The sequence below is a fragment of the Cohnella sp. GCM10027633 genome, assembly GCF_042675445.1.
Classification (GTDB): Bacteria; Bacillota; Bacilli; order Paenibacillales; family Paenibacillaceae; genus Cohnella.
This window is the reverse complement of sequence record NZ_JBHTGV010000016.1, coordinates 57672-115342: the sequence shown is the minus strand read 5'-3', so window position 1 is coordinate 115342 and position 57671 is coordinate 57672. Positions and strand designations below refer to the sequence as shown.

Genomic DNA, 57671 nt, shown 5'->3' with positions numbered 1-57671 from the left:
CGCTGCTCATTATCGAAGACGACGAGAACTTCGCCAAGGTCATGTTGGACTTCGCCCGATCGCGGATGTTCAAGGGAATCGTAGCGCTGCAAGGCAATAAAGGGCTCGCGCTTGCCAAAGCCTACAAGCCGGATGCGATTATTCTCGATATCCAGCTGCCCGTCATCGACGGCTGGTCGGTTCTGGAGCGCTTGAAGCAGCATCCGGATCTGCGCCATATTCCCGTGCACGTCATCTCGGTCGTCGACGAGCCGCAGCAAGGCTTGACCCGGGGCGCGATGGCGTATCTCCGGAAGCCGGTCGACCGGGAGAATATGGAGGAAGCGTTCTCGCGGATCGAAGCATTCCTGGACCGCTCGCTTAAGCGGCTGCTCATCGTCGAGGACGACGACGTCCTTCGCGACAGCATGGTGGAGCTGATGGGGCACGACGACGTTCTCATCTCCGCCGTCTCGACGGGGCAAGAGGCGCTTCGGGAGCTGGAGCGGGAGCACTTCGACTGCATGGTCATGGACTTGGGGCTGGCCGATATCTCCGGCTTCGAGCTGCTGGACCGCATTCGGAAGAACGCGAATTGGAGACAGCTGCCCATCATTATCTATACCGGCCAAGAGCTCGACATGAAGGAAGAGATCGAGATCAAGAAATACGCGGAGAGCATCATTATCAAGAACGTGAAGTCGCAAGAGCGGCTGTTCGACGAAACCGCGCTGTTCCTGCATCGGGTCGAGGCCAATTTGCCGGAAGACCGCCGAAGCATACTGAAGAAGCTGTACAACAACGAGACGGCGTTCGAGGGCAAGCGCGTGCTGCTCGTGGAGGACGATATCCGCAATATTTTCGCCCTGACGAACGTCTTGGAGTCGCATCGACTGAACGTAACCTTCGTCGAGAACGGGAGAGAGGCGCTGGAGCTGCTCGAGAGGGATACGAGCTTCGACCTCGTTCTGATGGACATCATGATGCCCGAGATGGACGGCTACCAGACGATGAAGGCGATTCGGAGCATGCCGCGATTCGAGAAGCTGCCGATCATTGCGCTTACCGCGAAGGCCATGAAGGAAGACCGCCAGCGCTGCATCGAGGCGGGAGCGTCCGACTATATCAGCAAGCCGATCGACGTCGACAAGCTCTTGTCGCTGCTGAAGGTATGGCTGTACCACTAATCCACTAATCCGAAGGAAAGAAGGGAAGATCCATTCCTGCAGATAATGCCGGCGCCGATCCGTTAGCGGAACCGCGGGAAGCCGATCACGAGAAGCTGGAAGTGCAGTTGCTCCTGCAAGCGATCTATCAAGCGTACGGATACGACTTCCGGAACTATGCCTACGATTCGATACGCAGACGCATCAGGCACGGCATGCAGGCGATCGGCGAGAAGACGGTCTCCGCGCTCATCCCGCGCGTGCTGCACGATCCTGCGCAGATGCAGCAGCTGCTCCGATCGTTAGTCATCAACGTAACCGAGATGTATCGCGATCCATCCATGTTCAAGGCGTTCCGGGAGAAGGTCATACCCTTCCTGCGCACGTATCCTCACATCCGCATCTGGCACGCCGGCTGCTCCAAGGGCGAAGAGGTCATGTCGATGGCCATTATGCTGGAGGAGGAAGGTCTCTACGATAGGGCGCGCATCTACGCGACGGATATCGACGAGGGGGTGCTGGAGATCGCGAGATCGGGCATCTACCCGCTCGGGAACATGAAGCTCTACACGCACAATTACATTCGCGCAGGCGGGACGAGGGATTTCTCCGATTACTATACGGCGGAGCATAGCGCGGTGAAGTTTCATTCCTCCCTTCAGCGCAATATCGTCTACGCCAGGCATAACCTGGCCACGGATCAATCGTTCAACGAGTTCAACGTCATCATGTGCCGGAACGTGCTCATCTACTTCGACCGGCAGCTTCAGAATCGCGCGCATCGCTTGTTCCACGAGAGCCTGTCGATGTTCGGCGTGTTGTCCCTGGGCAGCCGGGAATCGATCGGGTATAACGACTACTCCGATAAGTACGAAGCGATTGACGAAGCCGAGAAGCTGTATCGAAGAACGAAATAAGAACCTTCGAAAAGAGGCAATCGAATGGAACGCGGTTATCCGATCAATATACTGATCGTGGACGATCGTCCCGAGAACTTGCTCGCGATCGAAGCGGTGCTGGAGGACGAGCCCTACCGGCTGATTCGCGCGCTCTCCGGACCCGAGGCGCTCAAGTGTCTCCTCCGGGAAGAGATCGCCGTCATTCTGATGGACGTGCAGATGCCCGGCATGGACGGCTTCGAGACGGCTAGCCATATTCAAGCCTACGAACGGTCCAAGCACGTTCCGATCATCTTCATCAGCGCGAACAGCAAGGAAGCGCAACACCTGACGGCCGGCTATTCGGCGGGGGCGATCGACTACATGGTCAAGCCGTTCGTGCCCCAGATTCTGAAGGCGAAGATCCAAGCGTTCGTGCGGCTGTACGATATGCAGAAAAGCCTGCAGAGGCAAGCCGAGCAGTTGGCCAAGGCGGAGGCGCAAGCGCGAATCGTCATGGAGACGTCGTTGGACGCGGTGCTCGTATTCGACCGGCAAGGCGCGATCTTGAAGGCGAACCCCGCGACGACGAAGCTATTCGGCTATTCTCCGGACGCGCTCGTCGGCGAGCGGCTGTGCCTGCTGCTCCCTTCGCTGCCGCTGATCGAAGTCCAATCGCTATTCGACCAGCTATGGGAAGTCGAAGCCGCGAGGCAAGACGGGACGACGTTCCCCGCGGAAGTCCAGATGGGCCGATCGTCCGACAACTCGTCGCTGCTCGCCTGCACCATTCGGGATATTGCCGACCGTAAGCAGGCGGAGAGCGAGTTGATCGAGTCGAAGGAAATCGCCGAACGCGCTTCGCTGGCGAAGTCGGAGTTTCTGGCGTTCCTGAGCCACGAGATTCGCAATCCGCTTAACGGCGTCATCGGAATGATGGACCTGCTGCAGGAATCCGGGCTCCAGCCGGAGCAACGGGAGTTGGCCGACATGATCATGCAGAGCGGCAACGCCATCGTCTCGATCATGAACGACGTGCTCGACTATTCGAAGCTGGAGTCTGGACGGGCGGAGATGGAGGAGGAGCCGTTCCTGCTCAAGGGATGTCTGGAGCAGGTGAGGGATATCTTCACGGCGCAGCTGAAGGAGAAGCAGCTCGATTACATCGTCGTCGTGGACCCGGCTCTTCCCGGCATCTTGCAAGGCGACGTCTCGCGTTTGCAGCAAATTCTGCTGAACCTGGTCGGCAACGCGGTGAAGTTCACGGCGGAGGGCGGCATCTACATATTCGTTAGCCAGACGGAAGTCAGCGGCGATACGATAACGGTTGAATTCAGGGTGCAAGACACCGGAGTCGGCATACCCGCGTCGGACGTGCACCGGATGTTCCGTCCGTTCGCCCAAGCGAGCGCCTCGAGCAGCCGTCAATACGGCGGGACGGGGTTAGGGCTGTCCATCTCCAAGACGCTGACGGAGATGATGGGGGGAGACATTCGCGCGGAGGAGACCGAGGAGCCGGGTTGCACGATCGTCTTCACCGTCAAGCTACGCTTATGCCGCGAGCCCGATAGCGCTTATCGGCAGATGGAGCACGCGCTTCGTCTCTCGGAAGAGGCATCCAGGGAAGGAACGAACGCGCAGCGGATTCTGATGGTCGAAGACCGGAAGGAGAATCAGAAGCTGCTCCAGCATATGCTCCATCATCTCGGCCATACGGTCGTCATCGCCGAGAACGGCGAGGAGGCATTGAGGGCGCTCGGCGCGGCGGGAAACCGGTACGACTTGGTGCTGGCGGACATCCATATGCCCGTCTTGAACGGGGTGGAGATGGGGAGGCGGTTGCAGCGGATGCCCCCTTCGGAGCATAACCCTACGCTGATCGCGCTGACCGCGGACATGCGGGAGGAGCTGGAGGGCGACTGCCTGGAAGCCGGCTTCGCCGAAGTGGTTCGCAAGCCGCTTCGCATGGAATCTCTGAGGCAGCTGATCATGCGCCACGCGCCGGCGAGCGGGGAATGAACCGAGCCCCTCGTTCGAGAGAGCAACGCCGAACGAGGGGCTCTATAGATACGGGAACTTTACTGCCCGTTGCGCCGATAACACCGGATGTAATCGATCGCGAACTCGCTAGGATAAGCGGGTTCGTATACAATCATCCTATCGAGACGCCCAAACAGATCGGAGAGATACGAATGGCCAACACCGACAAGTTCGAAATGATCGCGAACACGTACGACTCGCCCGGGAGAATTCATATCGCCAAGGTGTCCGCGGACGCCATTCGCGAATACGTCGCCGGCGCGGAGGGCAAGAGCGCGATCGACTTCGGGTGCGGCACGGGACTCGTCGGCCTGACCTTGATCGACGCGTTCGGCTCGGTGCTGTTCCTCGATACGTCGCCGAACATGATCGAGCAGACGCGGCGGAAAATCGTCGCCGCCGGCATTCGGAACGCGGATACGCTCGTTTTTGATTTCGAGCAGGATACGTTGTCGGATCTGCGCGCGGACTATATCTTCATGGCGCAGGTGCTGCTCCATATTCCGGAGGTCGAGCCCGTGCTGTCGCGGCTCTACGACGTTCTGAACGAGGGCGGGCATTTGATTATCGTCGACTTCGACAAGAACGGCAAGGTCGAATCGGATATCGTGCATAACGGCTTCCGGCAAGAGGAACTTCGGGACCGGATGACGAAGATTGGATATCGGGACGTTCGGTCCAAGACGTTCTATACGGGAACCAACATCTTCATGGGCCAAGACGCGTCGATGTTCGTGCTTGAAGCCCGGAAGCAAGGATAGAATAAAGTCCCGTTGAACGATAGCCCGCAGTCGCGTAAGCAGAGACGATCTGCTTGCCGGCTGCGTTTTTTTGTGTTTATCCGGAGGGTTGCGAGATTCGAATGTTGAGGGGTTTGCATAGGTATTGTTGAGTGTATTTTGCGACAATGAGATGTCGGTTATAGGTCGTTGGTCGGGGGATTTGTCGAATTTATTTACTCGTAGGGGGATTTAGCATGCGGAGGATGAAGCAGGTTATCGTCTCTATAGTGGCGTGGCTATTGGCGATGGGGAGCGTCCCCGCGTGGTTCGGAGGACAAGCCGCTTACGCGGCAAGCAACGACATCATTTGGACCGCGGTAGGGACGGGAGCCCAAGATTCTTACGGGGACGGGGACTTTGCGACGGCAGCCGCGGTGAATCGTCCGGCTGCCATTGCCTTTGACAGTGCTGGCAATCTCTATATCGCGGAAGGTGCCAGAGTTCGGCGGGTAGATAAAGTTTCCGGGCGTATTTCCACGTTTGCGGGCTTGGCGACTGCCGTCGGTTCCGGCGATGGGGGGCCGGCGGTGGAGGCAAAACTGGTCAATCCGAGCGCGTTGGCTTTCGATGGCGCCGGCAATCTGTATATCGCGGATTGGGATGACAACCGCGTACGGAAAATCGATATGGCGTCGCCGTCGAAGATTATCACCACGGTCGCAGGTACGGGGGAATACGGATACTCGGGAGAAGGGATTGCGACTTCGGCTCAGCTGAACAGCCCCTCCGGGCTCGCCTTCGACGGCGACGGCAATCTATATATCGCGGATGCGTATAACGATCGAATTCGTAAAGTAGATACGTCGGGGATTATTAGCACGTTTGCAGGTTCGGGTATTCGCGGATATTCGGGAGACGGGGGAGCGGCAACGGATGCCCGTCTGGATCGGCCTTCTCACCTGGCTTTTGACGGCAGCGGTAACTTGTATATTGCGGACATGCAAAACTATAGCGTTCGCAAGGTGGATAAGACGTCAGGGAAAATGAGCACGGTGATGGGCAAAGGGACGCAGGGTTATGCGATGGATGGCGCCGTTGCCGCGGATTCCCATATGGGTCCGCCAAGCGGTCTCGCGTTCGACAGCCTTGGCAACATGTACGTCTCGGAGGGCTTGTATAGCCAAGTTAGAAAAATCGATACTTCAGGCATTATCTCTACCGTCGCGGGAATTAGCGCGCCTCTCTACGGGGGGGACGGGGGGTTGGCGATCGAAGCGCGAATTAACTTCCCGCTCGGTCTAGCAGTCGATGGGAACGGCAAGCTGTATATCGCGGATTCGGGCAACAACCGGGTTCGCAGACTCGCTCCGTCCAACAACGCGAACTTAAGCAGCTTGACGTTATCCGACGGCGACTTGTTCGATTTGGGTACGACGAGCTATAAGGCCAGCATTCCACTTAACGTGAGCAGCATTACGATTACGCCTACGGTGAGCGATGCGGATGCTACGGTAACGGTCGGCGGCACGCCCGTGACAAGCGGTACGGCGTCGGGCGCGATAAGCGTGAGCTTAGGAGTCAATACGCCGATTCCGATCGTGGTGACGGCGCTCGATGGGACGACGAAGACGTACGACCTGACGTTAATACAAGCTTCTCAAGATGCGAGCTTGAGCGGATTGGCCACTTCGAGCGGCAGCCTGACCTTCGATCCGGACGAGATCGCCTATTGGGTAGACGTAGGGTTTGACGTGAGCAGTATTACGGTCACGCCGACGCCCAGCGATCCCGACGCGACGGTTACGTTAACGGTTCAGGTTGGCGGAATTAATGTCACCAGAGGTCCGGCTACTCCCGTCGACTTGGAAACAGGGACGAATATCATTGACATCGATGTAATTGCGGCGGATACGTTAACGACGTTCAGATACGTATTGTTCGTGAGGCGAGCGCTCAACGACGACGCAAGCTTGAGCGGGTTGACGCTGTCGAGCGGCAGCTTGAGCCCGGCGTTCGCGACCGGTACGACAGGGTATTCGGCCAGCGTAGCGAACGGCGTGAGCAGTATTACGGTGACGCCGACGACGAGCGATAGTAATGCGACGATTAAGGTCAAAGGGGTAACCGTGGCAAGAGGGACGGCATCTGGCGCGATTAACTTGAATGTGGGCGCCAATGCGATCCCGGTCGTGGTGACGGCGCAGGACGGCTCGACGACGGAGACGTATACCGTGACGGTGACGAGGGCGCCGAGCAGCGACGCGACCTTGAGCGGGTTGACGGCATCGAGCGGCAGTCTGAGCCCGGCGTTCGTATCGGGTACGACGGGTTACTCGATAAGCGTCGCGAACGGCGTGAGCAGCATTACGTTGACGCCGACGACAAGCAACGGGGGAGCGACTGTAACGGTAGACGGCCATCCGGCGACTAGCGGATCGCCATCCGCGGCGGTCAACCTGAGCGTAGGGGCGAACGCGATCCCGGTCGTAGTGACGGCGCAAGACGGCACGACGACGGAGACGTACACGGTGACGGTGACGAGAGCCGCGCTGAGCAGCGACGCGAGCTTGAGCGGATTGACGGTGTCGAGCGGCAGTCTGAGCCCGGCGTTCGCATCGGGTACGACGGGTTACGCGGTCGGCGTGGCGAACGGCGTAAGCAGCATAACGGTGACACCGACGGTGAACGAGAGCAACGCGACAGTGACGGTAGACGGCGCGGGCGTGACGAGCGGAACGGCATCGGGCGCGATTAGCTTGAACGTGGGGGCGAATGCGGTTCCTATCGTGGTGACGGCGCAGGATGGCACGACGAGCACGTATACAGTGACGGTGACGCGGGCGCCGAGCACCGATGCAAGTTTGAGCGGGCTAACGGTGTCGAGCGGCAGTCTGAGTCCGGCGTTCGCATCGGGCACGACGGGATACGCGGTAAGCGTCGCGAACGGCGTAAGCAGCATTACGGTGACGCCGACGACGAGCAGTGCGGGGGCGACGGTAACCGTAGACGGCAATGCGGCGACTAGCGGAACGGCCTCCGCGGCGATCAACCTGAGCGTAGGAACGAATACGATTCCGATCGTCGTGACGGCGCAGGACGGCACGACGACGGGGACGTATACCGTGACGGTGACGAGAGCCGCGCTGAGCAGCGACGCGAGCTTGAGCGGATTGACGGTGTCGAACGGCAGCCTTAGTCCGGCGTTCGCATCGGGCATGACGGGATACGCGGTAAGCGTCGCGAACGGCGTAAGCAGCCTTACGGTGACGCCGACGGTGAACGAGAGCAACGCGACGGTGACGGTAGACGGCACGGGCGTGACAAGCGGAACGGCATCGGGTTCGATTAGCTTGAACGTAGGCGCGAATGCGATTCCGATCGTAGTAACGGCGCAGGACGGCACGACGAGCATGTACACCGTGACGGTGACGCGGGCTGCCGCGCCGAACGGCGGCGTCCCCGTCAAGAGCAACAATGCCGACTTGAGCGGCTTGTCGCTATCCGGCGGCAGCTTGAGTCCATCGTTCGCGTCCGGCACGACGAGTTATACGGCCGAAGTCGCGCATGACGTGAGCAGCGTGACGGTATCGGCTTCCGCAAGCCACGGCGCGGCGAAGGTCAAGGTTGGCGGAACGGGATCGGGTACGATTCCTCTGAGCGTAGGCGCCAACTCGATCTCGGTGGCGGTGACGGCGGAAGACGGCACGACGACGAAGACGTACGGCATTACCGTGACGAGGGCGGAAGACAAGGGCGCGCCGCCGAAGCCGCGCGGCCCGATCCTCAACGAGAAGCTCGCCAACGTCCTGAAGGTCATCGAAGAAGGGCTTGCCGCGCTGCAATCGAACGTCCCGCAATCGTTCTCGGATGTTCCGGCGGACCGCTGGAGTTACCAAGCGATTCAAGTCGCGAGGCAGCTTGGCATCGTTCAAGGACGAGATGACGGCAGCTTCCACGGAACCGATTCGATTACGCGCGCGGAGTTCGTCGCGATGGTGGCGAAGGCGCTGCGTCTCGATAAGGAGAGCGATCCGGGGCAACGCGGATCCTTCGCCGATACGCAAGGGCACTGGGCAGAGTCGGCGATCGAGGCCATGACGGCGGCGGGCGTGATCGAGGGCGTAGGCGCCGGCGCGTTCCAGCCTAATCGTCCGATATCGCGCGCCGAGATTTCCGCGGTCCTGGCTCGTCTCATTGTTTTCGACCAGACATCCGGCAACGCTTCTTTCTCGGACGCGATGGATAGCTGGGCGCGTCCTTATATCGAACGGCTGGCAGGCGCGGACATCGTGAAGGGCTCGGACGACGGCCGATTCCATCCGAACGCCGACGCGAGCCGCGAAGAGGCGGTCATGATGATTCTTCGCATGTTGACCGTATGCCGCAACGTCGATCTGGGATTGGTAGACTAAGGAGGTTCATATGAATCGAATGCAGGCGTACTTAAGAACGAAGGCCGCTTCTAAGCTCGTATCTATGATTCTATCTTTCGTACTCGTATTCACGATGATGCCGATTACCGCGTCGGCGGCAGATACGGTCGTTGCGGCGTCCGATATCTCGATCGGGACGGCAGCGCCGGAAAATGGGGCAACCATCGCCGACGGAACGGTTTCGGTCGTCGGAGGAACGGCCGCCGTCACTTGGTCCACGGACGGGACGAGCTATGCGGCGGCAAGCGGTACGTTCGCGCAGAGCACGATCTATCGTACTAAGTACGTGCTGAGCGCGAATACGGGTTATGTGTTCGCTCCGGCGGCCGGCGCGTACGAGAAGAATGGCGCGAGAGATTTGTCGGGAAGCATCGCCAATCTCGGTTCGGCGACGTTCACAGCCGTCGTCAGCACAGGGTTTACGCTGAACGATACGCTGACGATCATCGTCACGTGGCCGAACGCGACGATCGAGCCTACCGACATCTCCATTGGAACGCTCGCACCGGTTGCGGGAGCGACGATCGCGGACGGCTCGAATACGTTCCAGCATGCGACGGCCGTCGTAACTTGGTCCGACAATGGCGGAACCTTCAGTCCGGCAAGCGGCACGTATGCTGCGAATACGTACTATTACACGCGGTATGTGATTAAGGCAGACGCTGGATACGCATTCCATACGACGAGTCGAATCTACTTGGACGGGGCGAAGTCGTTAGCAAGTCGAATCGCCAATCTGGGCACGGGCATTGTGGTGGGAGCCGCCGTCTCGACGAGCACGCGAGCCAATGACACATTGACCCTCATCGTAAACTGGGATACTTCGGGAGCCGCTACGGGACAGCCCCTGATCGGGGCTTCCGATATCACAATCGGAACCGTTGCTCCGGCCCCGGCCGGCATCGCAGCCGACGGCACGAACGTATTCAACCATGCGACGCTCGATTATATCGAGTGGTATTCCACAGGTCCATTGACTCCGGTTGCGGGAGGAGCTGCTTTCGTATCGGGTAAAACGTACCAATCGACGTACGCCCTCATCGCGACGAGCGGCTATGCGTTCGATACGCCGAGCAAGTATATGAAAGGCCAGGCGAGAGACTTGTCGAGCCGTATCTCGAATTTAGGCTCAGGCACGTTCACCGTTTCCGGCGACGAAGAGGAAATTTATATCTACGTCACTTGGCCCCAGACGGGGCTCCTCATGCCGAGCGACCTCTCGATCGGCACGCTGGCGCCGGTCGCGGAAGCGACGATGGCGAACGGCACGAATACGTACAATCATGCTACCGCGGCGATCACTTGGTCCACCGACGGCGGAACGAGCTACAACGCAGCAAGCGGAACTTATGCGTATGTAACCTCTTATAAGACAAAATACGAGATTACTGCGGCAGCCGGCTACTTCTTCGATGCTACCGCCGGCGTGTATGCATCGGGTGGCGCGAAGGCGTTGACGAGCCGCATCGCGAATCACGGTTCCGGAACGTATACCGCGGTCGTATCCGGCGCGTCGAACGACACGCTGACGATCGTCGTCACCTGGCCGCAAACGGCTTCGGCGCCGTTCACGACCATTGCCCCGTCGGAGCTGTCCGTCGGCACGGTCGCTCCGGTTACGGGGGCGAGCATCGCGAACGGCACGAACGCGTTCCCGCACGCGTCGGCGAGCGTAACGTGGTCCGCCGATAATGGCGGGACCTACGCTGCGGCGAGCGGTACGTTCGCGCCGGGTAAGACGTACAAGTCGAAGTACGTGCTGACTGCGGAAGCGGGATACGTATTCGATTCGACGGCTGGCGCTTATAGCGCGATTTCTATTCCGAACAAAGGCGCCGGCACGGTCGATGCGCAAGTATCCACGACGAGCACGGCCAACGACACGCTTACGATCACGGTGACGTGGCCGGCGACGGCGATGGCGACGATCGCCCCCAACGCGATAACGATCGGAACAGTCGCTCCTTCGACCGGCGCGAATATGGCGGACGGAACGAATACGTTCCCGAATGCGACGGCTGGCGTGACGTGGTCAAGCGACGGCGGCCTCTCTTACGCTGCGGCGAGCGGGACTTATACGCCGAATACCGTGTACAGAACGAAATACGTGCTGACCGCGGCTAGCGGATATACGTTCGATTCGGCAATGAATGCTTACAACGGAGTCGTCGTCGAGAGCCTTGGGGGAGTCTCGCTCAGCGCGGACGTGTCCACGTCGGCGACGTCGAACGATACGTTGACGATCGAAATTACATGGCCGGCAACGGGAGCGGCTACGTTCATCCCCGCGGACATCTCGATCGGCACGGTTGCGCCGGTGACCGGCGCGACGCAGGCCGACGGCACGAATACGTTCGCGCACGCGACGGCAGTCGTGACCTGGTCCGGCAACGGCGGAGCGTCCTACGCTGCGGCGAGCGGTAACTACGCCGCCGCAACGAGCTATAAGACGAAATACGTGCTGACTGTCATGTCCGGTTACGAGTTCGATCCGGCTGCTGACGTCTACGAGAAGAACGGCGCGAGAGATCTATCGAGCCGTATCGCTAACCTGGGCGCGGGCACGTTCACCGCGACGGTGTCGACGGCAAGCTCGGCCAACGACACGTTAACGATTATCGTGACATGGCCGGCAACGGGCGCGGCTACGATCTTGCCTTCGGACATCACGATTGGGACGATTGCTCCGGTAACGGGAGCGGCCCAGTCGAACGGAAGCAACGCGTTCAATCACGCGACGGCGAGCATTTCCTGGTCCGCCGATAACGGAGGCACGTATCAGCCGGCGAGCGGGACGTATGCCATCGGGAAAGTTTATAAAACCAAATACGTGCTCACCGCCGCCGCGAATTATCAATTCAACGCGACTGCGGGAGCATACGATGGGATCGGCATTACGAACCTGGGCGCAGGTGCGTTCACCGCTCAAGTATCGACGGCAAGCCTAACGAGCGATACCCTCACGATCATCGTTACGTGGCCGGCGACGGCGATTACCGACACGGTTAAGGTCAACATCAACAACACGACCGACTTCCGCGCGTATTCGGGCAGCACGCTCATTCCCGCGCAGGGACTGACCGTCAATGCGGCGGGGAATTACAGCATTACGCTCGTCAACGAGTCCATCGATTCGACGATCGCGTCCGCGCCGCTCACGGCCGCGATGGTGAAAAGCATCGTCGTCGAGGACGGTCTCGGCAACGACATCCCGGCGAGCGTGCAGACCGTATCGACCGGCGTCGCGCAGGATCATCCGTGGAGCTTGCGGATTACGATCGACGGCAACGCGACCGCGTCCGTCAGGCTGATCACGATAACGGTGAATACCGATACCGCTAACCGCATCGATATCCGCAACCTGATCGGGTTCGCGAATCCGACGATTGACTTCGTACAATCGACGCCAAGAAGCGCGTATCCTTACGTGTATGGCAACTATTACTATTTCCTGCCGGGCGATCCGTTGAAAATGCAGACGACGTCGAGCGGGCTTATTCCGGCGGGCGTGCAGCTGGTGGGCCAAAACACGTCCAAAACGTCGCCCGTCACGAACACGCTGTTCGATACGTCGAACCCGACCAATTACCGCTTCGCCTATACGTTCGCGATGCCGAGCGAGCCGATCTTCCTGTCGGTGACGTCGACGGACGGGCATGCAGCCCACGACATCAACGTAAACGCGACGATTCCGGGCGTCGTATCGCCGACTTTGTCCGGAGCGGGGGCTAATGCAAATGACTTCGTGCAAGCAACCGTCAGCAAGCCGGCTAAGGCTCTGTCGGGCGTTATCATCACCGTTAACCTGGGCAGCTTCAACGCTCGCTTGTATAAGATCAAAGAAGTAACGGCGCGCTCCGAGCTGCTGAACATCCCGTTGCCGGTCACGAAGCACGCGACGAACGGCACGTACTCGTTCGTCATGCCGTTCACCGACGCCAACGTCACGATCGTCGTCGAGAAGATCGTATCGAACAAGGTGCAGACGGAGATTACGACGAACCCGAACGCGGAAGCGTCCGTCAGCCTCGAGGACTATTATCCGGGCGATAAGCTGGCCGTGCAGATCCTGAACAAGGATCCGGCGAAATTCGTCGCCAACGTGCAAGTGCTTCGCATGCGGAACAACGTGTCCTCGTTCGTCGCGCAGGGGCGGCCGTCGAATCCTTACGACTCGCGAATGGAGCTCGAATTCACGCCGTATGCGGCTTCCGCTTCGCTGACGGCCGGAGACACGCTGAAGGTCGTCGTCCGCTTCGACGAAGTCTCCATACTCGTTAACGCGGGTACGGAAGCCAATGCCGCTCAGTTCTCCAGCTACCCGGCACGGGTGAATCTGAACGTGCCGATTACGTTCAGCTTCCTGCCGCCGACCGATCCGAGCAAGATCTATAAGCCGGTCGTCAGCTTCCGCGATACGCAGAACAAGAAGACCGTCTACGCCTGCACGTACGTGAGGTCCGATCCGCAGGATCAGACGAAGAGCGTGTATACGTGTCCGGCGGTCACGAAGAACAGCATCAATCTGGTCGAGCTGATCTCGGATGCGATCGATGCGAATTCGCCTGCGGGAGGCGGGCAAGGCGCGACGAAGCTCAAGAATATCGCGACCATCTCGCCCAATTCCCGGCTGCAGGGCATATTCAAGTCGATTAACGTGTTCGGGACGAACATGAACGGGCAGGGGCAAGTCTATATCGGCACGGAGCCTAATCCGACGGTGGCGGCTACCGTCACGGACGTAACGGCGACGTCGCTGGTCGTCCAAGTCCCCGACAACATGAAGTCGCGTACGATCGACGTCACGTATTACGTGTCCAGCAACGGCGTGCAGAGATCCGTAACGATTCCGGCCGCCCAGAACGTAAGCCATACGAAGTTCGGCTACATGGCCGTCGTATCGGACGGTCAATTCAATCACTCCGTCGTCGTCTCGGAGAGCGAGCGGGACTTAACGCAGCAGTTGGGCAACCGCACGCCGCTCTTGACGATCAAGGGAAGCTTCACGGCCAATGCGAGCATGAGAGGCGAATACAACTTCAGCGGCACGACGACCATCAACGGCGGGCTGACGGTTCATCTGCCGGGCGCGCAGAGCCTGCTCAAGGTGCGGGACGATACCGACGGCACGGTCAGGCTGACGATGGAGAAGGTCAACATGGTCGCGGGCTCGTTCAGCATCCTGTCGACCTCGGACGGTTCGATCTTGCTGGATAAGGGGATCGAATACATCGCCGAGTACGCGCGGGACGAAGACGGCGATCTCGTCGATCCGACGAAACGGAACATCGACGTTTCGATCCGGAACCAGAACAAGCTGACCGTGGTGGGAAGCGGCATGCAGGCCGGCTTCACGGGGGCGACGCTGCTGGGGAACGCCGTTATTTTCGACGGGAGATTGTACTTCGGCATGGCGCTTCCGGGCAGCAGCACGGTAGGCATCGACCTGAGCATCGACCGTCTCCAATACGGAATGGACGGCAAAGGCAACTTGAGCTTCCAAGGGGTAACCGCCGAAGGCTCCTTCACGCCGGGAACCGAGATGTCCAAGAAGCTGCTCGGCGGCTTCGGCATTAACGGGACGGCGGAAGGCTCGATCGATACGTTCGATGGCAAGTACGGCATGGCCTTCGATATCGACGCGAAGCTGGCGAATATCGCGTCGACGCTGAGTCTGAAGAAGGACGGGGCGACCGGAGCGTTCATTCCCGACACGATCAAGATCATCGTCGGGCTGAGCAACGGCATTCCGATCACGCCGACGACGCCGATCGCGAAGCTGACGAGAGTCGGCGGCGGGGTCAAGGGGCTGGCCGATACGATTACCGGCAATTACAAGGGCATCGCGCCGATCCTGATCCTGCTTAACGGCGACCTTGAAGTCGGAAGCACGATTCCGGGCGCCGGACTGCTCGAATTCAACGACATGGAGCTTGCGATCGGGCCGTCCGAGATTAGCCTGTCCGGCAATCCGACGCTGCTCAAGATGGAAATCTTCGACAAGTTCAAAGCGGGCATCTACGTCACCAATACGTCGGTCTCGTACCAGATGCAGATCATGGCCAACATCCTGAAGAACTTCTCGGTCATTCTGGCGGGCGGTACCGCCAATCTGACGTATTACCGGAACGACGGCTTCAATCTGAACGGGCAATTGCGAGGCCGGCTTCAAATTCCGGAGATCGAGATCGGGGTGCTCTCCATCGGTCCGATATCGCTGCTCGATACCGACGTCGGCATGAGCAATTCGAACGCGTACGCGTCGTTCAGCCTGCTCGGCTTCGGCTTCAAGGTGAACTATTCGTTCGGCAGCGGCTCCGTCGGCATCGGCCGGCGCGGCGCGATGCCGACGCAGACGGGACCGGCTGGACAGACGGTGTACGACGACAACGGCGAAGCGGTCGGGCAGATCAACGCCTTCTCGAACGTGAAGGTCGTCGCGTCGTCGAGCGGCGAAGTCGGCGAGAGAGGCATGCTCAGGACGCTCGCGCTTGAACCGACGATCTCGACCAACGCCGAGGGCACGGAGCATACGGTGTCGTTCCCGGCGGGCTTGACGGAGGATTACGCCTTGCTCGTCTCGGCGGATCCCGACGATCTGCGCATCTCGGCTCCCGGCGACATTCCGTTCGGCTTGACGTACCCGGGAACGTTGGAGGACGGAACGCCGTATTACGACGATCCGAGCGCGAACGCAGCGATCGTCTCCGAGGGCACGATCATGATTCGATTGGGCTCCCAAGCCGGCGATTGGAAGATCTCGTCCAGCCAATCCTTCGACAGCGCGCTGATCGCCATTGCGCCGATTCCGAAGGTTGCGGGCACGTCGTTCGACGCGAACGCCGACACGGTGAGCTGGGATCTCGCCGGCCTCGATACGGGGGCGGAAGACTACCGGGTCGAAGTCCGACTGTCGACGGACGACGGAGAGGATCCGAACGCGAGAAGCGCGGGCGTACTCATCCGCACGATCGACGTCGACGCCGGGCAAGTGACGGATCGGACGGTCAGCGGAAGCTATTCGTTCACGGCCGAAGATTTGAAGTACTTGCAGAGCGGCCAGTATTTCGCGAGAGTGTCGCTGATCGGCATCCCGATGAGCGACGCGACCCGCTCGATTCCTTACGCGAGCCTCGGCGCGAAGGAAGCGCTCGACGTCGTGAACCCGCTCGCGCCGGACGCGGTGAGCGCCGTAACGGTGTCCGCGGGCGGCAACGGCACGATTCGCGCGGCTTGGGACGCCGTAACCGGCGCCGACGGCTATATCGTCGGGCTCTACGATGCCGAAGGCAACGCGATCGTATCGCCGCTGACTTATACGGACGAGGTCGACGAAGACGGCAATCCGACGGGTAATCAAATCGCGCACGCGGGCAGACCGATCGAGTATCAAATCTCTGCGGACGACGCGGTGAACGGATCGCATGCCGTGTACTTCGGCGGCATGGAACCGGGCTACGGTTATAAGCTTGCGGTTACGCCGTTCGCGTACGCCGATCTTGCGGACGCCGCGGAGGAAGAAGAGACGAACCTGGCGAATATTTACGGCGAGTCGACGGTGACGGACGTCGTCGACGTCCCGCTCGTCAAGCTGCCCGTCATTCACGTCGCTCCGAGCGCGGGCGTCATCGCGAGCGACGAGCTGCTGGGCAACGTGCTTACGGTCGGCGGCGACTTCGACCTGGACGTCGCGACGACCTATCTGAACGCCGACGACGGGCAGACGCAGGACTTGGACGTCATGTTCACGGTATGGCAGAGCGACGGTACGATAGACGAAGAAACGAGCTTGCCGAACTTTACGCAGATTTACGCTAGCGACGATTACAAGAATAGCGGCGCGATCCCGATCTCCGTCGACGGAGACGCCGGATCGACCCTGCTTCGCATCGTCGCCGAGAACGAACAAGGCGATGCGTCCGAGTACATGCTGGCCGTACAATATAGCAGCCTTCCTCCCGCCCTGTTCATCGAGACGGATACGGACGGCAAGATCGCGGCCGATTCCGCGGGACGCTATCGGATCCAAGGCAGCACGGCACCTTATGCAACCGTGCTGGACGATCAAGGCAACCGCGCGACGGCGGACGACGAGGGCTTGTTCAGCCTCGGCGGAACGCTTAGCACCGGTACCCAAGCGTATAGCACGATTACGGCGACCGACGCCGTGGGCAACTTCTCGCAGGACGACGTGACGATCGTGAAGAGCAACGGGTCCGGCAACCCGGATCCGAATCCAGGCCCAGGTACGGGAACGGGCTCTGGCACGGGCACCAACGAGCCGGACGAAGAACCGACTGACGGCTCCGAGGGCAGCGAGAATCCGACGAAGTCCTCGTTCGATGACGTGAACGTCCAAGCGCCTTGGGCCGCCAAGGAGATCGAGCGGGCCTACAAGCTGGGCATCGTCTCCGGCCGAGAGCCTGGCGTGTTCGCTCCGAACAGCAACACCCGCCGGGACGAGGCGATCGCGATGCTGGTGAGAGCCCGCCAGCTGACCCTTGGCAAGCAAGCCGACCTGGACGCTGCCGCAACGCGCTTTGCCGATTGGGACAAGTTGCCGGCGTGGAGCAAGCCGTACATCGCCGCCGCTTACGCGAACGGGCTCTTGACGGGTACCGAGCGCAACGGCAAGTATTATGCGAACGGAGGCTCGCTCATCACGCGGGCGGAAGTCGCGGTGCTGTTCCAGAACGCGTACAAGCTGGCCGCGGACGCGGACAACGGCAAGACGTTCGGGGACGCGATCCCGTCCTGGGCGGCGAACAGCGTAAGCGTGCTGTCGTCCAAGGGCATCATTACCGGGTACCCGGACGCGACGTTCATGCCGGGCTCCAACGCCACGCGGGCGGAGCTCGTGGTTATGCTCATGCGGTTGATCGATTTGCAATCCTAGCCAAGACGCAAGCAACGGCCGTAATCCGGATTCCACCGGACTACGGCCGTTTGTATTGGTTACGCCGTCCGCTCCCAGAACCGCCCCTGCGCGATTCCGTTAATGAACGCTTGGATCGTCGACCGGTCCAGATCGTAGACGCCTACGCCGTCCGGCTTCACCCGGCAGGACGCTAACGCTTGTGGATCGGCGAGCTTCATGCATGAACCACTCGACTGGAAGCGAAATGCATGTATTTTCCTCTAATCGCCAGAGCGCTATTCACGTTCCGGAAGGAAGCGGTCGCGCGGTCGTGAATGTTCCTTCTCGCAACGGCAACAATATCCTTATCGTAAACGATGGAGGGTTGCCGTTTTGCCGAATTTCGTTCCCTTCGCAATCATAGCCGCCGCTTCGTCTATCACGCTGTGCGCGCTGCTCGTCCGATTCCGAAGCCGATGGCCTGCCGTTCTGTCGTTATCGTACTCGGGCATGATCTTCGTCTTCGAGTTCTTCATATTCATCCTGTGGGATTCTTACGAATATAAGCCGGGCGTCCTCCCGATTCCTTACTACGACAATACGCTCGGAGCGCTCGTCTCCAACTTGTTCGTCGTGCCTGTGGTCGCGACATTAATCGCGGCGCTCCGGTTGCGCACGCGGTGGATTCTGCTGTTCGCCTTCGGCCTGGGCGGCATCGAATGGCTGTTCGTTCACATACGGGTGTATGAGTTGCACTGGTGGCGAGTCGGGTATACGGTAGCAACGCTCGTCTTCTTCTTCTCCTTGGCGAAGTTCTGGATGCGCAAGCTGCGCGAAGGTTGCCCGCGGTATGTATTCGTATCGTTGTGGATGGCGGCCTGGAGCTTGGCGGGAACATTCATCTACCTGCTCGCGGTGTCCGGCGTACGAACCTTTCAGCCGGGCGTATTCGATGACGTCTACCGAGACGATCTGTTCGCCGGGGCAATCGCGGGCTTCTTCAAGGCGTTGATCCTTGCATGGGTCGTCTACCGTTATCGGGGCGTATGGCCGAAAATCGGGGGATTGGCCGTTATTGCCGCCGCGAACCTGTTGTTGATCCGCTTGGATATCTTGAACATTCATGTGGCGCTATGGCTGTATTGGCTGATGTACATGTGTTGTTGCGTATTGGTGTGTTGCCTCGTCTGGTTGTCGCTACGGTCCATGAGGCGCATGGAAGCGGATGGTTCTAGTTCGGCGCTTACCGACGACCTGTAAGAGCGTACCGGATTGCCAGGATTTCGATAGTGCGCTACAGTAGGGCTACGAAAACACGAATCATGATGATCCAGGGAGGGACTCTCATGAAATTCAAAGCGATGCTGGAGCTCAGCAAGAAGACCGCGACCGGCATTCAAGTGCCGGACGAAATCGTCGAGGCGCTCGGCGCCGGCAAGAAACCGCCGGTAACGGTGACGATCGGTTCTTACACGTACCGCAGCACGGTCGCGTCGATGGGCGGCAGGTTCATGCTGCCGGTCAGCCAGGAGAACCGGACCGGAGCGGGCATTCAGGCCGGCGACGAGATCGAAGTCGAGCTCGCGCTGGACACCGCGCCGCGGGAGTTAGAGGTGCCGCAGGACTTGGCGGACAAGTTGGACCTTGATCCGGAGGCTCGGCGATTCTTCGATGCGTTGTCCTATAGCAACAAGCGCCGATTCGTCTTGAACATCGAAGGGGCCAAGAGCGCGGAGACGCGGCAGCGGCGCGTCGAGAAGTCCGTCGAGCTGCTGCGCGAAGGGAAGCTTCAGTAATGATCGTCCTGCGCTCGAAGCGGTTGGCGCCTTACGTCGATAAGCTGGCATGGTACGGGGACGGAGCGGGCGAACCGTTCACGGTGTACCCGGATCTGTATCCCGTCATGGGGTTCCAGGCGGTGGGCCGCACCTCTCTCGTGAATGGCGGGCAGCCGGAGCCGTTGACGTCGGCGGGAGTAACCGGGATTCATCGGCTCCCGAAGACGTTCCGCAACACCGCCGCCTTCTCGTCGGTCCTCGTCTACTTCAAGCCGGAAGCGTTGTACGGATGGAAGTTATTCAGTCCGAAGGAGATCGCGGAGTCGAGCGTCGCGCTCGCCGATTGCGGGATATCGCGGGCGGTGTTGGAGCGGCTACCGGAGCTGCAGGCTAACGATCCCAGAGAGTTCCTCGCTTACATGGAGGAGTCGATCTGGCAGCTCGTGAAGGACATTCCGATCGATCCTTGGGCGGAGTGGGCCGTGAATCGCATCCGTCAGACGAACGGCTCCGTTCGCGTGGGCGAATTGGCGGAAGAGTCGACCTTGGGCAGAAGGCAATTCGAGCGTCGGTTCGCCGAGAGAATCGGCATTCCGCCGAAGACGCTCGGGCAGATCGCGAAGTTCCGGCACGTCCTGCGGGCGCTGCCGTCTTCCGACAGCCTCACGCGGATCGCGCATGACGCCGATTACTTCGACCAATCGCATCTGATCAAGGAGATTCGCAAGAGAACCGGTCTGACGCCCGGGCAACTGCACGCCGCGGAGAAATTTCGAATTTCGCCCTGAATGTCGCATTTTTACAATGGATCGGACTCTCCTCCGGTTATCCTAATGGCGAGAGGAGCGGATGAGAGATGAATATCGAAGAAGTCGAACGAATCAGCCGGGTGTCCAAGAGCGAGAAGTGGCCATATCCGAGAACGTTCCAGGAGTTGCTCGGCGCGGGCGTCGTATCCTACCGGACAAGCCTCGTCGACGGAAGCACCTTGTTCCGTGGGACGGGCGCACAGTACGAGGAGCCGCACGACCCGTCGTACGCGGCGCTTCAGGTGGCGGAGAGGTTCCAAGCCGATGCCGTGAAGCGGGGGTTGGAGCACCATCAGCAGCACCGAACGCCGTTCTCGGCGTTCCTACGGGACATGGCCGATGCGGGCGTAAGGTTCTACGAAGTGAACATGAGCGAGCGTACGATCGATTACACGAGCGGTCGGCCCGGAGAATCCTACGTGGAGGCTGTTCCCGTATTCGAATAACGCGATGCATGGAGTTGCCGGAGAAGCCGGCGTTGCGGCGATATTCGGTCCAGAACCTTCTACGAAGGAAGCCGTATCTTCATGGGACAAGACGCGTCGATGTTCGTTCTGGATTCCCGGAAACCATGAATTATCGAAATCATTGATGTCTCGAATAGAATTCTATCGATAACTCCATTAGTCGAGGCCGTGCTATAGTGATGTCAATCAAATGATATCGCTATTGGAGGTCAATCTAATGACAACGATTCGCTCTCTCGTACTGGAGACGCCGGCCGCTTCCCCCGAACATACGCATCGCCATTATATGAACAAGCTTGCCGTGGAGACGGACGTATCGGACGTGCGTTACGACATGAAGAACGGCGTCGCCGACTTCGTCCTCGCCGACGTCCGCAGCGCCCAAGCCTACGAGGAATGCCATGTGCCCGGCGCGATCAATCTTCCGTCGAGCGGGATCAGCGCGGAGACGACCGCCGCGTTATCCAAGGAGCAGCTCATCGTCGTCTATTGCTGGGGCCCGGCATGCAACGGCGGCACGAAAGCCGCGGCTCGCTTGTCCGCCCTCGGCTTCCGGGTGAAGGAGATGCTCGGCGGCATCGAGTATTGGCGCAAGGAAGGGCATGACGTCGAAGGAACGCATGGGCATTCGGCTTGCATGGTCGGGTGATAAGCAAATGAAAACCCGTCGGGAGTTGGGCTTCCGACGGGTTCTTATGTTGACCTATTCCATCGATTATCTCCGCAGTAACTCCCTCGCCAGCGTCCACGCCGACTTGAGCCTCGATACTTTACCGTGCTTCTGGATATACCGGTAATCGGTAAGCATCACTCCGGCGTCGCGGATCGCGTAGCCGAAGTCGTCGTCCAGCATCAGCCGGTACTCCCACACTCTTTTCTCCCAATGAGGAACGCCCGCCTGCATAGCGGCATCGTCGATGGCCGGATGGATGTACGTCTCGCTAATGCCATCGGGCAGCCGATACAGCTTGGCGATCAGCGACTGCTTGAACGTCTCGTACGTCTCGCCCGGCAATACCTCGAACGGATGCGAGAGCAGATAATCCGGAACCGGGACCCCGAGCACGCCCGCGAGCGACGACGCCTTGGCGACGATACGTTCGACGCCGGGAATGCCGGCCAGAAGCGGATCTTCCGGGTGCACGTTACGGAACAACCGGAACGGCACGCCCCACTTGGCGCATTGCCGCAGCGCTTGCGGAATATGGCTTCTTCCCGTTGCCGTTCCGTATAAGCTGCCCATATGGTTGTCGGCATGGGTAATCCGAATGCCGTACCCTCGCACCGCGTCGTACTGGGCGCGCAGCTCCGCCATGACGGCAACCGTGTCGGCCTTCCGCTCGAACTCCGCGACCGTATGGTGCATGTACCCGCTGTCGTCGTGCAGCGAAGGATGCCCGGTCAGGCTGCGCCAGCGGATCGCGTCGAACTCGCTCGTCAACGTCAGATGGAGGCCGATATTATCCAGCCCTTTCTTCGCGCTCCACTCCGCGGCTTCCCGGAAACCCGGCGCCGGCGCCATCAGCGTCGCGGACGACACCTTGCGCTCCTCGAGCAGATGCATGATCGCAGCGTTCATAGGCGGGCTCTGGCCGAAGTCGTCGCAGTTAACGATGAGCAGCTTAGGACTCATGGGCCTTCTTCCTTTCGATTGTCATGAACAGCGATACGAGGAAGGAGATGCAGAGCAGGCCGAACGGGATGACGCTGATCAAGTAACGGAACGTCGATTCGGGATCGGGTCCCGGATCGTCCCCGCTCTCGTAGCCGAAGACGAGGCCGACGATCAGGAACGCGACCGCCGCGATCAAGCCGCTGGAGCGGGTAACGAACCCGCCGACCGCGGTATAGATGCCTTCCCTTCTGCTGCCCGTCTTCTCGTAATCGCGGTCGATGATAAGGCTGCTTACGACCGGCGGCGTCACGAGGAAGCCGGCCAGCCCGAAGCCGACCAAGATGCCGGCCAGAATGCCGCCGATCAGGTTCGAACCGAACCAGAGCGGAATGACCGACAGGGCGTAAGCGAGCAACGAGATTCGCCAGCCTTTGACCGGATCCACCTTATTCATGATCCAATACCATACCGCGACGAGCGGAATAACCGAGACGAAGACCGAAGCGAACAAGATCGTGTTCTGGGCTTCGGGAATGTCCAGCACGTATTTGGCGTAGAAGGGAATGGTCGAAGCGAGCAGTCCGTTCACGGTTTGCGCGAAGGAATTGGCGATGTTGAAGATCCAGAACGGTTTGTTGCGGAACGTCATCTTGAACGCGTCTTTCATTCGCATCTGCGGCGCCTTCTGGGCTTCCGCGTCTTCTTGGATGTTCGCGAGGAACAACAGCATGAGCCCGCAGAAAATAAGCGCGTACACGATCGACATGTTGCCGTAGCCGATGGCATCGAACAAGATCGGCGTCGCGGCCGTGCCGATTAGGATCGCCACGATCTGATAGCCTTGCTGAATCGCCGACGCCTTCGCCCGTAGCCGGTTGCCCTTGAACAGCTCCGGGAACAGCGCGCCGTAGTTCACCCAGATGACCGTCGATACTGCCTCGAAGAACACGAGCGCTATCAGGAACCACGTGAACAGTCCGGCCTCCGACAACTCCTTCGGCGGGCTGAACACCATAACGAAGGACAGCATGAACAGCGGAATCGCGCCGAATAGCCACGGTCGCCGTCGGCCGAAGCGCGATTGCGTGCAATCGGACAAGTAGCCGGCAAGCGGCTGGTTCACGGCGTCCCAGACGAGGAACACGGTGCGCGCGATCGTCGCGAGCGCGACGCCGAGGCCTAGCGTGTCGACGTAATAGTAGAAGTAGAAAGCTCCGAATGCTTGGCTTGGGATCATCATCGCCAGCATTCCTAACGCGAACATCGTCGGGGTATTGCGCGGTCGCTTACTCATCCTGTCACTCCTTAGGTCGCATAGCTTCATTATAGTATCGCGCGCATGTTAATCCAGCAAAAAAATGTAGATTGATGAGGAAGACGTTAATCGGTAGGGTAAACCTGATATCGAACGGACATCAGGAGGAGAGCGAATGGGCAAGCCATGGGAACAGAAGCCGGATTGGGCATGCCGTTGGGTACATTGCGTGGATGACGGACAACCTCCGCTCGTCGCGGTCTATCGTTGCAAGTTCACGGTGAGCGAGGTTCTCCGCGTACGGGTACGGGTATCCGGCGATGAACGATATGATCTGTATCTAGACGGTAACCGGATCGGCCGAGGGAGCGAACGGGGAGACCGCTGCAATTGGTTCTACGAGACGTATGAAGTCGAGATCGCTGCCGGAGAACATCAATGGATCGCGCGCTGTTGGGCGCTCGGAGCGCACAGGCCATGGGCGCAGGTAAGCGTGCGGCATGGATTCCTGCTAAGTCCCGAAGAGGAGGCGCTCGCGCCGCTGATGGGTACCGGAATCGCCCGGTGGGAAACGAAGCCAATGCCGGGTTATCGCGTCGTACCGACGCCTTCCGGCATCGGTACGGGCGGGAAGCTGGATATCGACGGTCGTTCCTTCGATTGGGACGCGATGTCGGGGGAAGGCGGCGGTTGGGTTCCCGCGCAGCTTGGAGAGCATGTCTACCTTCGAACGGACCAATACCACTACTCGGCGACGCAGCGCCTCATGCGCCCGGCTACGTTGCCTGCCATGCGGGAGATAAGCTTCTACCCGGCCGCAATACGCTTTATCGAGCAAGCCGGCGTGGCGGAGGCGGACGGACAGCCGATCGACGCAAGCCGCGACCTATCGGACGATTATGGGAGCTGGAAAGGGCTTCTTGCCGGCCGACCGGTAGATGTACCGGCTTATACCCGAAGACGAGTCATTGTCGATCTAGGCGATTATTATTGTCTGTATCCGGAGCTTGTCGTATCGGGAGGGAGAGGCTCCGTCATTCGGCTCAGCTGGGAGGAGTCCATGTACGACGAGGCGCAAGGCCACCGCAAGACGAACCGGGACGACGTCGCGGGCAAATGGTTCCGCGGCGTCGGCGATACGTTCCGTCCGGACGGCGGATCCGATCGGTCGTTCGATACGTTGTGGTGGCACGCGGGACGGTATGCCGAGCTGATCGTGGAGACGGAAGGCGAACCGCTATGCCTTAAGGAATTGAGGCTTCTGGAGACGAGATATCCGCTCGCGATGGAGGGCTGGATAACGACCAGCGACGAACGCCTGAACGACGTCTTCGCGGCTTCCTTCCGGACGCTGCAGATGTGCGCGCACGAGACGTACATGGATTGCCCCTATTGGGAACAGCTCATGTACGTGGGCGATACGCGAATACAGTCGCTGATCACCTATATAAGCACGGTCGACGATCGCTTGCCGCGCAAGGCGCTGGACATGTTCCGGGCTTCCCGAAGCAACCATCTGGGGCTCGTGAACTGCGCGTACCCGGAACACGGCGGCAAGCATATCTCCTCCTTCTCCTTGTGGTGGGTGGCGATGGTCTATGATTTCGCCCTGTGGAGAGGCGACCGCGAATGGATTCGAGTCATGATGTCCAGCGTACGGGACGAGCTGGAGCGGCTCCTCTGCAACCGCTCGGCGAACGGGGCGGTGAAGCTGCCGGTATCCTGGAACTTCATGGACTGGCAGACCGCGCCTTCGGAAGGGTGGAGCGATGGCGAGCCGCCGCATGGACCGGATCGATTGAACGCGGCCTTCAATCTGCTCATCGTTCATGTCTTGGAGCTGACGGCGAAGATCGAAGCCTACTTGGGGGAGACTGAGCTGGCAGCGAGGGCGACGCGGCTAGCCGAGGAGCTGGGCGCAGTCGTCGAGCGGCTGTTCTGGAACGAGGAGAGAGAGCTGTTCGCGGACGACACCGGGCATCGGTATTATTCCGAGCATGCCCAGGTGTTGGCCATCCTGTGCGAGTCCGTATCCCCTAGACTCATAAGCCGTATCGTGCCTGAAGTATGGGGGGCACCGGCACCCGACTTGATGCGTACAAGCATTTACTTCGACCATTACACGTTCGAAGCGCTTGCTGCATCCGGACGCATCGATACGCTAATGGCGAGACTCGAGCCTTGGTTCGGCATGGAGGAGCGCGGTCTGAAGACGACGCCGGAAATTTTCCTGGACGATACGCGTTCGGATTGCCATGCTTGGGGCGCTCACCCGATTTACCATGCCTATACGAACCTGCTCGGCATTCGTCCGGCGTCGATGGGCTTCGCATCGGTCGTCATTCGTCCGCAGCCGGGAACGTTAACGTACGTGCACGGCAAGCTTCCGCACGCGAACGGCTTTATCGAAGCGAGGGTAGAGTACGCGGGCAATCTTTGGCTAATTGAGGCTACGCTTCCCGAAGGATTACCCGGCACGCTCGAATGGGCTCGCGAGAGTTATCCGTTGAAGGCGGGGCTCAACGAGTTCCGATTCCGTTGAATCCTATTCGGGCTATCCTTCGCGGGATGGCCCGTTTTTGTCATTTGGGATAAGCCGCCCGGCAACTAATTGTGGTAAAATTTAAGAAAAATCCAAAGAGGGACTACCATGGAATGGAATGCCGGACCGATCTATAGCGCGATTGTAATTGCAATCATTATACTGATCTATTCCAGGGAATACGGCGGTATAAAGACAATCCAAAATCAGATGTTCCGCATTTCATTGTTGACTACCATTGCATCTATGATCACCTTGATGGCATCGGTAGCTTTGAACATGGAGATGTCCAAGTACCCTTTGTTTTTGGTCGAGTTGTTCAATGTGGCAAGCAGAATCGCGATGACCGTAATCGCGCCCCTCTTTTTCTACTACACGATTTCGATCGTTTGGACGAGCAAAGAAGTTTTTTTCAAGTGGATACGATTCACGGCATGGATTTATGTCGCTTTTGCGCTGATGATCGCGAGTTCGCCTTTTACGGGAATCATCTATAAGGTTTCGGACGATTACGAAGTCATAAGCGGACCGCTGTATAGCTTAATGTACGCCGTACCGGCCGTGTACATCGTGATCGTATTCGTTAATTTGATTTTCGCGCGGCATAGATTATCGAGAAGTTTGAGCCTTGTTATTTTGTCGTTCCCCGTTCTGTGCCTGATTTTCGTAACGGTCGAATATTACTATCCTCATATCTTGATTTCGAGTACGGCCGCGACGGCATCCTTGGTCATTTCTTACTTGTATATTCAGAACAAAAAAATACTGGAGGACGATTTGACGGGCACGATGAACCGTCGCGCTTTCGCCAAAGTCGTAAGCATGCGCTTGGAGGACGGCAGCCCGCGTAAAATCGTTCTTGTAAGCCTAATCGAATTTAAAACCATCAATAACCAATACGGCGAGCGGATCGGGGATCGCGTTCTGCAAGCAGTGGCCTATTATTTGATGAATTTGCGGCCGGATGCGCAAGTGTTCCGTCTATCGGGCGACGAGTTTGCGCTATTGACTTCGGTTAACGAGAATCAGGGGTTAGTCGAAACGATCGGCGAGCGCATGTTCCGGCATTGGGCCATAGAAGGAATTAAGCTTACGGTCAGCGCCACGATCGCCGAGCTCGATATTCCCGAAGTGACGGATACGCTCGAAGATACGGTTCATGTACTGGAATATTGCATTCGCGAGCAGAAGTCCCTGCATAAGAGCAGCAGGATTACGATCAATAACGAAGCGTTGGAACGCATGCGCCGCAAAAATAAAGTATACGAGTATTTGAAGCTGATCATTCGCAAGCGCGAGCTGGACGTGGTGTATCAGCCTATTTATCATGCCGACACCGACAGCTATCCCGTATTCGAAGCGTTGGCCAGACTGACCAGTCCGGAGCTGGGACCGATTTCGCCGCCGGAATTCATCGCGATAGCGGAGGAAAAAGGGCTTATCGGCCGCTTGGGCGAAGTGTTGCTGGAGCAAGTATGCAGAACGATCAAACGGCTGGAAAGCGAAGGCATCGCGTTTCAGCATATCAATATCAATATTTCGCCCATACAAATGATGAACGACAATATGGTCGGGGAAGTAGAACATGTACTTCTGCAACAACGTATAGATCCTTCTCGCATTCATCTTGAAATCACGGAAAGCGTAGTGATCGATAATTTCGACAAGATCAACGACGTCATGAACGGTTTCAATCGTCGCGGCATTCAGTTTAGCTTGGATGATTACGGGACGGGCTATTCTAACTTATCGAACATTATTCACTTGCCCTTCAAGGGAATCAAGATCGATAAATCTTTGTTGTACCGAGCCTCGGATTGCCAATCGACTTTCGTCATTATTCAGGCGTTGTCCCGCTCCTTGCAGCAGATCGGCAAACATATCGTGATCGAAGGCGTGGAGACGGAGGGACATATCCAGTTGGCCCGCGCGATCGGTTGCGACTACATGCAAGGGTATTATTTCGCCAAGCCGATGACGAACGAGAACCTGATCGCTTTTCTGCAACGAGAGACCATGAGAAGCGAGGCGAGATGAGAATTCGTTGACAAGACACCGAATGGTGTCCTATAATAAAAATGTCACCAAAAGGTGTCCGATGAACGTTAGACAATTGGAAACGGAGGCATGAACATGTCGTATGTCGTTGATTTCGTAAAGGTGTCTACTGTCGGATTGGAGTCTTCTCCGGTAGCCGAAGCGCTTGCCGGGTTGCGCGCGAACGAAGCCCGTTACTTCATGAATAAATATAAGCACGTCTTCACCGTCGTGCCGGCGAGCGAGAGCCGGGATACGCTGGATTACGTGAACCGGATCTTGCAAGAAGAGCGCGGCATCGCATTCGCGGCCAAGCCGCTCGAGACGTCGCGCGTCGAAGTGGACAATATCGTGTGGACGTTCGTCTTCTACGAAGACGGTCTCGGGGTCAACGTCTTGTACACGTTGGACGATCCGAAGAAGCGGGCCGTCGGCTTCAAGCTCTCGGAAGGAATGGAAGTGCCGAAGGAGCTCGAAGAGAAGAAGTTCAAGTTCGCGAGGCAGAAGTCCAAGCTGGCCGGAACGATTCGGGGAACGTTCTTCGTGATCAAAGGTCAATATTAATTCGGCCGTCTTGCCATAAGTTTCCTCGTGGGCTACGATATTGCTGGGGATATCCGGTTGTTCGCCGGCTTCTTCGACTCTAACGTCCGAGAGAGCGCGCGATAATGCGGATACCCACGCACATAGCGGGAGGAATCATACATGAGCAAGATCGCCATCATCGTGGGAAGCACGCGTCCGGGACGCAAGGCATTGGACGTCGCCCGTTGGGTGCACGACATCGCGTCCAAGCGCGGCGACGCCGAATACGAGATCGTGGATATCGCGGCGTTCAACCTGCCGATCTACGACGAGCCGGTTCCGCCTGCCGTCGGATCGTACAAGCATGAACATACGCAGGTTTGGTCCGAGAAGATCAAGGGCTTCGACGGCTACGTGTTCGTCACGCCGGAATACAACCATTCCACGACGGCCGCGCTGAAGAACGCGATCGATTACCTGTACCGCGAATGGAACGACAAGGCTGCCGGTTTCGTTAGCTACGGCAGCGCCGGAGGCACGCGGGCGGTCGAGCATCTGCGCCAGATCGTGGGCGAGCTTCGGATGGCGGACGTGCAAGCTTCGGTATCGTTGTCGCTGTTCCACGACTTCGAGAACTTCTCCGTTCTCAAGCCCGGGGAGAAGCAGGAAACATCGGTCAACAATATGCTTAGCCAAGTCGTCGCCTGGAGCGGCGCGCTGAAGACATTGCGAGCGTGAGAATCGAATAGGCAAACATAAGGCGAAGAAGGGAACAATCCTTCTTTGCCTTTTTCTTCGCCCGAATTCTTTACTCCGAGCGAAGCCCTTCGAACGCGAAGTCGATCAGACGCGAGACGTAAGCCTCGTCCAACGTCGCGCCCGTCACGAGCAGACGGTAGAAGATCGGTCCGTAGAGGAGGTCGATGCAGACGTCGACGTCCAGTCCCGGCTTCAATTCCCCCAGTCGAACGCCCTTCTCCAGCAACCCTCTGGCCTCAAGCCGTCGCGGCGCGAAGAACCTCGTCCGATAGGCTTCCGCCAACCCGGCGTCGAATTGCCCTTCGCCGAGCAACTCCGTAATGATCTTCCCTTCCCGGCTCGTTAAGAACCCGGCCAGATTCGAGGCGTGGACCCTTAAATCCGCCATCGCCGAGCTCGTATCGGGCACCGGCAACCGGGCCGTCGCGGCGTGAAGATAGCCTTCCATGACGACCGCCGCTTTATTGGGCCACCATTTGTAGATCGTCGCTTTGCTTACTTGGGCACGATCGGCGATCTTGTCGACCGTGACGGCCTGGAATCCGCCTTCCAGCAATAACGCGTAGGAGGCGGCAAGAATCGCGTGCTGCGCTTCGACGTTACGCGGTCTGCCTCGTTTGCTATTCATCGGAATCGACGCCTTTCGTTCCTGTAGTCAGGCTAGATAAATGAAACTATACGTTCAGTATACGAATGGCGGAGGGAGAAAGAAAGTCGCTATTTACAAAACTATACGTTCAGTATATTATCTAGTTATCTAATTAATGAACTAAACGTTCAGTATTTAAAAAGAGACGGAGGAACGACCATGAAGAGAGCCGAGGAAACTACCGTACCGGCGGGCCGGAGGAGCCTGACGGCAGGGTTAACATTGCTGCTGGCCGCCGCTTGCGGCATCATCGTGGCGAATTTGTACTATGCGCAGCCCTTGATCGGGGAAATCGGGGCTTCGGTCGGAATGTCGGCAAGCGGATCCGGCTTGATCGTCACCGTTATGCAGATCGGGTATGCCGCCGGCTTGCTGTTCATCGTGCCGATGGCGGACATCGTCGAGAATCGCAAGCTGATCGTCCTCTTGTTGTTGCTCGCGGGTAGCGCGCTCGCCGCCATGGCCCTGTCGAACGAAGCGTTGCCCTTACTGGGAGCTTCGATAGCCATCGGGCTTGGCGCGGTCGCCGCGCAAGTGCTCGTGCCGCTAGCTTCGACGCTGGTCCCCGAATCCTCCCGCGGCCGAACGGTCGGCAACGTCATGAGCGGCTTGTTGCTCGGCATCATGCTGGCGCGCCCGATCGCGAGCCTGGTAGCCGATTCGTTCGGCTGGCACGCCGTATACGCCCTGTCCGCCGCCTTGACGTTCCTGTTGGCGATCGTATTGGGGAGGGCTTTGCCCGAGCGGCGATCCTCGGCGAATGTTCGCTATGCGGCAATCGTCGGATCGATGTGGCGCTTGCTTCGCGCGACCCCGGTGCTGAGGCGGCGGGCGATCTATCAAGCCTGCTCGTTCGCAACGTTCAGCTTGTTCTGGACGACGGTAACGTTACGGTTGACCGGACCTGCCTACGGCTTCTCGCAGCAAGACATGGCTTTGTTCGCGTTAGCCGGCGTCGCCGGAGCTGCGGCCGCCCCGTTCGCCGGGCGATTGGCAGACGGAGGCTGGACGAAGCCCGCGACGGGAATCGCGCTGGCGACGGTCATACTGTCCATCTCATTGCCGCTGATCGTTCAGGGGAACGACTTCGAAGCAATCGCGATCCTCACGGGGGCTGCCGTGTTGCTGGATGCCGGCGTATCCGTGAACCTGGTGCTCGGACAGCGCGCGCTCTTCGCGATGAGTCCGGACATTCGCGGGCGGTTGAACGGGCTATTCATGGCGATATTCTTCCTCGGCGGCGCAGCCGGTTCGGCGATCGGGAGCTGGGCTTACGCAACGGGAGGATGGAACGCCGCGTTGGCGGCCGGCATGGCGTTCCCGCTCGCGGCTTTCGTCTATTATGGCACGGAGTTCTTCAGGTCGCGCGCAATTCAAGCCGCTCAAGAAACCGCCTCTTCGTGAAGAGGCGGTTCTGCGTTATTACGCATGCAGAACGCCCATCCGTTCACCCCCCTCTCAAGCCGCCTTACCCCCGATTTTCGACCGCATAGCCGATAAGTCTATTACGCCGATTCGCCGCCGGGTAGAGTAGGGGAAGAACAAGCCGACGGAGGGCGAGAGGCGGATGAGAATGAAGATCGTATGGCTGGTATTGGCGGGCATCGTCGTGCTCGGAGGGATCGGATTCGGCGTGCTTGCGTATATGAACAGACCGATCTCGGAAGAAGCGGTCACGGAGAAGATTCAGCGTCATCTCGAGAAGGTCGTCGCGAAGAGCGATTCTCTCTCGAGCGCAATGTTCACGATCTACTCCGAACGGACGGGATATTTCGAGCAATTCGCGGTCGGCACCGCGCATCGGGACTCCGACGAACCGGTACGGACGGACAGCCCTTATCATTCGGCCAGCGTCGGGAAGACGATGAACGCGGCCGTCTTCGGAATGCTCGTCGACGAAGGCAAGATCGGCTTCGACGATCCGATCGCGACCTGGTTGGGCGAAGACGTCCTCGATAGATTGTTCGTGGTCGGAGGCATCGACTATAGCGATCAAGTCACCGTCGGGCAGTTGCTGAGCCATACGTCGGGCGTCGCCGATTATTTCGAGGGACCTGTCGTGAACGGGCCGACAATGCTGCAGCTCCTGAAGAGCGAGCCGGATCGGACCTTTACGCCGGCGGACCTGCTCGCGTTCACCCGAGAGCGCCAAGTGCCGGCCGGCTTGCCGGGACGGCAATTCCATTACTCGGATACGGGCTACATTCTGCTCGGCCTCATCCTGGAGAAGATCGAAGGCAAGCCTTACGCGGATATTCTAGAGCAGCGAATCTTCGACCCGCTCGGCATGAACGACAGCTACTTGATGTTCTACGGAGACGCGGCGGCCGATCCGATCGGCATCTATATCGACGAGATCGATTTGAGCGACAGGAATGCGTTATCGGTCGACTGGTCGGGCGGCGGCGTCGTGACGACGATGGACGATCTGTTGACGTTCATGAAGGCGCTGACGAGGGGAACCTTGCTGTCCGACGAAACGTACGGCCGGATGACCGACTTCCGGCACCGTTACGAGAAGGGTATCGATTACGGGATGGGGATGATGTATTTCGACTTCGGCGAGCTGTCGTTCCTCCTCAAGCTGAGCGGGATGAAGGACGTCTACGGCGCCGTCGGAGCGACGGGTACGTACGCGCTGTACGACGAAGAGAAGGATGCGTACTTCATCGGCAACTTCGGGTCGCTCGATTATGCCGAGAAAGGCATCGAAGAGTTGGTCGCAATCCGCATGATCTATGATAGGATGAAAGAATAATCGCGCATTCATCAATCGTCCTTAGGAGACACGATGGTTCAATTAGTGTGCTCGGCCCAAGCCTACGACAAGTTGCGGCAGGAATTGAACAGGAACCGGATCGAGATCGCGGAGGACGCCGAGTGGGCGCTGGTCGAGCGGGGATACGCGCTCCCGGAAGGGAAGCGGTGCATCGTCTTCGAACCCATCGACTACATGGACGTCGTGAGGCTGCTCGTCTCCGGCTTGCAGGAAGACGTCCCTTACCGCGATGCGCTGACTGGGTTAAGCGACAACAAGTTCGCGGTCATCGAGCCGAGGGACGTCGTCTATCTCGAAGCGGGATCCGACGGGCTGGCAGCCTATACGAAAGCCAATCGGTACTTCGTCAAGGAGACGCTGCAGCATTACGAGGCGCTGTGGTCCGCGAAGGGCTTCCTTCGGATCAATAAGTCTCAGCTCGCCAATCTGCTGCGCGTCAAAGAGATCGTCCCGTGGTTCAACTCCAGGTACGTGCTTCGCATGGATAACGGCGCGGAGCTCGAAGTATCGAAGATGTATTCGAAGAAGCTGCGCCATACTCTCAACCTATAGGTGAACATAATCGTGGAGAAGATGAATCTCGTCAATGTCGTGAAGTCGTTCTTCCTCGGTCTCTTCCTGGGCGTCGTGCTGCTATTCTACGACTCCGCGGACGCGACGTTCAAGTATCGGGCGCTAACCTTGCTGGCGAGCGGCAGCATCGGCTTCGTCATCGGATTGATCACGGAATGGCTGACGGCGATTCTTCCGATCAGCCTCGCGAGAGCCCGGATGTACTTCCTGATCAATAACTTAATCGCCTTGGGCGTTACGACGATCCTCATGGGGGCCATGTACGCCATCGCGAGCGGCGCGGAGGGGAACGAAGGCGAGTTCGTGCCGGTCCTGTTCCTCGTATTGGGCATCATCTGTATCGCCAATCTGTTCGATTACGCGATGTACCGGCGAGCGCAGAAGAAGCTGAGGACGTTCAAGGCTTCGCATGGAGAACCGGATCTCAAATAACGTCCGTCGACAACGAAGGCCCGCGTCCTCCGGAGGGAGAACGCGGGCCTTGCCGTAGAGAAAGACCGAACCGTTATTGCGCGGCCGCTTCCGGGAACACGGACGTGTCGAACGTCTCGCCGGTGCTCTCGTCGATCATGTTGAAGGTGATCTTCATGTCCGCCTTGTCAACGCCGGAGTAGACTTGATACATCATGCTCTGCATCATGAGTCCGAACAGAACGAGTCCGTCCGGGCTGTCCGGAGATTCGTACGCGGCTTTGTCGACGGTGATGTTGTATTCCTTGAACGTCTCTTCGTCATAGGTCAACTCTTTAATGGAAGTAGCGTTGCCTTCCGCATGCACGCCTTCGATGACCGCCGTCAGCTCCGAATGGTACTTCTCCAGCAGCTTGTCGAGGTTGTCGCGGGAGATCGATACGGACACGCTGCCGTCCGCGTTCTCGACGACGTTCGTGCCGCCCGCTTCTTTCACTTCGGCGGTCATGCCCTCAACGTCCCCGTTCTCGTTCAATTCGGCCGGGAAGACGATAGTAACGTCTTCTCCGCTCGCCGCTTCGCCCGATGCGGCCGCGCTGCTTGCCGGCGCTTCGCTGCCCGCGCCCGCGTTATTGCCGTTCTCCTCTTTGTTGCCCGAGCACCCTGCGATGAACAGCGCGATCAGCAAGACCAATATCCATGCTTGTTTCATTGCTCTCTCTCCTTGTCCCCAGTGAATGTCCCCAGTGAAGTTCCTATGCAATAAGAACGGTTCCATTATGAGCCAAGGAAGAAGATTATGTCAAATCCTGTCGAAACCCTAATCGATCTAGCTCTGACAATGAAAAAAGCCGGAACCGGTTAGGAACCGGTTCCGGCTGTACCGCGCGATTACGCGAGCCTTGTTTTGAAATCCTCGTATCCGAACGTACGAACGACGCGGCAGTCGCCGTCCTTGTCTTGCACCGCGATGGCCGGAAGCGCCATGCCGTTGAACGTGTTCGTCTTGACCATCGAGTAGATCGCCATGTCTCCGAACACGACCTTGTCGCCGTGCTTCAGCGGCCCGTCGAACGAGTAATCGCCGATGACGTCGCCCGTCAGGCAGGTCATGCCGGTCAGCCGGTACAGGTACGGCTTCTCGCCGGCCTCGCCCGAGCCGAACACCGGCGGACGATACGGCATCTCCAGCACGTCCGGCATGTGGCACGTCGCGGACGTATCGAGAATGGCGATGTCGATGCCGTTCTTGTGCAGCTCGAGCACGGAGGCGACCAGGTAGCCGGCGTTCAGCGCGACCGCTTCGCCCGGTTCCAGGTACACCTTCAGGCCGTACTTGTCTTGCATCCGCTTGATGCAAGCTTCGAGCGTGGCGATATCGTAGTCTTCGCGCGTGATGTGGTGACCGCCGCCGAAGTTGATCCACTCCATGCGCGGCAGCCATTCGCCGAACTTCTCTTCGACCGCCCGCAGCGTCGTCTCGAGATCGTCGGAGTTCTGCTGGCAGAGGGTGTGGAAGTGAAGGCCCGACACGCCGTCGAGCAGATCCGGACGGAAGTCTTCGAGCTTGACGCCGAACCGGGAGCCCGGGGAGCACGGATCGTAGATCTCGTGCCCCACTTGCGTCGAGCATTCCGGGTTGATGCGCACGCCGATCTGACGACCGGCCTTCAGCGCCTTGTCCTTGAACTTCTCCAACTGGGAGAAGGAGTTGAATACGATATGATCGCAGATCGCGAGGATCTCGTCGATCTCGTCGTCCCGGTACGCGGGGGCGAAGACGTGATTCTCTTTGCCCATCGCTTCGTGGCCGAGCTTGGCTTCGAATAAACCGCTTGCGGTCGTGCCGTTCAAGTATTCGCCGATGAGGGGGTACAACGTTGTCATGGAAAATGCTTTTTGGGCCAGAATAATCTTGGCTCCCGTGCGCTGTATGACGCCGCTAAGGATCCGCAGATTGTTCTCGATGAGCGCCTCATCGACGACGAAGCAAGGCGTAGGCAGTTGGTCTAACCGCATCGGTTAGCGAACCGCCGCGTGTTGTTTGGAAGCCGCCGGCGTTTCTTCGCCGTCGTCGACCAGAACAGGATTAAAGTCTTCTACCCATGGAAGTCCCCATTTGTTCAACTCTTCCATGAACGGATCCGGATCGAACTCTTCGATGTTGTAGACGCCCGGTTTGTTCCATTTGCCCGTCATGACCATCGCCGCGCCGATCATCGCGGGAACGCCGGTCGTGTAGGAGATCGCTTGGGAGCCTACCTCGCGGTAGCACTCTTGGTGATCGCAGATGTTGTACACGTAGTACGACTTCGGTTGGCCGTCCTTCTTGCCTTGGATGATGCAGCCGATGTTCGTCTTGCCGACCGTGCGCGGTCCGAGCGAAGCCGGATCCGGCAATACGGCTTTCAGGAATTGCAGCGGAATGATCTGCTTGCCTTCGAATTCGATCGGCTCGATCGAAGTCATGCCGACGTTCTCCAGAGCGCGAAGGTGCGTCAGGTAGCTTTGGCCGAACGTCATGAAGAAGCGGATGCGCTTCAGGCCGGGCATGTTGAGCGCGAGGGACTCGAGCTCTTCGTGGTACAGCAGGTACATGTCTTTCGGACCGACGCCCTTGAAGTCGTATTCGCGCTTGATTTCCATCGGCTTCGTCTCGATCCATTCGCCGTTCTCCCAGTAGCGGCCGTTAGCCGATACTTCGCGGATGTTGATCTCCGGGTTGAAGTTCGTCGCGAACGGATAGCCGTGGTCGCCGCCGTTGCAGTCCAGGATGTCGATGTATTCGATCTCGTCGAAGTAGTGCTTCAGCGCATAGGCGGAGAACACGCCCGTTACGCCGGGGTCGAAGCCGCTGCCGAGAAGGGCCGTAATGCCGGCTTTCTCGAAGCGCTCGCGGTACTCCCATTGCCATTTGTATTCGAACTTCGCCGTATCTTCCGGCTCGTAGTTAGCGGTGTCCATGTAGTGCGTCTTCGTCGCCAGGCAGGCGTCCATGATCGTCAGGTCTTGGTAAGGAAGCGCCAGGTTCATGACGATGTCCGGTTTGAAATCCATGATCAATTCGACGAGGTCTTCCACGCTGTCCGCATCGACTTGCGCGGTATGGATAATCGTCTTGCCGCCGTCCAGCTTAGCCTTGAGCGCGTCGCATTTGGACTTCGTACGGCTCGCGATCATGATTTCCTCGAATACCTCGCTGTTTTGTACGCATTTGTGAATCGCTACGGAGGCCACTCCGCCACAACCGATGATTAGTGCTTTTCCCATTTCTCAGTCTCCCTTACTCGATAGTTTTCCTTGATTTCTGCCGCTTATTACGCACAAAAAAACAAGTGGTCAAGACGCTTCATCGCGTATCACACTTGTTTTGATATAGTTAAATATTAAATGTCACCGATACCCGGGACATGGCTCTCCAAAGAAAGCCCCTTAATATTCAAAATATATCGTCGTTAACGAATCAGAGTCTATATAGCAAATAATCGCTTTTGCCACTCTTATTGATCGTTTCACAAGTTATGTGCGATGCAATGCACTGGTCGATGTACAACCAAACTTATAAAATTTGAGCTATTCGCTCAATCAATAAGGCAACTTAAGTTGCCAGTCGGCATTTGACCCGGCTGTCCGTATGGCCTTAACTTCCGTAATGGAGAGTGGTCAAGAATTATTCGCTTGGAAAGACTCCGTTATATTTTGAATACCTGCTTTCCAACAACGCAATCTCATAATATCATAATCGCTAGAGATAGCAATATCTATTTCGACATTTCCTTTTTTCTTCTTCGAATACGCGGGAATAGTAATTACTGGACATCATATGACGCAGTGCATGGACGGCTGTGGGCGGATCGAAAATAACGGAGCGAGGTGTTCCCGAATGACCGTTGGTACGAAGAATCGGAAGGTCGACGGCTTCATGCGCAAGGCCAAGCAGTGGAAAGAGGAATTCGAGAAGCTCAGAGAGATCGTGCTCGACTGCGAGCTGACCGAAGACATCAAGTGGATGCATCCTTGTTATATGCATGAGGATAAGAACATCGTGCTTATCCATGGATTCAAGGACTATTGCGCGCTGCTGTTTCACAAAGGAGCTTTGCTGAAGGATCCTCACGGCATTCTGATTCAACAGACGGAGAACGTGCAGGCGGCTCGCCAGCTTCGGTTCACGAGCGCCGAGCAGATCGACGAGATGCAACTGATCATCAAGACGTACATAGACGAAGCCATCGAGATCGAGAAGTCCGGCCAGAAGGTGGAGTACAAGAAGAGCTCGGATTACCCGGTTCCCGAGGAGCTGAGCAATAAATTCGTCGAGCTTCCCGATCTGAAGACGGCCTTCGAGGCGCTGACGCCGGGCAGGCAACGGGGGTATCTGTACTTCTTCAACCAAGCCAAACAAGCGAAGACGAGGGAGTCGCGGATCGAGAAGTACATCAATCACATTCTCGACGGCAAGGGAATAGACGACTAGATCGCAATCGCATGCAAGAAGGCCATCCGCGGCGGGATGGCCTTCTTCATCGTTACAGCTTAATGCGCGGAGTCGCTTTCTCCGCTTCGTCGACATGGTAGAAGGTCAACTCGCGGAAGCCGAACAGGCTCGCGATGATATTCGTCGGGACGCTCTGCACCGCCGTGTTGAATGCTTCCACGGTGTCGTTGTAGAACTGTCTGCCGAACCGGACCTTGTCCTCGAGCTCGGCCAGCTGCTGCTTCAAGTACAGGAAGTTCTCGCTGGCCTTCAAGTCCGGATAGTTCTCCGATACCGCGATCAGGCGGCCGAGCACGCCCGACATCTCGCCGTTGATCGCGGCCTTGTCTTGCGCCGAATCCACGGACGCGAATTTCGTCCTCATCTCGGTCAACCGGGTCAGCGTCTCTTTCTCGTAAGTCATATACGCAGACACCGTGTCCACCAGGTTCGGAACGAGATCGAACCGATTCTTGAGCAGAATGTCGATCTGCGACCAATTGTTGCGGGCGCGGTTGCGCAGCAGAACGAGACGGTTATACAGGATGATGCCCCATATTACGATAATCGCCGCGATACCCAAGCCGATGTACAATTCCATGCGTATTGCCTCCCGTAATGTAGTAGGCGCGAGACCGCAACGGCTGCTTAGAACGCGCCGCGTCCTCCGCCTCCGCCCCCGCCGCCCCCGCCGGAAGAGAAGAAGCCTCCGGAGTCGCTTCCGCTAGAGGAGCTAGTCGTCCTCTGGGAGCTCGTTATCGATTGCTGGAACGAGTTGTCCCATAGGTAGAAGTAATAAATGCCGTTGTTATCCGCGAACGACCCCTGCTCCGCGTCCGGGATGTTCAGATGGGCGAGCTTGGCCACTTTCTTCGCGATTCCGAGCGGTATCGCGTAGACGAAGTAATGCTCCCACAAGTAGACGGCCATCGGCTCGCGCGATTCGATCCGGCTGTAATCGCGCAGGAAGCGCTTGAACGCCATCCATTTCGCATGCTCCGTCTGTCCGGCCTCCGTTCGGCGCCAACGCTTCGGCTTGAAGAACGGGAGCACGATCGGGCACAACATCAGCCACATCCAATCCGGCGTCGCGAAGTAACCGATTCCGAAGAACTGCACGACGAAGGCGAGCAGGACGTAGCGGTATACCTTGGCCGTACGTTCGGCAGCGTATTCGAGACGCAGGAACGCTTCCGCGACCGCCTCCTGCCACTTGTTCCAGTTCTTCAAGAACGAGGCGGCATGCCGATTGCCGTTCTCGCGAATGCCGGACATCGTAACGGTTCCGTTGCGCCCGATTCGCTTGAACAACCAGTCGATCAACTGCTTCTCGTGCGGTTGCAGGCCGTTGATCGGCTTTCCGGATAGCTTGAAGGAATAATCGACCGACGTGCTTCCGTCTGCCGACTTAATCTCCCTTATGTCGACGTGCCGTTTGCGCACGAGATCGAGCAGGGTGGCCGTCAAGTCGCTTGAGGAGACCATGCCGTTCATGAAGTAGCCGACGACGGCGGGCGTCGGTTCGCTCGGCAGCTCGCGGTAATATTTGCCGGCCCATCCGGACTTCGGCATTCGGTTGTACCGCCGAACGATGTAAGCTCCCGCAGCCAGATTGGCGAGGAGCACGGCCGCGGCGCCGTACACGGAACGATCGTCCCCGTTCGCTTCTTCCGCGGGATCCGCCCAGTTGCTCTCCTCTTCGAGAATCAGGTCGCGCTTGGGAGCATCGCTAATCTTCGTGCTGCCCGGTACGAGGGAGCCGGGGAACAAGACTCGAACCTCCATTAGCTTCCCGGCCGGCAGCGGACCGACTTCGTACCGGACGACGCCGTCTTCGCCGACGACTACGGTTCCGTCCAGCGGTCCGTGACCGAATGCCGTAATTTGGTCCCTCGCGACGCCGTCGGGCAGCTCGATCGCGATGCGAACCGTTCCCAGCGTGCTCGGGTTCGCTTGGTCGAAGAACTTCCAGTACAGCTCTGCGGTGTCGGCGTGTACTTGCACGACGTTCTTGAAGGCATACTCGAGCCGGAACGTCTTCGTCTCGTCCGCCGAAGCGGCGTAAACCTTGTATTGGGCCCTGCTCCCGTCGTCCGTTCGCTCGTAGCGAAGCGGGGCGCGCTCGTCTCCGGTAACTTCGTATGCCTCGAAGCGGTCGATTCCGTCCGAACCCGCCGTATCGAGGTCGGCGAGAATTCCGTTGAAGGAGCCGTCGAAGCGATACGTATCCGTCTCCGTAACGTGCAGGTTGCCGCCTTCGTCGACGACGGCGCTAATATCGACTGCTTCGATCTCGAAGGAGCGATCTTCCGCGTAGACGGTCTGCGCCGACGCGAGCAAGAGGAGCGCTAGCAGGAGCGCGGCAAATCTGGGTACAGCGTTCATAGATGCGATTCCTTTCTGAATGGAGCGACGTATGGCCTGGTAGCCGTTTAGACCTATATCGACCGAAGGATGTCGAATTTTAAGAGCGCATACGTGAATATGTAAGCGATTACGGATCGATGGATAGTCGCGAAGTATGATATTTGGCTCGCAATCAGGTAAAATACATTTATTATCCATTACGCGGAAGCGAGGTAAGGAATTGCACACAACCAATCACAAGGGACCCTCCGTCGCCGTCAAAATCGGGCGCGCGCTTGCCGTCATCGTCGGCGCGTTCATTACCGCCTACGGGCTCGAAACCGTACTTATCCCGAACAACGTATCCGACGGAGGCGTGACGGGCTTAAGCATCGTCGGATCGGAGCTGTTCGGCATACCGCTCGGGGTGCTGATCGCGGTGCTGAACGTTCCGTTCGTCTTCCTCGGATACAAGCAGATCGGGAAGAGCTTCGCGATTAATTCCGTCATCGGCATCGCGTCGCTCGCCATAGGGACGATCGTCATGCACGATCTGTCGCCGATCATCGAGGGAGACACGCTGCTTATCACGGTCGTCGGCGGTATCATTATCGGTTTCGGAATGGGCCTCGCGCTGCGTAACGGCGGAGCGTTGGACGGCATCGACATGCTGGCCGTCCTCTTGTCCCGGAAGCTGCCGTTCGGCACGAGCGATCTGATCTTGTTCCTGAACACGTTCGTGTTCATCGTCGTCTCGTTCGTCTTCGGCTTGCAGGGAGCGATACTGTCTGCCATCGCCTACTACATCGCGTCCAAGGTCATTCACATCGTCGAGGAAGGGCTGAGCGGCGCCAAGACGTTCAAGATCATTACCCGGCAGCCGGAGGTTATGGTGGAGACGATTCGCGACCGCTTAGGCCGCGGCGCGACGTACAATCTCGTGGAGGGCGGATACTCCAACGAGCAATTCAAGGAAATCACCTGCGTTATTAACCGACTGGAAGAGAGCAAGATGAAGGAAATCATCCATGAGATCGACCCTAACGCGTTCGTCATGGTGTACGACGTCGCGGAAGTGAAGGGCGGTAACTTCAAGAAGAAGGACATTCACTGATTGCGCGTTCGCGCAGCCGTCGGGTTACGACGGAACGGCATACGCGATTACGGGTTCGTCGATCCCCTTCAGGTTGTAAGCGCGGGGCTCCAAGTTCGGATAATCGTCTCTGATGCTTAGATAGGCGGCTTCCGAGACGAGGATCTCCCCGTTCAGGGCCGCGCCCTGAATGCGGGAGGCCAGGTTGACGACGGAACCGATAATCGTAAAGTCCTTATAAGCGGTTCCGAATTCGCCGATCGCGGCCGTGCCCGCGTGAATGCCGATGCCGACCTTGATCGGGTCGTCCGCGCCCGTGATCGCCGCGAATTCATTTTGTAGAGCTTTGCAATTCCTTTGAATTTCGATGCCTGCCAAGACGGCTTGCCGAACATGGTCTTGCCGCTCCATCGGGAAGTTGAAGATCGATAGTACCGCGTCGCCGATCATTTTATTGATAATGCCGTCTCTCTTCCAGATCGCCGGGGCGCATTCGTCGTAGAACCGATTCAATAACCGGGAGATGCCGGCCGGGTCGACATGTTCCGATAACCGGATATAACCCCTCAGGTCGGCGAACATGACGGTCGCTTGGATATCGATCTGCTTGTTCTTCTTCACCCGCGTGAACATCGATTCGCAGATCGTGCACAGATTCGGATGCATGCGGCTAGGCTTGACTCCGATCAGGCGATAAGGGAGAGCGAGCGGGCTGCGGATGAAGACCGGCATCTTCATTTGTTGCCAGCATCCTTTGCAGTAGGCGCTATTGAGGTTCGTCATGCGGCGTATTCCTTTCCGGACTTGTCGGATTTTGTCTATACTTTTCTTTTGCCAGTATAACATTAATTGGCTATGCGTCTTTACAGGCTCTCCATTTTTTAGTATTGTTGTATGTGCAAACAACTTAGAGTGAGCAATCGAATCGAGGGAATATCATGGCCATGATGGATACCTATCTGCGAGAATGCTTGTTCTTCACCTCTTCCCGATTGCAACGGATCGTCACGAAGATCGTGGACGAAGAATTCGCCCGGTGCGGCTTGCCGGCGAACGGCGCGTTCTTGTTGCTCGCCGTTCTCGAAGAAGAGGGCATTAACCAGAAGAAGCTCGGCGAGACGTTGCATCTGCAGCCGTCCACGGTGACGCGCCTGATCGAGAAGCTCGTGCTTAAGGGCGTTATTACGAGCCGCGTCGAAGGCCGATCGTCGCTCATCTACTCGACGGATAAGGGCAAGGCGCTCGAGCCGATCATTCACGATTGCTGGGACCGGCTTCGCGTCTTCGTGAACGAAGTATTGGGCGAAGAAGAGAGCAACGCGTTGACGTTGCGGCTCGATCGGGTCAGTGAGCAGCTAGAGAAAGCCGATTGAAGGCTTTTCTCTATTCTAATAGTTGCTTGTGCAAACAAATATTAAGGAGGCTATAACATGACAACGAATTCGCTTGAAGGTTCGAACAAACCGATCGTGATCGTCGGAGGCACGGGCAAGACGGGGCGCAGAGTCGCGGAGCGGCTCGCCATCCGGGGAATAGAGATTCGCGTTGCGTCCCGATCCAGCGGCTCGCCGTTCGATTGGACCGATAGGTCCACCTGGGGGCCGGCGCTCGAAGGCGCGCGAGCGGCCTACGTAACGTACTATCCTGATCTGGCGATTCCTGGGGCGCCCGAGGATATCGCGACGTTCGCCCGGCTGGCGCTGGAACGCGGGGTTCGCCGCATCGTGCTGCTGTCGGGCCGGGGAGAAGAAGGCGCGCTGATCGCCGAGCAGGCGCTCAGGGATTCCGGCGCGGACTGGACGATCGTCCGGGCGAGCTGGTTCAATCAGAACTTCAACGAGAGCTTCCTGGTCGAAGCGGTCCGCAGCGGCGTTATCGCGCTGCCGACCGGGGACGTTACGGAGCCGTTCCTCGACGCGGACGATATCGCGGACGTCGCGGTCGCCGCGTTGACCGACGACCGGCATATCGGTCAAGTCTACGAGCTCACGGGGCCGCGGTCCATGACGTTCGAGGAGGTAGCGGACGATATCTCGCATGCGAGCGGACGGGATGTCCGCTATGTGCGGATTACGACCGAGGCGTTCGTGGCCGGCATGCGGAGCGAAGGATTACCCGAACCGTTCATCGAGCTGCTGGTCGACCTGTTCACCCGCGTGCTCGACGGGCGCAACTCGGCGGTGATGGACGGCGTGCAGCGTGCGTTAGGGCGGCAACCGAAGGACTTCCGGGAGTTCGCGCGCGCGGCCGCGGCGACAGGCGTCTGGTCGGCGGAGGCGTCGCATGGGTGATTTCCCGTTCGTCTTGACGTTCATCGTCGCGGTATCTACGGCGGCGGTGGGCGGCGTATTGTTCGCCTTCTCGGGCTTCGTCATGCGGGCGCTCGCCCGCGTCTCGCCCGATCGCGGCATCGCCGTCATGCAACAGATCAATATTACGGTCATGCATTGGCTCTGCGGGCTATTGTTCTTCGGTACGGGATTGGCGTGTATCTACCTGATCGTGCGGGCATTCATGGACGTGGAGGCGCCGGAAGCGGGTTACTTGCTCGCCGGAGGGCTGCTCTACGTGTTCGGGGGACTCGCCGTAACCGGGGCGTTCAACGTGCCGCTGAACAACAAGCTCGCGAAGTTCGATCCGACCTCCGCGGAAGGCCACGCGTTCTGGCGGAAGTTCGTGCCCGTCTGGCTGGCCGCGAACCATGTCCGGACGACCGCGTGCTTCGCGGCGTCGGCTTGCTTCGTAGCCGGCCTGCTCCAAGCGTAACAAGCAGAAAGCAGGCCCCTTCAGAATGCGGGCCTGCTTTTCAACGTTTACTCCGGCGTTCCCTGAGTTACGCCATGAGTGTAGGTGAACCAAGCGGTATCGAGCGCCCCTTGACCCGGATTGTAGGTGAAGAAGTACGAGACGGTATCCCCCTGTTGCAAGTTGTTGAGCGGATATGTGTAGTTGCCGCTTCCCGTCGTCGTATTCATGGCGACGTTAATCTGCCCGCCGTTGTTCACTTTGTAGTGCAGATCGGCGAAGCTCGCGCCGTTCACGTAGAACGACAGGTTGTTGCCGGTCTTCTTCACGCCGCGCACCGAGTCGCCGATGACGTACGTGGTCGGCTGCTCCGGCAGCACCGTTACGGTGCAAGCGGCCGTCTTGCTGCCGTCGGCCGTCGTGACCGTTACGGTCGTCGTACCGGGAGCGAGCCCCGTCACGAGACCGTTCGCGTTGACCAAAGCGACGCTAGCGTTGGAGACGGACCACGACACCTGCTTGTTCGTCGCGTTGGCCGGCGCTACGTTGGCCGTCAGTTGCACGCTCTGACCGTCCTCGATTTGCGCGGTCGTCTGGTTCAGCGCAACGCCGGTTACCGGCACGTTCACGGGACCGTTGCCGTGAACGTACGTGAGCCATGGCGTATCGAGCGCCCCTTGACCCGGGTTATACGTGAAGAAGTATTGTACCGTGTCCCCGGATTGCAAATCGTTAATCGGGTAGACGTAATTTCCGCTCCCCGCCGAGGTCATCCCGACATTGATCTGCGCGCCGTTGTTGATCTTATAGTGCACGTCCGCGAAGGAAGCGCCGTTCACGTAGAACTGCAAGTCGTCGCCGGTGATTTTCAGCCCCTTAACCGCATCCCCGACGGTGACGGTGGTCGGTTGCTCCGGAACGACCGTGACGGTAGACGACGCCGTGAAGCTGCCGTCGGCCGTCATGGCCGTTACGATCGCCGTGCCCGGGGAGAGTCCCGTCACGACGCCGCTCGTGCTAACGGAAGCGACGCTGGCGTTAGAGACGGACCACGACACTTGCTTGTTCGTCGCGTTCGCCGGCGCCACGTTCGCCGTCAGTTGAACGGTCTGACCGTCTTCGATCTGCGCGGTCGACGGACTTACCGAGACGCCCGTAACGGGAACGTTCGGATTCTGTCCGTTGCCTTCCTTGTAGACGCGTACGTAATCCACGAGCATCGTAGCAGGAATGTCCGACGGATCCGGGGATAAGCCGCCGTCGAAGTGTCCGCCGATCGCCAAGTTCATGATGAGATAGAACGGCTGATCGAACGGCGCGTTCGGATTGTTCGGCGCGGCGACCGAATACCACTGGGAGCGGTTGACTTTGAAGAAGAACTTTCCGTCGACGTACCATTTGACGTTGTCTTCTTCCCAGATCATCGAGTACACGTGGTAGTCGTTCGCGAACGTCTGCCCTTGCGGGAAATGGTATTCCCCGGCGATGTAGCGATTGACCGGCCATTGTCCGCCGAAGTGCACGGCGCCGCTCGTCGTTCCGGGCAAGCGTCCTTTCGCCTCCATGATGTCGATCTCGCCGGATGCGGCCCACGCGCCGTACACGGCATCTTCCGGCAGCATCCAGAGCGCCGGCCAGACGCCGTTGCCCGTAGGCAGCTTGGCGCGAATGTCTACCCGGCCGTATTGGAACGACAGGGAGTCTTTCGTGTTGATCTTGCCCGAGGAGTATTGGGCATAGCGGCTCGGATCTTGCGGGAACGACTTCGGATCGTTCAAGGCGCGCAAGTTCAGCTGGCCGTTCTGCACGAATACGTTCTGCGCGCTGTTCGTGTAGTGCTGCAGCTCGTTATTGCCCCAACCCCAGCTGTTCGGATCGTTCGAGATATAATAACCGGTCTCGTAGTTCCACTTGCTCGTATCGAGTGCCGTTCCGCTGAATTCGTCCTGCCAGTGCAGGTCGTAACCCGAGACGGCCGGGTTGCTCGGCGTTCCGATCGCGATGTCCTCTTGATCGGACACGTCCGGACGAGGCGCATCGGGGTTGCCGATGAACGTATAGGTAACGAAGTTGTTGCCGATGCTTCCGCCCGATTGCCCGTTCAGCGGGTAGCCGATGCGGATCTGCATGTCGACCTGGATCGGCTGGAACCAGAGTCCGTAGATATAGTCCGCCCAGTATCCCCACTGATTGGCGTCGGACATGTTGTTGTAGCCGTTGCCGGCGTAGACGAATCCGCTTAGGGCCGAGTTGCTCATGTCTACCCATTGTCCGCCGACATTGATCTGATAGACGAACTTGCCCAGCTCGGAGCCGATCGCGGGCCCGCCGTCGATCTTAGGAAGCGGGAAGCCGATGGCGCCGCTCTCGTCCGCCGTGAACGTCGTCGTCGCGTCGTAGGAAGTCAGCGTATACGAGTTGCGAACCGGCGCGTTGAAAATAATCGTGTACACGAGGCTCGCAGCCGACGTCTTCGATTCCAGCTTCACGTTGATCGATTCCGTCACCGTGAACCAGTAGCCGCCGCCTCCGTCGGTGAACTGGCCGAAGTTGCTGTCGTAGATCCAGCCGCTCGCCGCATTGTTGTCGATATCGATCCAGGTGCTGCTGCTCACCGGCTTGACATACACCTTCAGGTCGTCGGCAACCGCCGCGTACGGAACGGCAGGATTGTTGTTGAAGGTCGGATACGTGAAGCCCGCGCCGCCCGTAAATCCGGCCGTAATCTGCGGTCCTTGCGTGTAGGCCATCGCCGTAATGGTCGTCTCCACGATGTTCTGGAAGGCGAGCGTGTAGTTCAGCGTCACGCCCGCGTTCGCCTTGGAATACAACTGGATCTCGGTCGTCGCCGACAGAAGGAACCAGTAACCGTTCAAGCCGCCGTCGCTCCAATGTCCCCAGTTCTGGTTGTAGACGTAACCTCCCGCGCTGTCGATGTCGACATAGCTGCCGCCCACCTTCACCTTCACGCCCACGTCGTCGACGACGTCGCTCCACGAAGCCGCGCCACCGTTGAACACGGGCATAACGAACCCATAGCTTGCTTGCCCGACTCCCGACTTGGAGATCACGGGACCGTCGTTCGCAGAGAAGTAAGCCATGGATGTTACGGTCGTTCCCGCCGCTTCGGCCACCCGAACCTTCGAATTCGGCAGTAGGCCGACGCTAGCCAGTAGAGCTAACGCCAAGAACAAACGCAATGCTTTTCTCATAATCATCCTCCGATTCAATAAGAATGGCGCCTCTCGATGGCGGACAAGAAACCGCTTTCAAGAGAGACGCCTTCAGTTTAACGAACGGACCGATCGGATGAATAGCCGCATGGTTTTTTGTTAGGTCCCATTTTTTTGTCTTTTATTGATACACCCGGATTTCCGATACCGTCATGACCGCCGGAAGCGCGGATTCCTCGATCGGCACGTTGTCGAACCAGCCGCCGATGGCCAGGTTGAGCACCAGGTAGAAGCGCTGGTCGAAGGGCGTAACGCCCGGCTGCAGGCGGCGCTCGGCGAAGCAATGGCCGTCTACCGTCCAGCGCATGACGTCTTCCGTCCATTCGAGCCCGTAATCGCGGAATTGGTTGATCGTCCCGCTCTCGAACGTATGAGAGAACTCGTCGGTGATCTTGTTCTCCGCCATGTCCTTGCCGTGGTGCAGCGTACCGAACACTTGGCGCGGCAGGCGTCCCTTCGCTTCCATGACGTCGATCTCGCCGGAGACGGGCCAATTGCCGTATACCTTGTCTTGCGGCAGCATCCATATGGCGGGCCATACCCCGTGTCCGACGGGCAGCTTCGCGCGAACGACCAGTTTGCCGTAGCGGAACGACATCCGATCCCGGGTATCGATCCTGGCGGACGTATAGGCGAATCGCCGGCCGTCCGGCTGCTCGACGGTCTCGAGTCGCGCGCAGAGATTCAAGCCATTCTCGTCGATGTACAGGTTATCGTTGTTGCCCGTATAGAACTGTTGCTCGTTGTTGCCCCATCCGTACGTAATGAAATTCCCTTCGTCGTCTACCAAGTCATTGCCGAGGCGAACGTTCCAATCGCTCATGTCGGCGTCTCCCCGCGTGTAATCCCGATGCCAGATCAGCTTGTTCATTTTACTGCTCCTCCTCTCGAATAACCTCAGCATACTGCTTTTCGGACCCCGATCAATCAAACCCAAAATATTGGGATACGGTCAAAAACCGCGGCCCTTTTTTTTGTGTACGCGTTTACATACGATTAAAAGCGAAAGGAGCGTGCAACCGGTTGCAAGCACATATCAGAACGTTCTTGAAGCAATGGCAATTGCAAAGCATGGTGATTCCGGGCGTCATCTGGATGTTCGTCTTCTGCTACATTCCGATGTTCTGGCTCATCATCGCGTTCATGGATTACAGCGTGGCCAGGCCGATGCTGGATTCGCCCTTCGTCGGGCTGAAGCACTTCGAGGCGTTCGCGACGGACGACCGCTTCTGGCGCTCGATCCGCAACACGCTCGGGATGAGCAGCATCAAGCTTGCCTTCGGATTCTTCATCCCGATCGTATTCGCGCTGCTGCTCAACGAAATTCGGAGCCTGCGGTTCAAACGCACGGTACAGACGATCTCGTACTTGCCGCACTTCATCGCCTGGACGATCTTCGGCGGCATTATGCTCAACTGGCTCGGCGAGGGCGGCATCATCAATCAAGCGTTGATCGCGCTTGGGCTTCAGGACCAAGAAGTGTTGTACATCAGCGATCCCGATTACTTCTGGTGGATCACGTTCTTCGGCGACACGCTGAAGGAAACCGGCTGGGCTGCCATCATCTATATCGCGGCTATCGCGGGCATCGACCCGGCATTGTACGAAGCTGCCGAGCTGGACGGCGCCAACCGTTGGCAACGGATGTGGCATATCACCGTCCAATGCATTCGTCCGACCATCGCGATTCTATTCATTCTCGCCGTCGCGGGCATCTTGGGCAGCAACTTCGACCAAATTTTCATGCTGAAGAACAACCTGAACATCCAATCGGCGGAGAGCCTGGACTTGTACATCTACAACATGGGCCTCGTATCGGGCCGGCATTCCTTCTCGACCGCCGTCCTGTTCGCTCGCTCCATCGTCGCGTTGGTATTGCTGTTCATGGCGAACTATGCCTCCAAGAAACTGACCGGCGATAGCATCTTCTGATAAGGGCGGGGCAAACACATGACGACAAGAAGTAAATTCCGCCGCATCGGCGCATTCGAGATCGGCAATACGGCGCTCATGCTGGCCGTGTGCTTCATGACGCTGTATCCGATGTGGTTCGTGCTCGTGAACTCGCTGAACTCGGCCGAGCATGCCGTGCTCGGGACGGTCAACTGGCTTCCGAAGGCGCTGACCTGGGACAGCTACCGGATCGTATTCGGCAACGAGAATCTGATGAACGGCTTCTACATTACGACGATGCGCACGGTGTTCGGGACGTCGATCCACGTATTGTTCACGGCCATCGTGGCTTACGGCCTCAGCAAGACGTACTTGATCGGTCGCAAGGCGTACATGAAGATCGCCCTGGTCACGATGCTGTTCTCCGGGGGGCTCATCCCGACGTTCCTCTTGATGGTGAAGCTGGGCTTGTACGATAACTTCCTCGTCTTCATCGTTCCGGCGATGTACTCGTTCTTCAATATGATCATCTTCATCAGCTTCTTCCGCACGATTCCCGACAGCTTGGAAGAGTCGGCGAAGGTAGACGGCGCCACCGATTACGGCGTCTTGTTCCGGATCGTGCTGCCCAACAGCATGGCGGTGCTGGCGACGATCGCGCTCTTCTCGGCGGTCTACCATTGGAACGACTACTATCAGGGCGTCATCTACATCCGGAACCCGGATATCGTGCCGCTGCAGACGATGCTCTATAAGATCATCGCGGAGAACTCGATGTCTCTCATGCAGCAGCAAGCGATGGCGCAGTTCGGGGCGAGATTGCCCGGCAACTCCATCAAGTTCGCCTCCATGATGGTCGCCACGCTGCCGATTCTGCTCGTCTATCCGTTCATTCAGCGGTATCTGGTGAAGGGCGTCATGATCGGCGCGATCAAAGGTTGAGCTCATGCGCCGCTCTATCGGCATCCGCCCTGGAGTGGTGCATGATTCCAATAAAACAAATACAATAGGGGCACAGAAAGGATGAACACGCTAATGAAACGCATCAAGTCCGTCAAGCCTTTCATGGCGCTGGGGATGACGACCGTCCTGGCGCTGGGCATGGTCGCATGTTCCGGATCCAACAACAACAACGAGAAAGCTTCTCCGTCCGCTTCCCAACCGGCGGCAAGTCCGTCCTCCGACGCGTCGCCATCGGCTGCGGCATCCGGCCCGAACGCCGAGGAGGCCGCCTGGAAGCTCGATACGAGCCCGGTCGACCTGAGCTGGTTCGTAGGAGCTTCTTGGTACGCCCACAAGTGGGGCGAGAGCTTGAATTCCAAGTATATAACCGAGAAGACGGGCGTTAACGTCAAGCTCGAAGTGCCTGCAGGAGACGCGAACGAGCAGCTTACGCTCATGATGACTTCCGGCCAATTGCCGGATCTGATCAGCATGGGTTCGTGGGAAACCGCGGTCAAGAAGCTCTGGGAGGGCGATCACGTCTATGCGCTGAACGAGCTGGCGGAGCAATACGACCCTTACTTCTTCAAGGTGGCGGGCGACGGCACGTTGAAGTGGTACAAGCAAGAGAACGGCAATACGTACGGCATTCCGAACGATTCCTATAGCCCGAACCTCATGCACGAGACCGGAATGACGGCCGCCAACCAGACGTTCCTGGTGCGCAAGGACTTGTACGAAGAGATGGGCAGCCCGGATCTGTCGACGCCGGAAGGCTTCCTGGGCGCGCTCCAGCTCGTCAAGGATAAGTATTCCGAGTACAAGGGGCAGAAGATCAGCCCGTTCTTCGCGCAGGGCAACGTTCCTTACGGCATGACCGAGTACCTGCAGAACCTGCTCGCCGTTCCGCACGAGAAGGACGGCAAAGTCAACGATCGCATCACGGACCCGGATTACGTCGCTTGGCTGAAGACGTTCCGCACGGCGTACGAGCGCAAGCTCATCAACGCCGAATTCCTGGTCGATTCGGATCAGCAGGTCGAAGAGAAGACGAATAACGGACGTTACTTCATGATGGTTCGCGAATGGAACGGCATGGCGGCAGTCAACCCGATGCTGGCATCCAGCGCGAATCCGGACTCTTACTATATCGCCGTCGACGGACCTCAGAACGCGGCCGGAGACTCCGCCAAGCTGTTCCCGGGCAATATGGACGGCTGGATGGTGACGATGATCAGCAAGTCGACCAAGAACCCGGAGCGCGCGATCCGCTTCCTGACGTATATGGCCAGCGAAGAAGGCCAACGCGATCTGTTCCTGGGCAAGGAAGGCGAGACTTGGGAATCCGTGGACGGCAAGCCGCAGCTCAAGCCGGAGCTGGTTAACCTGGTCTCTACCGACATCGAGAAGCTGGAGAAGGAATACGGCGTGCTCGATACGTACTGGATGATGCGCAACCCGGTCATCGTGAACCAATGGAGACCGGAGAAGGCTCCCGTCATCAAGCAGATGGAAGACTTCGCGAACGCGCAAGCCGACATCGACAGCGGCATCTACAAAGGCTTGGATCCGCTCGGCGAATCGGAAGCGGCCCTGTCCTGGTCGCGCATCTCGCAGAACTGGAACGAAGTGCTGCCGGAGCTGATCATGTCCAAGGACGAAGCCGCGTTCGACAAAGTGTTCAACGATTTCCTTGCTCGCCGCGACGAATATGGCTTCGCTACGGTCGTGGAAGCTCGCCAAGCCGAGCTGGATAAGCGCAAAGCCAAAATGGCGGAATAACGAGATTTCCTCAGCCGTGCCGGCCACCTGAATAGGTGGCCGGTATTTTCCGCGATACGCCTATCAGAACGACTGCGGGGTTTGCTATATTACAGAGATAGGTGAGGAGGGCGCCGAGTGAACCGTTGGCCGCGAACGATCAGGAGAATATACCGCAACGCCAGCATCTCGCACAAGCTGTTCCTGGCCTTCAGCTTGCTCATCGTCGTCCCGGCCATCGTCGTGTCCTTCCTGTTCATTCGAACGAAGGAAACCGAGCTGTACAAGAACGCCATGTCCGACGGCAGCAGCCATGTCGCCCGGCTGAGCGAACAATTGCGCAGCGGCATGAGCATGATCGAGAACGTGTCTTCCGCGGCGCTGGCGCAGAAGGCGTTCGTCGATTTCATCCACTCCGACATGAAGGCGGACGGACTCGAGCTCGTGAAATTCAGGCAGAACCAGTACGAGCAGATGCGCGATCTGATCGAGAGCAACAAGCTGATCGGCGAGCTCAGCTTCTACGTCGATAATCCGAACATTCACGAGATCTGGCCCGAAATCTATCACTACGATAAGTTCCGGCCGAAGGACTACGGGGCGAAGCTTCGGGAAGAAGGCGGCGCGTCGTTCCGTCTGTTCTCCTTTAAGGACGGCGACGATACGTTGTCCTACTACCGGGTCGCGAGATTGCAGAGCCAGCAGAAGCAGCCGACGATTATGGAGATTCGCAGTCCGCATAGCGAGTTTTTCGGCAACCTGCTCGAGGAGACCGAAGGCGACTTCTTCTCCGTCGTCATGGACGGAACGATGCCTTCCCGGTCCGTATATAACGGCGGACATGCGTTCGTTCGCGGGGCCGGCGATGCGCTCGAAGACATCTTCGGCCGCATTCACGGGCAACTGAGCGTGCTGACGCAGTCCGGCCCGATTAAAGTCAAGGTCGGCGACCATACGTACTACGCGTTGTATCGCTATATCGCCCCGTTGAACGCGTACGTGGTCGATATCGCCTCCCACCAGGCATTGATGAAAGGCCCGCGCAGCTGGTACATCATCGTGGCAGCGGTTACAACGTTCGTGTTGCTGCTCATGCTGCTGCTCGTCTCGCAGACGACCCGCCGCATTTTCCGCCGGCTCGATAGCGTGCTCGTCTCGATGCGCAGAGTGCGCAAGGGCCAGCTGGACGCGAAGATCGTGACCGGCTTGGAGGCTCACGAGACCGGGGACGAGATCGACGAGGTAGCCGTCAGCTATAACGCCACGTTGGACGAGATCCAGCGCCTGATGACGCAAGTGGTCGATAAGCAACTGATCGCCAAGAACGCGCAGCTGCACTCGCTGCATTCGCAGATCAATTCGCACTTCCTGTATAACGCGTTGGAATCGATCCGCATGATGGCGGAGGTCGAGCGGCAGCCCGCCATCGCCGACGCGCTCGTGTCGTTAGGGTCGCTCATGCGCTACAGCATGAAGTGGCGCAGCGATACCGTCGATCTCGGCGAGGAGCTGGCCAATATCCAGAGCTACGTGCAATTCATCAATTTCATGGATGGCAGAGCAATCGAGTTGCAGGCGGATCTCCCCGAAGAAGTGCTGCGGTATGCGATTCCGAAAATGTGCATGCAGCCGATCGTCGAGAACGCGGTCCATCACGCGGCTCCTTCCGGCGGCAGCGTGCGCATCGGGATAACCGTCAGAGTGGAGGACGACAGCGCGCTGTACATCGAGATCCGGGACGACGGCGTCGGCGTCGAGCCGCGGCTGCTCGAGAGCTTGCAGGCCGCGCTGCAAGGCGAATCGGATTCCCCGATCGTCGCGAGCAACAACGGGTTGGGCTTGGAGAACGTCCATAAGCGGCTGCAGCTTCACTACGGCAGAGGCTTCGGCCTGTCCATGGACAGCGCGCAGGGCGAGGGCGCCTATACTTCCGTTACGATACGGTTGCCTTGGGAGAACGAGAATCTAGGGGGATGGTAGGCATGTACGATATCTTGATCGTCGACGATCAGAAGAACATACGCGACGGCCTGCAGGCGATGATCAGCCAGTTCCCGCTGCAGATCGACCGTATCTACTGCGCCGCGAACGGGCTAGAGGCGATGCAACTGCTGCGTCAGCATAACATCCAGTTGGTCATTACCGATATCAAGATGCCGGATATGGACGGGCTTGCGCTGATGGCGGCCGCCAAGGCGGAGCCGTTCAAGGCGGATTTCCTGATCATTAGCGGTTACGGCGAGTTCGCTTACGCGCAGAAGGCGATCGAGCTCGGGGCGAAAGGCTACTTGCTGAAGCCGGTGAAGCGGGAGGAGCTGCTAAGCGCGGTAGAGCATGTACTGCAGGAACTAAGAACGAGGCAGGAGCTGTCCCGTGATATGCAGCATCTATCGGAGCGCGCATTGGAGACGGACCGCAAGGAGCTGTGCATGTACATGCAAGGGGCGGCGTACGACGAGACGTGGGTCATCCAGACGGAGCTGCAACAGCAGGAGCTCTGGCGCCATTACCGGTTATGTCTGCTGAGGGAGGAACGCGGGATCGGCCAGTCCGGGGCCAGCAACGCCCACGGCATGGAAGCGATCGCCTATAGCGTGTATGGCAGGCAGGGATGCTTATGCTTGCAGCAGGGCGCGCACCTGATCCTCGCGGTCGACGCGGACGTAGATCCGGGGGCGCTGCCCGCCGCGCTCAAGTCCGGGCAGATCGACGCGATCACGGCCATGACCGGTCCGCAGCAAGGCTTGCAATCGCTGCCGGAAGAGTATGCCCGGTTGATGGAGCTGCATCGCCATAGCTACCTGTTTCCCGACAAGCGCTGCATGCTGCCTGCCCACGTCGAGGGGCTGGAGCAGCAGTGGCAGCTTCCGTACGAGGAGCTGTACGCGCTGTTCCATCTCGTCGGCACCCCGAACAGCGGCCGCATCGCCGAAGGCCTCTCGGCCTTATTCCATAAGAACGTCCTGCAGCGGTACAATGTCCGCTATACGCAGCAGCTCTGCCGCGCCACGGTGGAACTGCTCGAGGAATACGAGCGCGTCATCCGTCCGTACATGGGCGAAGAAGCGTTGGACATCGACAGCTTGCGCAATCTATACGATTATCCGGGCATTCGCGAGTATATTCAGGCGCTGCAGAAGCAGTTGCTTCGGCTGAACCAATACTATTACGATTTCAAATGCAGCTACCGCAATACGCAGGACTTGAACGAAGCGATCCGCTTCATTCACGAGAACTACCATAAGCCGCTGGACCTCGCGATGGTGTCGAATCACGTGTCGCTCAATTACGCGTACTTCTCCAACCTGTTCAAGAAGAACGTCGGTAAGGGCTTCGCGGAATACTTGCGCGACGTGCGACTGGATAAGGCCCGGCGGCTGCTGGCCGAGACCGAGCATAAGATCGTCGACGTGACGGACATGGTCGGCTACGAGAATTACAAGAGCTTCACGCGGGCGTTCCGCGACGCGATGGGCATGCAGCCTACGGAATACCGGCAGCAGATGCGACGGAAAGTCGAGCGCTAGAAAAAAATTTGAACTCCAAAGGCAACTTGTTCCGTATACCTATTGATGGCCAAACAAACATTAGAATCATGCCGATTACAAAGGCTGTAGGGGGAGAGACAAGTTGGATTCGATATGGTTGGAGTACGGATGGGCGCTGCTCATTCTGATCGCCTTGGAAGGGCTGTTATCCGCCGATAACGCGCTCGTACTGGCGGTAATCGCGAAGCACTTGCCGGATGATCAGAAGAAGAAAGCGATCAATTACGGCATCATTATGGCGTTCGTGTTCCGCTTCGGGGCGCTGTTCGCGATATCGTTCATCGCCAACATCTGGCAGATACAGGCGATCGGAGCGGCATATCTGTTATACCTCGGCTTGAAGCACATCATTAAGGCGCGCTTCGGCAAGGACAACGAGGCGAATCAGGAAGAGCTCAAGGAAGAATCCGCGGGCAAGAAGTTCTGGCCGACCGTGGGCAAGATCGCCATCGCGGACCTTGCCTTCGCGATCGATTCGATTCTGGCCGCCGTGGCGCTGGCGCTCGGTCTGCCCGATTCGCCGCTCGGAGACTTCGGCGGCATGGACGGAGGCAAGTTCCTCGTCGTCGTTCTCGGCGGCATCGCCGGTCTTGTACTGATCAAGTTCGCCGCGACGTGGTTCGTGAAACTGCTCGAGCAACGTCCGTCCTTGGAGACGACGGCTTACGCGATCGTGGCCTGGGTCGGCGTGAAGCTGGCGGTCATTACGCTCGCGCACGACGACATCGGCGTGCTGGATCACGACTTCCCGCATAGCACGGGTTGGACGATGGTGTTCTACGGCGTATTGATAGCGATCGCCCTTCTCGGCTGGTTCGCGCCAGGACGCAAGCCTTCGAAGGCAAACAGCGCGTCCTAACAAGATCGTCGCCGCAGCCTGCAATGGACAAGAGGTACTCCCATGGGAGTACCTCTTGTTGTTATATATGGCGTGAAAATAAGAAAAACCCGGCGCGTCGGCCGAGTTATCGAAATAGGAATTGCACGCAAAGGTGCTCTATGGTATAGTGATGAAACGACTGACTTTAGATAAAACCGCGAAGTAATGCCATCATATCTTTTCTATACTTTAATCTTACCATGCGGTATCGCGGTTTGTCAACGGCCTTTATTCATCCCGATTTCATATCCGAAGGAGCGTGCCCGGAACATGATCAACGCGAACGATTGGAAGCAAGAACAGGAGCGGTTGGCGTCGGTTACGGAGAAGCTGCAACGTCGAATCGCCGAGCTGGAGCCGGAAGTAACCGGTCTGCGAGAGCAGTCGGCGGACATCCGCAAGCGATTCTGGGAAGAAGTGACGGTCAACACGGCGACGGACGAGGATTTCGAAGAGACGTTCTATAGCATCAAGCAGCA

General features: G+C 58.3%; 43 protein-coding genes (2 of these 43 cut by a window edge). 31 read left to right on the top strand and 12 right to left on the bottom strand.

Translation table 11 applies throughout. The features are described from left to right. The 6 genes from ACFQZG_RS24590 to ACFQZG_RS24565 all read left to right on the top strand — a co-directional run. Nucleotides 1-1166, top strand: partial view of a response regulator gene (locus ACFQZG_RS24590; protein ID WP_378157399.1) — the 3' end only. It extends 2488 nt beyond the left edge of the window; the window shows 1166 of its 3654 coding nt (coding positions 2489-3654); the start codon falls outside the window, past its left edge; the stop codon is at nt 1164-1166. 95 nt (nt 1167-1261) lie between these two features. After that, complete coding sequence (locus ACFQZG_RS24585; protein ID WP_378157405.1) at nt 1262-2062, top strand: CheR family methyltransferase; 801 nt, start codon at nt 1262-1264, stop codon at nt 2060-2062. A 24-nt stretch (nt 2063-2086) separates the two neighbouring features. After that, the gene (locus ACFQZG_RS24580) at nt 2087-4042 is read left to right on the top strand and encodes a response regulator (RefSeq protein WP_378157398.1); all 1956 of its coding nucleotides are present in this window, start codon (nt 2087-2089) and stop codon (nt 4040-4042) included. A gap of 173 nt (nt 4043-4215) precedes the next feature. Further along, a complete protein-coding gene (locus ACFQZG_RS24575) occupies nt 4216-4824 on the top strand; it encodes a class I SAM-dependent methyltransferase (protein ID WP_378157397.1) in 609 nt (202 codons plus the stop codon). A 215-nt stretch (nt 4825-5039) separates the two neighbouring features. Next, nucleotides 5040-9197, top strand: coding sequence for a cadherin-like beta sandwich domain-containing protein (locus ACFQZG_RS24570; RefSeq protein WP_378157396.1), 4158 nt, complete (start codon nt 5040-5042; stop codon nt 9195-9197). A 10-nt stretch (nt 9198-9207) separates the two neighbouring features. Then, a complete protein-coding gene (locus ACFQZG_RS24565; RefSeq protein WP_378157395.1) occupies nt 9208-18114 on the top strand; it encodes an S-layer homology domain-containing protein in 8907 nt (2968 codons plus the stop codon). A 59-nt stretch (nt 18115-18173) separates the two neighbouring features. Here the strand turns inward: ACFQZG_RS24565 and ACFQZG_RS24560 are convergent, their stop codons facing one another. Then, nucleotides 18174-18314 carry a hypothetical protein gene (locus ACFQZG_RS24560; RefSeq protein WP_378157394.1) on the bottom strand — a complete coding sequence of 47 codons (141 nt, stop codon included), beginning with the start codon at nt 18312-18314 and terminating at the stop codon, nt 18174-18176. Nucleotides 18315-18468: 154 nt separating this feature from the next. On the opposite strand from ACFQZG_RS24560, the gene ACFQZG_RS24555 reads away from it, so the two are divergent. The 5 genes from ACFQZG_RS24555 to ACFQZG_RS24535 all read left to right on the top strand — a co-directional run bounded on the left by ACFQZG_RS24555 (nt 18469) and on the right by ACFQZG_RS24535 (nt 21778). Next, nucleotides 18469-19335, top strand: coding sequence for a hypothetical protein (locus ACFQZG_RS24555; RefSeq protein ID WP_378157393.1), 867 nt, complete (start codon nt 18469-18471; stop codon nt 19333-19335). Between the two features lie 86 nt (nt 19336-19421). Continuing rightward, nucleotides 19422-19871, top strand: coding sequence for a YdeI/OmpD-associated family protein (locus tag ACFQZG_RS24550; protein ID WP_378157392.1), 450 nt, complete (start codon nt 19422-19424; stop codon nt 19869-19871). Next, on the top strand, nt 19871-20641 hold the full coding sequence (locus ACFQZG_RS24545; RefSeq protein ID WP_378157391.1) for a helix-turn-helix domain-containing protein: 771 nt from the start codon (nt 19871-19873) through the stop codon (nt 20639-20641). Before ACFQZG_RS24550 ends, ACFQZG_RS24545 begins: the two co-directional genes overlap by 1 nt. A gap of 68 nt (nt 20642-20709) precedes the next feature. Then, a complete protein-coding gene (locus tag ACFQZG_RS24540; protein ID WP_378157390.1) occupies nt 20710-21108 on the top strand; it encodes a DUF1398 family protein in 399 nt (132 codons plus the stop codon). 238 nt (nt 21109-21346) lie between these two features. Beyond that, nucleotides 21347-21778, top strand: coding sequence for a rhodanese-like domain-containing protein (locus tag ACFQZG_RS24535; RefSeq protein ID WP_378157389.1), 432 nt, complete (start codon nt 21347-21349; stop codon nt 21776-21778). Between the two features lie 66 nt (nt 21779-21844). Here the strand turns inward: ACFQZG_RS24535 and ACFQZG_RS24530 are convergent, their stop codons facing one another. After that, complete coding sequence (locus ACFQZG_RS24530; RefSeq protein WP_378157388.1) at nt 21845-22762, bottom strand: polysaccharide deacetylase family protein; 918 nt, start codon at nt 22760-22762, stop codon at nt 21845-21847. Next, nucleotides 22752-24038 carry an MFS transporter gene (locus ACFQZG_RS24525; RefSeq protein ID WP_378157387.1) on the bottom strand — a complete coding sequence of 429 codons (1287 nt, stop codon included), beginning with the start codon at nt 24036-24038 and terminating at the stop codon, nt 22752-22754. The genes ACFQZG_RS24530 and ACFQZG_RS24525 overlap by 11 nt, the downstream gene beginning before the upstream one ends. Before the next feature lie 136 nt (nt 24039-24174). On the opposite strand from ACFQZG_RS24525, the gene ACFQZG_RS24520 reads away from it, so the two are divergent. The 4 genes from ACFQZG_RS24520 to ACFQZG_RS24505 all read left to right on the top strand — a co-directional run bounded on the left by ACFQZG_RS24520 (nt 24175) and on the right by ACFQZG_RS24505 (nt 29841). After that, a complete protein-coding gene (locus ACFQZG_RS24520; protein ID WP_378157386.1) occupies nt 24175-26541 on the top strand; it encodes an alpha-L-rhamnosidase-related protein in 2367 nt (788 codons plus the stop codon). A 324-nt stretch (nt 26542-26865) separates the two neighbouring features. Next, nucleotides 26866-28578 carry a putative bifunctional diguanylate cyclase/phosphodiesterase gene (locus ACFQZG_RS24515; protein ID WP_378157385.1) on the top strand — a complete coding sequence of 571 codons (1713 nt, stop codon included), beginning with the start codon at nt 26866-26868 and terminating at the stop codon, nt 28576-28578. 96 nt (nt 28579-28674) lie between these two features. Beyond that, nucleotides 28675-29142, top strand: coding sequence for a phage tail protein (locus ACFQZG_RS24510; protein WP_378157383.1), 468 nt, complete (start codon nt 28675-28677; stop codon nt 29140-29142). Nucleotides 29143-29283: 141 nt separating this feature from the next. Next, on the top strand, nt 29284-29841 hold the full coding sequence (locus ACFQZG_RS24505; protein WP_378157382.1) for an NADPH-dependent FMN reductase: 558 nt from the start codon (nt 29284-29286) through the stop codon (nt 29839-29841). Between the two features lie 70 nt (nt 29842-29911). Here ACFQZG_RS24505 and ACFQZG_RS24500 read toward each other — a convergent pair whose 3' ends face one another. Beyond that, a complete protein-coding gene (locus ACFQZG_RS24500) occupies nt 29912-30490 on the bottom strand; it encodes a TetR/AcrR family transcriptional regulator (protein ID WP_378157380.1) in 579 nt (192 codons plus the stop codon). Between the two features lie 180 nt (nt 30491-30670). Here ACFQZG_RS24500 and ACFQZG_RS24495 point away from each other — a divergent pair, with 180 nt between their 5' ends. The 4 genes from ACFQZG_RS24495 (at nt 30671) to ACFQZG_RS24480 (ending at nt 34295) form a co-directional block, all read left to right on the top strand. Further along, nucleotides 30671-31915 carry an MFS transporter gene (locus ACFQZG_RS24495; protein WP_378157378.1) on the top strand — a complete coding sequence of 415 codons (1245 nt, stop codon included), beginning with the start codon at nt 30671-30673 and terminating at the stop codon, nt 31913-31915. 163 nt (nt 31916-32078) lie between these two features. Continuing rightward, entirely contained in the window at nt 32079-33269 is a 1191-nt protein-coding gene (locus tag ACFQZG_RS24490; protein WP_378157376.1) for a serine hydrolase domain-containing protein, read from the top strand. A 33-nt stretch (nt 33270-33302) separates the two neighbouring features. Continuing rightward, on the top strand, nt 33303-33842 hold the full coding sequence (locus ACFQZG_RS24485; RefSeq protein WP_378157374.1) for a LytTR family DNA-binding domain-containing protein: 540 nt from the start codon (nt 33303-33305) through the stop codon (nt 33840-33842). A 21-nt stretch (nt 33843-33863) separates the two neighbouring features. After that, nucleotides 33864-34295, top strand: coding sequence for a hypothetical protein (locus ACFQZG_RS24480; protein ID WP_378157404.1), 432 nt, complete (start codon nt 33864-33866; stop codon nt 34293-34295). Nucleotides 34296-34368: 73 nt separating this feature from the next. On the opposite strand, the gene ACFQZG_RS24475 is transcribed toward ACFQZG_RS24480, so the two are convergent. From ACFQZG_RS24475 to ACFQZG_RS24465, 3 genes are all read right to left on the bottom strand, one after another. Then, nucleotides 34369-34986, bottom strand: coding sequence for a hypothetical protein (locus tag ACFQZG_RS24475; protein ID WP_378157372.1), 618 nt, complete (start codon nt 34984-34986; stop codon nt 34369-34371). A gap of 179 nt (nt 34987-35165) precedes the next feature. Beyond that, nucleotides 35166-36293 carry a carboxynorspermidine decarboxylase gene (nspC, locus tag ACFQZG_RS24470; protein ID WP_378157370.1) on the bottom strand — a complete coding sequence of 376 codons (1128 nt, stop codon included), beginning with the start codon at nt 36291-36293 and terminating at the stop codon, nt 35166-35168. Between the two features lie 3 nt (nt 36294-36296). Further along, nucleotides 36297-37544 (bottom strand): saccharopine dehydrogenase family protein, encoded by a 1248-nt coding sequence (locus ACFQZG_RS24465; RefSeq protein WP_378157368.1) that lies wholly within the window; start codon nt 37542-37544, stop codon nt 36297-36299. 613 nt (nt 37545-38157) lie between these two features. Between ACFQZG_RS24465 and ACFQZG_RS24460 the strand changes: the two genes are divergently transcribed. Further along, nucleotides 38158-38751: a YdeI/OmpD-associated family protein gene (locus ACFQZG_RS24460; protein WP_378157366.1), complete on the top strand. Its 594-nt coding sequence runs from the start codon at nt 38158-38160 to the stop codon at nt 38749-38751. A 52-nt stretch (nt 38752-38803) separates the two neighbouring features. Here the strand turns inward: ACFQZG_RS24460 and ACFQZG_RS24455 are convergent, their stop codons facing one another. Beyond that, nucleotides 38804-39352 carry a LemA family protein gene (locus tag ACFQZG_RS24455; RefSeq protein WP_378157365.1) on the bottom strand — a complete coding sequence of 183 codons (549 nt, stop codon included), beginning with the start codon at nt 39350-39352 and terminating at the stop codon, nt 38804-38806. Nucleotides 39353-39399: 47 nt separating this feature from the next. After that, entirely contained in the window at nt 39400-41136 is a 1737-nt protein-coding gene (locus ACFQZG_RS24450) for a DUF2207 family protein (RefSeq protein ID WP_378157363.1), read from the bottom strand. Between the two features lie 202 nt (nt 41137-41338). On the opposite strand from ACFQZG_RS24450, the gene ACFQZG_RS24445 reads away from it, so the two are divergent. Further along, complete coding sequence (locus tag ACFQZG_RS24445) at nt 41339-42211, top strand: YitT family protein (RefSeq protein ID WP_378157361.1); 873 nt, start codon at nt 41339-41341, stop codon at nt 42209-42211. 24 nt (nt 42212-42235) lie between these two features. Here the strand turns inward: ACFQZG_RS24445 and ACFQZG_RS24440 are convergent, their stop codons facing one another. Then, nucleotides 42236-42928 (bottom strand): adenylate/guanylate cyclase domain-containing protein, encoded by a 693-nt coding sequence (locus tag ACFQZG_RS24440; RefSeq protein WP_378157359.1) that lies wholly within the window; start codon nt 42926-42928, stop codon nt 42236-42238. A gap of 200 nt (nt 42929-43128) precedes the next feature. On the opposite strand from ACFQZG_RS24440, the gene ACFQZG_RS24435 reads away from it, so the two are divergent. Genes ACFQZG_RS24435 through ACFQZG_RS24425 form a run of 3 tightly spaced genes read left to right on the top strand, consistent with a single transcriptional unit; the run spans nt 43129 to nt 44956 of the window. Further along, on the top strand, nt 43129-43563 hold the full coding sequence (locus tag ACFQZG_RS24435; protein WP_378157357.1) for a MarR family winged helix-turn-helix transcriptional regulator: 435 nt from the start codon (nt 43129-43131) through the stop codon (nt 43561-43563). 57 nt (nt 43564-43620) lie between these two features. Then, nucleotides 43621-44481, top strand: coding sequence for an NmrA family NAD(P)-binding protein (locus ACFQZG_RS24430; protein ID WP_378157356.1), 861 nt, complete (start codon nt 43621-43623; stop codon nt 44479-44481). Beyond that, complete coding sequence (locus ACFQZG_RS24425; protein WP_378157354.1) at nt 44474-44956, top strand: anthrone oxygenase family protein; 483 nt, start codon at nt 44474-44476, stop codon at nt 44954-44956. The genes ACFQZG_RS24430 and ACFQZG_RS24425 overlap by 8 nt, the downstream gene beginning before the upstream one ends. A gap of 47 nt (nt 44957-45003) precedes the next feature. Here ACFQZG_RS24425 and ACFQZG_RS24420 read toward each other — a convergent pair whose 3' ends face one another. Both ACFQZG_RS24420 and ACFQZG_RS24415 read right to left on the bottom strand, forming a co-directional pair. Then, nucleotides 45004-48153, bottom strand: coding sequence for an Ig-like domain-containing protein (locus ACFQZG_RS24420; protein ID WP_378157352.1), 3150 nt, complete (start codon nt 48151-48153; stop codon nt 45004-45006). A gap of 136 nt (nt 48154-48289) precedes the next feature. Next, a complete protein-coding gene (locus ACFQZG_RS24415; RefSeq protein ID WP_378157350.1) occupies nt 48290-49039 on the bottom strand; it encodes a glycoside hydrolase family 16 protein in 750 nt (249 codons plus the stop codon). Nucleotides 49040-49191: 152 nt separating this feature from the next. On the opposite strand from ACFQZG_RS24415, the gene ACFQZG_RS24410 reads away from it, so the two are divergent. The 7 genes from ACFQZG_RS24410 to helD form a co-directional block, all read left to right on the top strand. Next, a complete protein-coding gene (locus ACFQZG_RS24410; protein ID WP_378157348.1) occupies nt 49192-50100 on the top strand; it encodes an ABC transporter permease in 909 nt (302 codons plus the stop codon). Nucleotides 50101-50118: 18 nt separating this feature from the next. Next, nucleotides 50119-51003, top strand: a complete 885-nt coding sequence (locus ACFQZG_RS24405; protein ID WP_378157346.1) for a carbohydrate ABC transporter permease — start codon at nt 50119-50121, stop codon at nt 51001-51003. Nucleotides 51004-51096: 93 nt separating this feature from the next. Continuing rightward, on the top strand, nt 51097-52785 hold the full coding sequence (locus ACFQZG_RS24400; RefSeq protein ID WP_378157344.1) for an extracellular solute-binding protein: 1689 nt from the start codon (nt 51097-51099) through the stop codon (nt 52783-52785). 117 nt (nt 52786-52902) lie between these two features. Then, nucleotides 52903-54744: a sensor histidine kinase gene (locus tag ACFQZG_RS24395; RefSeq protein WP_378157342.1), complete on the top strand. Its 1842-nt coding sequence runs from the start codon at nt 52903-52905 to the stop codon at nt 54742-54744. Between the two features lie 2 nt (nt 54745-54746). After that, a complete protein-coding gene (locus ACFQZG_RS24390; protein ID WP_378157340.1) occupies nt 54747-56291 on the top strand; it encodes a response regulator in 1545 nt (514 codons plus the stop codon). 103 nt (nt 56292-56394) lie between these two features. Further along, a complete protein-coding gene (locus ACFQZG_RS24385; protein ID WP_378157339.1) occupies nt 56395-57171 on the top strand; it encodes a TerC family protein in 777 nt (258 codons plus the stop codon). Between the two features lie 291 nt (nt 57172-57462). After that, on the top strand, nt 57463-57671 hold the beginning of the coding sequence (gene helD / locus ACFQZG_RS24380) for an RNA polymerase recycling motor HelD (protein WP_378157337.1). It continues 2209 nt past the right edge of the window; the window shows 209 of its 2418 coding nt (coding positions 1-209); it begins with the start codon at nt 57463-57465; the stop codon falls past the right edge of the window.

What these genes read in the sequence shown, in the direction of transcription:
- ACFQZG_RS24580 (WP_378157398.1), top strand. Translation starts at nt 2,087, where the DNA reads ATGGAACGCGGTTATCCGATCAATATACTGATCGTGGACGATCGTCCC.
- ACFQZG_RS24575 (WP_378157397.1), top strand. Translation starts at nt 4,216, where the DNA reads ATGGCCAACACCGACAAGTTCGAAATGATCGCGAACACGTACGACTCG.
- ACFQZG_RS24570 (WP_378157396.1), top strand. Translation starts at nt 5,040, where the DNA reads ATGCGGAGGATGAAGCAGGTTATCGTCTCTATAGTGGCGTGGCTATTG.
- ACFQZG_RS24565 (WP_378157395.1), top strand. Translation starts at nt 9,208, where the DNA reads ATGAATCGAATGCAGGCGTACTTAAGAACGAAGGCCGCTTCTAAGCTC.
- ACFQZG_RS24560 (WP_378157394.1), bottom strand. Translation starts at nt 18,314, where the DNA reads ATGAAGCTCGCCGATCCACAAGCGTTAGCGTCCTGCCGGGTGAAGCCG.
- ACFQZG_RS24550 (WP_378157392.1), top strand. Translation starts at nt 19,422, where the DNA reads ATGAAATTCAAAGCGATGCTGGAGCTCAGCAAGAAGACCGCGACCGGC.
- ACFQZG_RS24545 (WP_378157391.1), top strand. Translation starts at nt 19,871, where the DNA reads ATGATCGTCCTGCGCTCGAAGCGGTTGGCGCCTTACGTCGATAAGCTG.
- ACFQZG_RS24540 (WP_378157390.1), top strand. Translation starts at nt 20,710, where the DNA reads ATGAATATCGAAGAAGTCGAACGAATCAGCCGGGTGTCCAAGAGCGAG.
- ACFQZG_RS24535 (WP_378157389.1), top strand. Translation starts at nt 21,347, where the DNA reads ATGACAACGATTCGCTCTCTCGTACTGGAGACGCCGGCCGCTTCCCCC.
- ACFQZG_RS24530 (WP_378157388.1), bottom strand. Translation starts at nt 22,762, where the DNA reads ATGAGTCCTAAGCTGCTCATCGTTAACTGCGACGACTTCGGCCAGAGC.
- ACFQZG_RS24525 (WP_378157387.1), bottom strand. Translation starts at nt 24,038, where the DNA reads ATGAGTAAGCGACCGCGCAATACCCCGACGATGTTCGCGTTAGGAATG.
- ACFQZG_RS24520 (WP_378157386.1), top strand. Translation starts at nt 24,175, where the DNA reads ATGGGCAAGCCATGGGAACAGAAGCCGGATTGGGCATGCCGTTGGGTA.
- ACFQZG_RS24510 (WP_378157383.1), top strand. Translation starts at nt 28,675, where the DNA reads ATGTCGTATGTCGTTGATTTCGTAAAGGTGTCTACTGTCGGATTGGAG.
- ACFQZG_RS24505 (WP_378157382.1), top strand. Translation starts at nt 29,284, where the DNA reads ATGAGCAAGATCGCCATCATCGTGGGAAGCACGCGTCCGGGACGCAAG.
- ACFQZG_RS24500 (WP_378157380.1), bottom strand. Translation starts at nt 30,490, where the DNA reads ATGAATAGCAAACGAGGCAGACCGCGTAACGTCGAAGCGCAGCACGCG.
- ACFQZG_RS24495 (WP_378157378.1), top strand. Translation starts at nt 30,671, where the DNA reads ATGAAGAGAGCCGAGGAAACTACCGTACCGGCGGGCCGGAGGAGCCTG.
- ACFQZG_RS24490 (WP_378157376.1), top strand. Translation starts at nt 32,079, where the DNA reads ATGAGAATGAAGATCGTATGGCTGGTATTGGCGGGCATCGTCGTGCTC.
- ACFQZG_RS24485 (WP_378157374.1), top strand. Translation starts at nt 33,303, where the DNA reads ATGGTTCAATTAGTGTGCTCGGCCCAAGCCTACGACAAGTTGCGGCAG.
- ACFQZG_RS24480 (WP_378157404.1), top strand. Translation starts at nt 33,864, where the DNA reads ATGAATCTCGTCAATGTCGTGAAGTCGTTCTTCCTCGGTCTCTTCCTG.
- ACFQZG_RS24475 (WP_378157372.1), bottom strand. Translation starts at nt 34,986, where the DNA reads ATGAAACAAGCATGGATATTGGTCTTGCTGATCGCGCTGTTCATCGCA.
- nspC (WP_378157370.1), bottom strand. Translation starts at nt 36,293, where the DNA reads ATGCGGTTAGACCAACTGCCTACGCCTTGCTTCGTCGTCGATGAGGCG.
- ACFQZG_RS24465 (WP_378157368.1), bottom strand. Translation starts at nt 37,544, where the DNA reads ATGGGAAAAGCACTAATCATCGGTTGTGGCGGAGTGGCCTCCGTAGCG.
- ACFQZG_RS24460 (WP_378157366.1), top strand. Translation starts at nt 38,158, where the DNA reads ATGACCGTTGGTACGAAGAATCGGAAGGTCGACGGCTTCATGCGCAAG.
- ACFQZG_RS24455 (WP_378157365.1), bottom strand. Translation starts at nt 39,352, where the DNA reads ATGGAATTGTACATCGGCTTGGGTATCGCGGCGATTATCGTAATATGG.
- ACFQZG_RS24450 (WP_378157363.1), bottom strand. Translation starts at nt 41,136, where the DNA reads ATGAACGCTGTACCCAGATTTGCCGCGCTCCTGCTAGCGCTCCTCTTG.
- ACFQZG_RS24440 (WP_378157359.1), bottom strand. Translation starts at nt 42,928, where the DNA reads ATGAAGATGCCGGTCTTCATCCGCAGCCCGCTCGCTCTCCCTTATCGC.
- ACFQZG_RS24435 (WP_378157357.1), top strand. Translation starts at nt 43,129, where the DNA reads ATGGCCATGATGGATACCTATCTGCGAGAATGCTTGTTCTTCACCTCT.
- ACFQZG_RS24430 (WP_378157356.1), top strand. Translation starts at nt 43,621, where the DNA reads ATGACAACGAATTCGCTTGAAGGTTCGAACAAACCGATCGTGATCGTC.
- ACFQZG_RS24425 (WP_378157354.1), top strand. Translation starts at nt 44,474, where the DNA reads ATGGGTGATTTCCCGTTCGTCTTGACGTTCATCGTCGCGGTATCTACG.
- ACFQZG_RS24420 (WP_378157352.1), bottom strand. Translation starts at nt 48,153, where the DNA reads ATGATTATGAGAAAAGCATTGCGTTTGTTCTTGGCGTTAGCTCTACTG.
- ACFQZG_RS24415 (WP_378157350.1), bottom strand. Translation starts at nt 49,039, where the DNA reads ATGAACAAGCTGATCTGGCATCGGGATTACACGCGGGGAGACGCCGAC.
- ACFQZG_RS24405 (WP_378157346.1), top strand. Translation starts at nt 50,119, where the DNA reads ATGACGACAAGAAGTAAATTCCGCCGCATCGGCGCATTCGAGATCGGC.
- ACFQZG_RS24400 (WP_378157344.1), top strand. Translation starts at nt 51,097, where the DNA reads ATGAAACGCATCAAGTCCGTCAAGCCTTTCATGGCGCTGGGGATGACG.
- ACFQZG_RS24390 (WP_378157340.1), top strand. Translation starts at nt 54,747, where the DNA reads ATGTACGATATCTTGATCGTCGACGATCAGAAGAACATACGCGACGGC.